The organism is Asticcacaulis sp. (assembly GCF_035497195.1).
Taxonomy (GTDB): Bacteria; Pseudomonadota; Alphaproteobacteria; order Caulobacterales; family Caulobacteraceae; genus Asticcacaulis.
Genome location: NZ_DATJDZ010000031.1, coordinates 169857 through 224698, shown reverse-complemented (window position 1 = coordinate 224698; position 54842 = coordinate 169857). Strand labels below are relative to the sequence as shown.

Here is a 54842-nt window from a genome sequence, read left to right as displayed (position 1 = left end):
CCTTCGCCCGCGCCTTGGCCCGCAGGTCGGCCAGGTCAAGCCCCGCCGCCTTGAACAGCGCATCCGCCGTTTCGTGCGTTATCCACGATTCGAGCTTCGGACTGGCGGTTGACGGATCGGGCCGAACAATATCGAACTGCGGCCCGGACCAGGAATTCCGCACCGTATCCCAGCCATAGGAAGCCGCATCGGCGTCATGAATAATGATCACCCCCGCCGCGCCGCGTCGGGCCGCCTCTTCGTATTTGTAGGTCCAGCGGCCATAATAGGTCATGGCCTTGCCACCGAAGGTCATCAGTTGCGGCTCAACGAAATCCGGATCATTGATCAACTCGACCAGGATTTTTCCCTTCACATCCAGCCCTTTGAAATCATCCCAGCCGCGTTCGGGGGCGGTCACGCCATAACCGACGAACACCAGCGGCGCCTTGTCAAAGCTGACATCGCCAAGCGCCCCGCGCGTCGATACGGTGATATCCTGCCCTTGATGCAGATCCAGGCTGTGACCATCGGCGAAAGTGAAGGCCAGCTTTGGATCGCTGATGATGAACTGGCGCAGGTGAACCGCCTGGCTCCAGCCGCCGTTCTCGCCGCCGGGCTGGAAACCGGCGGCGGCGAAGCCTTTCGACATATAGTCGATGGTTTTTTGTTCCGCCGGCGTGGTGATACTACGTCCTTCCAAATCATCGGCCGACAGCACCTTGATATCATTGGAAATACGCGCGGCGCTGATCTGCTGAGCCTGCACCGCGCCGGACAGACACAACACCGCCACAGAGGCCAGAAGGACAGACTTCAACATAGCGCATCTCCCGAATTGGTTTCGGTTGATGCTAGTTTGTGACAGGCAGGAGTCAAGTCTGCAATCGACCGGATTGACCTGTACGGATACCGCTTGCCGCAAGCGAAAATTGAGGACATAAATACCGGGCGCTGGTAGCGCTAACAAATATAAATGGGAGAAGATCATGCCACTGTTCCGGTTGACTCGCCGCGCCACGCTGTTGGCGGGCCTGGCCTGCATTCTGGCCACTCCGGCATTCGCAACAACGCCCGCGCCGCACTGGACCACGGTCTGGGCGACCGCGCAGATGACGCCGGCCGCCGACAGCGCCCTCTCCCCAGCCGACGCGACCGACGCCACCCTGCGCCAGACGATCCATATTGCCAAGGGCGGCGAAACCTTGCGCCTGCGCCTGTCCAACGCCATGAGCACGGAACCGCTGCACTTGCGTAATGTCCATATCGCACAGGCGGCGGCCACAGGCAGTTCCGTGATCGATCCGGCCAGTGACCGGCCTGTCACCTTCGGCGGCCTGAGCGATATCGTCATCCCCGCCGGCGCCGACTATATTTCCGATCCGATCAAAATAACCGTGGCGGACCAGTCTACCCTCGCCCTCAGTTTCCATCTGCCGGAAGCACCGAAGCAACAGACCGGCCATCCTGGTTCGCGCACCACCTCCTGGCTGGCGCGCGGCGATCATGTCAGCGACGCCGACCTGCCGGGTGCACAAAAATTCGATCACTGGTTCACGATTTCCGGTGTTGATATCGAGGGTGGATCAGCCTCAGCCGCCGTGGTGGCGTTTGGCGATTCGATCACCGATGGCTACGGCATCAAGCCCAACAGCGACAGCCGCTGGCCAGACTTTCTTGCCGCCCGCCTGAAGGATAAACCCGTCGCCGTGCTCAATGCCGGCATTGGCGGCAATCGTCTGTTGCTCGATGGCTTAGGCCCCAATGCGCAGGCGCGCTTTGACCGCGACGTGCTGAGCCAGAGCGGCGTCAAATATGTGATTGCGCTCGAAGGGGTGAACGATCTTGGCATGTTGACCCGCGATGCGCCTGTTTCGGCCGAGGATCATGCCGGTCTAGTCGCACAAATCAAGACCGCCTATCTGCAAATGATCACCAAGGCGCACAGCCACGGCATCAAGATCTATGGCGGCACCATCACGCCCTTCATGGGCATGGACTATTATCACGCCGACGCGCTCAATGAAGCCGACCGGCAGGCGGTCAATACATGGATCAGGACATCCGGCGCTTTCGATGCGGTGATTGATTTCGACGCCGCCCTGCGTGATCCGGCGCGGCCCGATCGTCTGTCGCCGGCCTATGACAGCGGCGACCATCTGCATCCGTCATCGGCCGGCTACAAAGCGATGGCCGAAGTTGTGGATTTAAAACTGTTCGAGAATTAGCGGCTGCCGGCCAGTTGCTGAGCGGCCTGTCCGCCAGGCAGTTTCCAGTTGGTGGTGAAGCGCAGCCAGTTGCCGGCTTCATGGCCGGATTTGCTGGTGTCGGTCTGTGCCCATTTCAGCACGGTAACCGCCAGTCCCTGGCCCAGACCGTAACCCGGTTGGCTTTCGGCGGCGACCACACATTGCGTCAGGCCGCCGTCATTCCCGACCTGGCAATCGACCTGGGCCTGGCCTTCAATGGCGCCGATCTTGGCCGCTTTCGGATATTCACCGGCCTGGCTGAGATCGCTGTCACGGGTATAGATGCGTGTCCCCACCGGAACAATGGGAGCCGCCGTGGGCGTACACCTGACGCCGCCACCAGTGGCCGTGGCGTCCTGCGCCAGCACTTGCGTGGCCATCAGACCACACAGAACGGATAAGGAAAAAACAGTCGTTTTCATTGCGCCACACTCACCAGAATTTCCGTCAGTAAGCCACTTGTCACCATAAGGGAGCAATACGAGGATTCCCGCAATCGTTAATTTTAGAATACGGTTAACCCGATGGGTTCTTCCCTTTAAACAAACGGATCCAGGGTCCGTGTCCCTGGCCTTCCCTTTCGCGGCGCATCATGCTATCGCCCCGTGCATGAGCACAGACCTGTCCCTGATACGTAATTTTTCCATCGTCGCCCATATCGACCACGGTAAATCGACCCTCTCCGACCGCCTGATTCAGTTCACCGGCGGGCTCACCGCGCGTGAGATGAAGGAGCAGGTGCTCGACAACATGGATATCGAGCGCGAACGCGGCATCACCATCAAGGCCCAGACCGTCCGCCTCAACTACAAGGCGCATGACGGCAAGACCTATGTGCTGAACCTGATGGACACGCCGGGCCACGTCGACTTCGCCTACGAAGTGTCGCGCTCACTCGCCGCCTGCGAAGGCTCGATCCTCGTCGTCGACGCCTCGCAAGGCGTGGAAGCGCAAACCTTGGCTAACGTTTATCAGGCCATCGACAACAATCACGAGATTGTCCCGGTCCTCAACAAGATCGACCTGCCGGCCGCCGAGCCTGAGCGTATCCGCGCCCAGATCGAGGATGTCATCGGCATCGACGCTTCTGAGGCGGTGCTGTGCTCGGCCAAGTCCGGTCTGGGTATCGAAGATGTGCTCGAAGCCGTCGTGAAGCGGCTACCGCCCCCCAAGGGTGAGGAAAATGAGCCGCTGAAAGCCTTGCTGGTCGATGCCTGGTATGACGCCTATCTCGGTGTCATCGTTCTGGTGCGTATCTTCAATGGCCGCATGAAGCCGGGTCAGCAGGTCAAGCTGATGAACGCCGGCGCCTCCTACAAGATCGACAAGCTCGGCGTCTTCCAGCCGAAGGCCGTCGATGTCGAAAGCCTGGGGCCTGGCGAGATCGGCTTCTTTACCGCTCAGATCAAGGAAGTCTCCGACGCCGCCGTCGGTGACACCATCACCGACGAGCGCAAGCCAACCGCCGCCGCCATGACGGGATTCAAGGAAGTCCAGCCGGTGGTGTTCTGCGGTATCTTCCCGGTCGATGCCGCCGACTTTGAAGACCTGCGCGCCGCCATGGGCCGCCTGCGCCTCAATGACGCCAGTTTCTCGTTTGAAATGGAAACCTCGGCGGCGCTTGGCTTCGGCTTCCGCTGCGGCTTCCTTGGATTGCTGCATCTGGAAATCATCCAGGAACGCCTGAGCCGCGAGTTCAATCTCGACCTGATCGCCACGGCGCCATCGGTCGTCTACAAGATCAACATGAACAACGGCGATGTCATCGACCTGCACAATCCCGCCGACATGCCTGATCCGGTCAAGATCGCGTCGATCGAGGAACCGTGGATCAAGGCGACCATCCTGTGCCCGGACGATTATCTCGGCGCCATTATCAAGCTTTGCCAGGATCGTCGTGGCGAACAGGTCGACCTCAGCTATGTCGGTTCGCGCGCCATGATCGTTTATAGCCTGCCGCTTAATGAGGTCGTCTTCGATTTCTACGACCGCCTGAAGTCGGTCTCGAAAGGTTATGCCTCGTTCGACTACAATATCGATGGCTACCGCGAAGGCGATCTGGTCAAGATGTCGATCCTGGTCAATTCCGAACCGGTCGATGCGCTTTCGATGCTGGTCCACCGCGATCGTGCCGAAACCCGCGGCCGCGGCATGTGCGAAAAGATGCGCGAACTGATCCCGCAGCACCTGTTCGTCATCCCCATCCAGGCGGCGATCGGCGGCCGCATCATCGCCCGCGAAACCGTCCGCGCCCTGCGCAAGGACGTGACGGCCAAGTGCTACGGCGGCGACGCCACGCGGAAGAAGAAGCTTCTGGAAAAGCAGAAGGAAGGCAAAAAGAAGATGCGGCAGTTCGGCAGGGTCGAAATCCCGCAGGAGGCCTTCATCGCCGCCCTCAAGATGGACAATGACTGACCAAAGCGCAAAGCACCCAGTTACGGCTTTTCATTTAATGCGCCTTCTTATAGGCCAGCGTCTCTTCCTTGGTTAGCGGCTCGACCGTATCCACCATGCAGCGCATTGGCACAACGGTCGTAATATCGCCGGTTATATCGACATCGAGCGGACCGCAGATGCGCGAAGTGCCGCGATATTCCATCTTGATGGCTTCGTTCTTCGTCATGCACGGGCCGGTCATGTGCATCACCAGCGAATTACCGCTGCGGTCGGTCAAAAGCAGAGTCTGGCGGTCAATCACTGTCGAATTTTCAAGCGGCGACGAAACACACTGTGCCGACGACACCGAACGCACACCGGGATTGGGCTTGCGATCCGCCTGAGATGTGGCCGCGCAGCCTACGGCCACGATAGCCAGAGCCGCCGACGCCCCTGCCATAATCAGTTTGGGATTACGCATGACTTAGTTGTCCTTATCGAGAAGTGCCGCCGCCTCGCGGGTGATCGGCTCGACACTGTTGATCAGGCACTTTACCGGACGCTCGCCATTTTCCGAACGCAGGATCATGGCGTCGTGCGCCTTACATATCTGGTTCGAGCCGTTGAATTCAAAACCGATCTGCGAGAAGTCGGTCATAGATTTACAAGGCCCGCCGATATCCATCTTGTACGGATTGCCCCAGGTATCATAGACCAGCAGAGTATGGTCATCGACGACATGCTTGCGGCCAATATTGCGCCCATCAAGACACTTAGGGGTTACGCGCGTCTGCGCGGTTGCCCGATCACCGCCAGCGGGTGCCGTGCTGGCGCAGGCCGTCACAATCAGACCACCGGCCATCAGGCCCGCGATCGCAAAACCTGCCAGATAAGTTTTTTTCGCCATCATCATACTCCCTTTATGTCTTTGATTATTTGAGCTTGTCGGCTTTAGGTTTGACGCCATAGGCCACCGCCTCTTCCGGCGTCAGGTGACGCACGGCCTGAATCGGGCAGGTCTTGAGCGGCCGGTCGCCCATGTCGCTATAGACAATCTCGCCATCAAACGGGCCGCAAATGTCGTTCAGACCACTGCCGCGCGACTTGATGCCGATGTGGAAACTTGAGTCCAGGCCGATGCAGGCCGGCATCATGGTCAGTTCATAGGCTTCATTCCAGTTGGAAATGATGATGATCTTGTCATCTTTTTCCGTCTGGAAACTGCGCACCTGAGAGGAATCGAAGCACGCCCTCGGATCACGCGCCGGTTTATTGTCGGGCGCGGGGCGTCCGGCCGACATGGCGAGTGCGACGCCAGTCACGGCTATAACACCCAACCCGGCAGCGAAAAGGGCGGCGATACAGGTCGACTTCTTCATGACAACACCTCTTACGATAAGTGGTAGGCTCTCGAAGCTGAACGCGGGATGAACGATCTATTATACGCTGCCGGACCGCAAAAGGCGTCGCGGATCGAGCAAATTTTTTGCGATCAGCGGCAGGGCGGACGGTACGCCTGTAATATGATTTAGCAAGGCCTTCGCCAGCAGGGGCGCCAGACAGAAACCGCGCGCCCCCAGGCCAGTCAGCAGATAGATGCCGTCGTCCGCCGGCCCCACGACCGGCAGGTAGTCACGCGTCATGACACGAATGGAGGCACGGGATCTGAACGGTCCATTGGCGATACGCGCGGCACGGTCCGGCATGGCCCTGGCGAGACTGTCGAGATTGCGCCCACGATCAGCCGCGCGCACCTCCGTGCCGCGATCCTCACGTTCATGCGTCGCGCCAAAAAGGAAACCGTCGGCCAAAGGAATGGCATAGCCGCCCCAACTCAGCGCGCTTGCCAGAGGCGTGGGATCGGTCACGATTTCCAGCTGTCCGCGCACGGGCCGCAGATCATAGCGCGCCCGGTAATCCGCCAGGTCGAAGATGCCGTCTCCGCAAGCGAAAACGAGGGCGTCATAGCCCGCATGAACCGTTCCCGCAGCGGTTTCGAGTTCATAGCCCAAATCTGAATGCCTGTATCCGGCGATCTGGCCGGATATGGCGGCTTGCGATCCCAGCAGCGCCTGCAAAATCCCGGACGGCTTCACCCACAGGGCCGTATTCAGGGAAATGCCGGCGGCGTCTGACATGTCTGGCGCTTCCCCCGCCGTGAACAGGCTGAGGTCTCCCGCGGCGAAGCGGGCTTGCCGAACGATCCGTTCATAACGCGAGGCGTCCTTTGGCGTCGCCACGCATTGCTGCACCCCCTCCCCCACGATGGCTTGCGGACACAGGCGGCGATACAGCGCCGTGGCATAGGCGAAGGCATCGGCGAACAGGGCGGATATTTCATTGTCACCAGCGTCAAGGCGCGGCGTTACCAGGGCAGCGGCATTGCCAGAAGCGCCGGCGCCAACCGCATCGCTCTCGAACAGATCGACTTCCAGCCCCAATTGCCGCGCTTCATAAACCAATGCGCAGCCCGCGATACCGGCGCCGATAATGGCCAGCTTTTTAGGACGCGTCACAGCCGATGGTGTCTCGCCGGTGAATACCGCTTCCAACCGCTCGCGCTTGCGGCCAAAGCCGGGGCATTTCTCGACGGCGAAGCCCGCTGCCTGAAGTCCGCGCCGGACAAACCCCGCTACGGTAAAGGTGGCCAGGCGCGCCCCCCCCTGCGTCCGGTCGGCGATCAAGGCGAAGACATCATCCGCCCACATGTCGGGATTGAGCGCCGGCGAAAAACCGTCGAGAAAGACGGCATCGGCCTTGCCCTCCCAGGCAGTCAGGGCGGCGCGGACATCCATCAAGCCCAAGCTCAGCCTGACGCCCCATTGAGGAAAATCCATATAATGAAACCCGCGTCTGGCTTTTGGCCATTGCGCCAACAAAGCTTCCGTAAAGGACGCCAGTTCAGGCCACGCGGCCAGCGCCTTGCCGGCATCCACGGCGCTCATCAGAAAACCTTCAACGGAGAAGATATGCAGATGCCCGCCGGCTGGCCGGGTCTGCGCCCATAACGCCATGACGGCAGCGATATTCAGGCCAGTGCCGAACCCCAGTTCCAGCAGAGCAAAATCACTTTTCCCGGCCCAGATGTCCGGCATATGGCAGCCGGTCAGGAAAACCGCACGGGATTCGCTCAGGCCATCCTGCAACGAATAATAGATATCGCCGAATCGGCCGGAGCGCGGCGCGCCATCTTCGGCGAAATAGAGTTCGGGGTCGTTAGATGAGATGGGGGATGACATAGGGCATCCCTACAGCAGGCAATAAAAAAGGGCCACCCAAAGGCGGCCCTTTTCATATCAAATGCCCGAAGGCGAATGATTAGGAAGAAACGGCTTCCGAAGCAGCTTCCGAAGCAACAGCCGATTCAACGACGGCTTCCGAAACGGCGGCTTCCGACGAAGCAGCAGCTTCTTCGGTAGGGGCCTTCGGGGTGCAGGCGGCGACGGACAGAGCAGCGCCGGCAACGGCAGCGATCAGAGCGATACGAACGATCTTGGAGGTCATGGATCAATTCCCTTTGATAGTTTAAAGGCACAGGACCATTCCTGAACCTATTGCCGAGGATGTTTGCGCACCCCCGTCAAATCTTGTGATTAGGAAGCAGCCGAGGCTTCGGCGGTGGGCGAAGCCGCGACAGCGGCGTCAACAACAGCCGACGAATCGGTGGCATCAGCCGGAGCGGCTTCAGGCGCCATTTCCGAAGCAGCGGTTTCTTCAGTGGCGACAGGCTTTTGGCAGGCGGCAACCGACAGAGCGGCGACAGCGGCAGCAGCGACCAGAACGGTACGAACGATCTTGGAAGTCATGCGATCAGATCCTATTGTCTAACATTAGAGCGCCAGGAACTGATACCTAGGCCCGAGCCTTTTCATACCTATTTTGGCCGAGTCCCGCAAGAGCTTATTTCACAAAACTGTGATCACCGCGGTGGTCAAACACGTCTTTTTCACCAAAAGTGAGGTATTTTCGACGCTAAACGCCCCTGTTAATCAGTATTAACAGGAAAACAGACCGAAAAATGTGATGGTAAAGCCGTCCATCAGCCCCCTCTGACAAGACGGCACGGCTTGCTGATTCAAAGCCGGAAAATGCGTCGTCATGCCGCCTGTGGCGCTTCAGCCGGAATATTGTTGAGAGATTCTTCCATTTCCAGGAACGTCGGTTGCATGGGCGATGGAATGCTGCCCCGGCCGATTTCCACCGAGATTTGCGCGGCGTTGCCGTGCAGGTGCGCCACCAGGACTGACTGGATGATCTTGTAGAAAGATGAATCTTCCTCGACGATCCCGCTCATGCGTGCGGAAAAAGGTCCGGCCAGGCCGTAAGACAACAAAACACCCAGGAAGGTTCCGACCAGCGCGCCGCCGATCATCGATCCCAGAATTTCCGGCGGCTCGGTGATCGACCCCATTGTTTTGACGACACCAAGAACGGCGGCGACGATACCCAACGCCGGCAGAGCATCGGCCAGCGACTGCATGGCGTGGGCCGGTTGCAGCGCTTCATGGTGATGTTTTTCGAGCTGTTTTTCCATGGCGTCCTCGACCTGATGCGGATCTTCGAGGTTCATGGTCATCATGCGCAGGGTGTCGCAGATAAAGTCGGTGGCGAAGTGGTCTTTCACGATCTTGGGGAAGCGGTTGAAGATGGTCGATTCGTGCGGCCGCTCGATATGGCTCTCAAGCGCGATGACGCCTTTCGATTTCATGGTCTTGGTCAGCAGGAACAGAAGCGAAAGCAGGTCGCGGTAATCATTGCCCTTCCATTTCGTGCCGACGAAGACCTTGACCATATCACGGCCAATGCCCTTGATGGTGGTTAAGCTGTTGGAGATCAAGGTGGCGCCGACGGCGGCGCCGCCGATAGCCATCAGTTCGTGCGGCAGGGCATGAAGGATCGGCGCCATATTGCCGCCGGAAATGATGTAGCTGCCGAACACCATAGCGAACAGGCAGACGATACCGATAATCTGAAACATTTAGATGAACACCCAGCGACTCACATATGTGAGGCGACTATGGGTATTAATCATTAAGGCAGGGTTAGCCGTTAACCGCGATTTTTAACTTTACCTGACTTCCGCCACGCCCCCCGTCATCACGAGGAACTGGTTGGCCAGATCGAAGCTGAGATAGCCATCGGCCGTCAGGTGGTTGGCCCTTTGCCATTCACGGATGGCGCTGCGGGTGCCGACGCCGATAACACCGTCGATCACGCCGGGATCGAAGCCCGCCGCCTTGAGCGCTTCCTGTGATTTGAGGCGCTGGTTGAGGCTGAGCGGCTGTTCGACCGGCCAGGGCGTCACCGGCCCCGGCTTGCCGGCGATGCCATCGGCCAGAAATCCGACCGCCAGGGCATAGGCAGTCGAGTTGTTGTATTTGCGGATAACATAATGGTTCGGCAGGGCGAGCCAGGCCGGTCCCTTCGCCCCCGAAGGCAGCAGGATGGTCGAGGCCTCCCCCGCCTCCGCCGGCTTCCAGTAACCACCATCGGCGCGTTTGACGCCCAGCGCCGCCCACTCGGTCGGCGTCTTTTTGGCGGTTTCGGCGAGATAATAATCAAAACCGACCGGCAACATGACCTCGACCGCCCATTCCTCATCCGCTTTCCAGCCGGCCTTGGCCAGCAGGTTGGCCGCAGACGCCAGTGCGTCGGAATCCGAGCCCCAGATATCCACCTTACCGTCATGATCGCCATCGACGCCAAGCCTGAGATAGTTGTCCGGCAGGAATTGCGTCTGGCCCATTGCGCCGGCCCACGAGCCTTTCAGCGTGTCGCGGCTGATGCCTGAATCGCGCAGAATCTTCAGGCAGGCGATCAGTTCGCTTTCGGCCCAGTCACGGCGGCGGCCGTCATAGGCCAGCGTCGCCAGCGCCGACACGACATCTATATTGCCCTGAACGCGGCCGAGATCGCTTTCCATGGTCCAGATGCCGCCGAGCAGTTCGGCGGGCACGCCGGAGGTGCGGACGATTTCCGGCACATTGGCATTGGCGTCGAGGCGCGCCCGCGCGGCGGCGAAACGTGAAGCGGTCACCGTATTGCGGATATAGGTGCTGGCGGGCTTGGAGAATTCCGGCTGCTGCGAATCGGACGCGGTGACGCTGGCCTGTGGTGTGACATTACTCAATACCTGCGCCACGAACATCGGGTCGAAGCCTTGCCCCGCCGCCTTGGTGATGAAGCTTTGCTTCCAGTCATCGAAGGTGGCGTTGGCCGGTAATGGCGCGGACACGACAGGCGTCGGAGTTGGCGCTTCGCTGGCCGATGAAGAACTGCCAGAAGACGAATTGGCCGCCGGCGTAACAGACGGCGCCGTTTCGGGTTGCGGCGTGGCCGTGCTGCACGCGGTCAGAATGGCGAACAGGCTGATGTAACGTAACCGCATGATGTATCCTTATAGTCCTGACTGAACAGGTAACCTCATTGCGTTCGCCTTTCCAACCCCTTAAAGACCTCACTTTGTTGTCAGAATGGTGTGACAGGCCGAAAATTGGCCGAATTCGGCAAATCACCGTTGACAATTCGGGGGCGCTCCCCTAGATACCCGCCCTCTAAACGAAGTTGGCCCACGCGTGCGACCCGGTTGTGTTGCCCTGATCCCGCTTCTTCGCAATTCATTCTAAGATCAGGTGAAAACCAATGAAAGTCCGCAGCTCGCTCAAGTCGCTCAAGGGTCGTCACCGCGATTGCAAGATCGTGCGCCGCAAGGGCATCGTCTATGTCATCAACAAGACCGATCCGCGCTTCAAGGCGAAGCAGGGTTAATCTGGTTTCGGGCTTTCGAGCCTTGACAGAATAAAACGAACAACGCTTAGAGCACCTGCGCTTTAAGCGTTTTTTCGTGTCCGAAATGCAGACGGCACTTTAATCCACAGACGAAGGCGACTTATCCTCAATCCAGCCGTTGAGAAGCTGATTCGCAACCGCTATGGTTAAGTGAAGAATTTTCACAGGATATGTTCACATGGCCGACGACGCCCCCCTCTCCTTCTCCGCCGACGACGTTATTTCAGGCGCCGCCCAAACCCGCCTGCGCACCATCATCGAGCGCATCGAACGCCTTGAAGAAGACAAGGCCGGCATCATGGGCGACATCAAGGAAGTCTATGACGAAGCCAAGGGCGAAGGCTTTGATGTCAAGATCTTGCGCAAGGTCGTTTCCCTGCGCAAGAAAGATAAAGTGAAGCGCGACGAGGAAGAAACCATCCTCGACCTGTACCTGACGGCGATCGGCGACCGCTAAACTGCTTGACGATATATCAGGCCGTCCTCATGCTGACCGTATGAGGACGGCTTTTGCATTTCCGGATGGCAGTCATGGCGTTTAAAACGCCGTCAAAAGGCATGACGCGATCCAAAGGCCTGCAAACCAAGAAGCCATTGCAGGTGAAATCCAGCTTCACCGTCAAACCGCAATCGCCACTTGATCAGATCAAGGCGCAGAAAAAAGCCCTGCAAGCGGCCACGATCCGCGCGCTCGAAAAAGCCAAACGCGAGGCGGCTGAACAGGGCGTCGAGCTATCCGAATGGGAAAATGAATTCATCGAGGGCGTAACGGAGCGGGTGAAAACCTATGGCCGTGCCTTTGCCGATCCGGACAAGGGCGCGATGAACGGCACACTCTCCCTGCGCCAGGGCATGAAGCTCAAGGAAATCCGCAAAAAAGCCCAAAAAGGCAAGGACAAGGACGACGCGCAATGACGACTTCCCGCCGCAAGCTGCTGGCCGCCTTGACCGCCACGACGCTTTGGCCTTTCACAGCCTTTGCTCAAAAGCTCCCGCAAAAGGAAGTGCTGGTCTTCTATTACGGCTGGTACGGCACGAAGGCGCGCACCGGCCAGAATATCCACTGGCTGAACCCCGATCCGGCGCGCCAACATATCGCCGATTCTCCTGATTATCCGGTCGGCGGACCGTATGACAGCCTCGATCCGGCCGTCATCGCTCGGCAAATGGTGCAGATCAAGGCCGCCGGCATCACCGGCCTGATCGTTTCGTGGTGGGGACAGACTGACCGCACCAATGATCAGTTGCGACTGATGCTTGACGCTGCGGGCGCGCAAGGGCTGAAAGTAACGGCCTATATCGAACAGGTATCCAGCGCCGGGGGCGTCGCCGCCGATACGCTTTATCTCCATCAAAAATATATGCGCCATCCGGCCTGGCTGCGACGCGATAACAAGCCGGTCATCATGTATTTCGACCGGTTGATGCAGACGATTGGCCTCGATGGCTGGCACGAGGCGCACAAACTGATCGAAAAAGACGCGCCTGACGCCATGCGCTTTATCGGCACGGCCAATACGCTGAAGGAAATCGCGGCGCGCAAGTCGAGTTTTGACGGCCTGCACATCTATTCACAGCAGTTCGAGGGGGCAGAATTCCGCCTGATCCCGGCGCTGTGGCGCGCCAGATACTACAGGGAATGGGTCAGGGCACAGCAAGGCGCCAGGGTAACGACCGCCACTATCCTGCCGGGTTATGACGACCGCCGCCTACCGGATCGCAAGGGCAAGCGCCCTGTCATCGAACGCGAGGACGGCGAGTCGTTTCGCCGGCTGTGGAAAGCCGCCATCAAGGCGAAGCCGGACTGGATACTGATCGTATCGTTCAACGAATGGCACGAGGCCAGCCAGATCGAGCCTTCGACGGCCTTCGGCACGCGCGAACTGGACACCTGCCGCGAGATGAGCGCGCAATTCCTGAAGTGACAAGGCTGTCATCTGTGCTAAACAAGGCCCAACAAAATTATAAATGTTGGGAACGATGACACAGGACGCGAAAGCCGCCGCCCCGCCGGGCTGGCTGGAAAAGATCAGCTATGGTTCGGGCGATTTCGGCTTCAATCTCTACTGGACGACGATCAGCGCCTTCCTGCTGATCTTCTATACCGACAGTTTCGGCCTCAGCGCCGCCGCCGCCGGCACCATGCTGCTCACCACCAAGCTGGTCGACGCCTTCGCCGATCCGATCATGGGCGCGGTCGCCGACCGGACCCGCACCAAATGGGGCCGCTTCCGGCCCTGGCTGTTGTGGGCCGCCGTGCCGCTGGCCGCCTCAGGTGTATTGACCTTCACCACGCCCGACCTCGATTCCACCGCCAAGCTGATCTACGCCTACGCCACCTTCGCCCTGATGATGGTCATCTATTCGATCATCAATATTCCTTACGGCGCGCTTTCCGGCGTGCTGACCAACGATCCGCAGGCCCGCACCCAGCTCAACAGTTTCCGTTTCGTCGGCGGTTTTCTCGGCGGCACCTTCGTCACCTTTATGACGCCGAAACTGGTCAAAGCGCTGGGCGGCGCCAATGAGGTGCTAGGCTGGCAACTGACCATGACGCTCTATGGCGTTATCGCCTGCGGCCTGTTCGCCACCCTGTTCCTGACCGCCCGCGAACGGGTCGAACCCATCGCTGAAAAAGCCGTCAGCCCGTGGAAGGACATTGGTGACCTGCTGCAAAACCGGCCGTGGCTGATCATGTTTGTCCTGGCTTTGGTGGTCATGGTGACGATCAGCACCCGCATGGGCGCCAGCGCCTATTACATCAAATATTACGTCGGCAAGCCGGAGCAGACCGCCGCCTTCCTGACCGTCTACGGCATGGCCCTGGCGGTGGGGTCGCTAATCACGCCCCTGCTCACCCGGTTTATCGACAAACGCCGCTTGCTGATTATCCTGATGGTGCTCGTTGGCATCCTGTCCTCAGCTTTCTTTTTTATCCCGAAAGATCAGATCGGCCTGATGTACGGTTTGCAGATCGCCATTGGCCTGTGCCTCGGCCCGAAATCGCCGCTGACCTTCTCGATGTACGCCGACTGCGCCGACTATAACGAGTACAAGACCGGCCGCCGCGCCACCGCCATGACCTTTGCCGCCGCCACCTTCTCGCAGAAACTCGGCGGCGCCCTAGCCTCGTTCGTTATCGGCAGCGTACTGGCCAGTCTTGGCTACGTCGCCAATCAGGCGCAGAGCGGCGCGTCGCAGACCGGCATCGTCCTGCTGATCAGTATCGTTCCCGGCGCGCTGGCCCTGATCGCCGCCGTCATCATGTATTTCTACAATCTCACTGACGCCCGCCTGGCCGATATCCAGACGGTCCTCGCCGAACGGAAAGCCCAATCGTGAGTTTTATTGATTTCTCCGCCGACCGCTGCATCCTTAACAACCCGACCATCCTGCCGCTCGCCGCCGGTTTTCTCTGGAACCCGCACATGATGATCCACATGACCGCGCGCGGCTTTGCCACGGCGCAGTTCATGCAGCCGGAGCCGGCGAAATATGCCCGCGCCCAGATCATGGAAGCCAAGCACTTCATGCTGCCGGAGCAAGGCACCTATGCCCACCATCCCGGCCGCTTCTTCTACGTCAAGGACCGCGAAACCGGCAGCCTGTTTTCTGCGCCCTATGAGCCTGTGCGCGCGCCGGTCGAGGGGTTCGCGTTTGAGGTCACGCCGACAGATATCCGCTGGCGCGTCGATCGCCCAGGTCTGCGTGTAGAAATCACCCTCGCCCTGCCTGTCGATGATGCCTGCGAACTGTGGGAGGTGACGCTGATCAATAGCGGCGCCCGCCCGCGCAACATCAGTTTCTATCCGGCATTTCCGCTCGGCCTGATGAGCTGGATGAACCAGTCCGCGACCTATGATGCGGCGCTGGGCGGTATCGTAGCTAACTGCGTGACGCCCTATCAGAAAATCGAGGACTACTTCAAAAACCAGAGCCTCAAGGACAAGGTGTGCCTGCTCAGCGAGCAGACTCCATTGGCCTTTGAAACCCGTCAGGCGCGTTTTGAAGGCGAAGGCGGTTTGCACAAGCCCGACGCTATCATGGCCGAACAAATGGCCGATGGCGTGGCGCTCTATGAGAACCCGATCGCCGCCCTGCAATTCGATCATGAACTGAACAAGGGCGAGCGCGTCACTCACCGTTTCCTGTTCGGGCCGGCCTTCGATGACGCCGAGATTATGCGCCTGAAAGCGACCTATTTATCCGAGGCCGGTTTCGCCAGGGCGCGCGTCGCCTATGCCGCCTATATGTCCGCCGGCGTGAAATCGATCAATATTGAGTCCAGCGATCCGCATCTCGATTCCTTCGTCAACGCCTGGCTCCCGCGCCAGGTCTATTACCACGGCGACACCAACCGCCTGAGCACAGACCCACAGACACGCAACTTCCTTCAGGACGCGATGGGCAGCGTTTACGTCAAGCCCGAAACCGCCCGCAAGACGCTGCTGAAAGCCCTCTCCCAGCAACACGCCAATGGCTCGATGCCCGACGGCATCCGTATGTATGACGGCGCCGAGTTGAAATACATCAACCAGGTGCCGCATACCGATCACAGCGTCTGGCTGGCGCTTTTTCTCGAAGCCTACCTCGACGAGACCGACGACTATGCGGTGCTCGATACATTGGTCACCGACGGCGAGACACAAACAGCCTTGCCTGTACGCGAGCGCATATCCGCCGCCAATCAATGGTTGATACAAGCGGTCGACCATCGCGGCCTGAACTTCATCGATCAGGGCGACTGGAACGATCCGATGAACATGGTCGGCTGGAAGGGCAAGGGCGTTTCCGGTTGGCTGTCCTTGGCGACCGCACACTCTTTGCGCCTGTGGTCGCAGATTCTGGAACGTGACGGCAAGGATGGCGCGGAATACGCCGAGGCGGCACAACGCTTCAACAACGCCATGAACACCCATCTGTGGGATGGCGACTGGTACGGTCGCGGCATCACCGATGATGATGTGAAATTCGGCGTCAAGGCTGATATAGAGGGCCGCATTTTTCTCAATCCGCAGAGCTTCGCCCTGATGAGCGGCGCGGCCGATGCCGATAAACAGAAACGCATGGTCGCCGCCATCGAAGACCAGATGGAAACGCCCTATGGCGTTGAAATGATCACGCCGGCCTATACCCATATGCGCGAGGATGTGGGGCGACTGACGCAGAAATTCCCCGGCGTGGCCGAAAACGGCTCAGTCTATAACCATGCCGCCATCTTTTACATTTACTCATTGTATCAGGTAAACGAATCCGAAAAAGCCTTTGAATTATTGCGAAAAATGCTGACCGGTCCCAATGATGAGGATTACCTGCGGCGCGGACAACTGCCAGTCTTCGTGCCCAACTATTATCGCGGCGCCCACCGCCAGCACCCGGAAGCGTCCGGCCGCTCATCGCATCTGTTCAATACCGGCACGGCTTCCTGGCTTTATCGCAGCGTCATCGAAGGGCTGTTCGGTCTGAAAGGCTCCCGCGAGGGCCTGCGCATCGCCCCGCAATTGCCCGCCAGTTGGCCATCGGCACGCGTCACACGACACTTCCGTGGCGCAACATTCGAGATCGACATCACGCGCGGCAAACCCGGCCTCAGTGTGGATGGCCAGGTTCTCGCCGGCGACGCGATTACTGATATCGTCGCCGGTAAGACCTATAAGGTGTTGGTGACGATCTAAGCCACCGCGCCAATAAAGACCGGTTTTGATACCGCGATCTTCTGGTCCTTCGGCGCCAGCGTGCCGTCTGCTTTGACCTCAAAAACAATGAGGTCATTGCCGTTCTGATGCGCCACGACGACGCGTTTTTGTGCTTCGAGCAACAGGAAGAAACGCGGCCAGTCGCCCAGCGTAGGCGCTATCTGTTTGAGGCTTAACGTGCCGTCCTTGCCGACATCAAAAACGACGATGCTGTTGTGGCCGCGATTGGAGACATAAAGCCGATCCACCGCCCCATTAAGCACGATATGCGCCGCCTGGCTGTGGCCCGTAAAACCTTCCGGCAAAGTCGAAAGCGTCTGGATGGTCTCGAACCTATTATTGGTTTTCCGCAACGCAATGACCGTATTGCCCATTTCGGTGACCAGGAAGGCATGGACGCCATCGGGATGAAAAACCATATGGCGCGTCCCGGCCCCGGCCGGCGCCTTGAAGGCTTCAAACGCCTGCCCCACCGCGCCGGTGGCGGCATTGAAACTATAGCCCAGCACCTGATCGGTGCCGAGATCAACGCTGTAGATATGGTCGCCATGGAACTGGACCCAGTGGGCGTGCGGCCCTTCCTGACGATCCTTGTTCGGCCCCGTGCCTGTATTCTGGCGAATGGTCGGCGGTTGTTCCAGCCCGCCTTCCGCACCGATTTTATAAACGACGATATTGCCGGACGAATAGTTGGCGACGGCCAGATAACCGCCGGTCGAATCGACCGCCGCATAACACGGGCTGTTGCCCTGACTAGAGACTTCATAGGCCTGCGTCCATGATTGATCATAGACACCGACACGCCCCTCGTCCTTCTCATTGAGGAGGTAATAATGCTTTGAAGCGGGGCTGTAGGCACCAAAGGAGGCGTTCTCGATGGCAGGCATGGCAGATCCAAGCGTCCAGCTATCGGTGGTGGCGGTATAGGTCAGCGGATAGATGCCTTTCGCCGTATCCGAACTGTAGGTGCCGACATAAAGCTTCACATCCGCCGCCTCTGCATTGGCGAACGCCGGCATGATCAGCGTTGCGGCAGTCCCCGCCAGAAATATCCGGCGATCGGGGGTAAAGGATTTGCGGGTCATGTCTGCCTCCGTTTTTATATCGAAACACCCTAGCCGAGACCTATGCACCGAGGCCAGCCTTTTCCGCACCTCGCCCCGGCTCGCCTGTCACGCGAAAACAGGCTGCGGCCTCTTTTCATTTCGTTAAGCGATACACGTAACAATGGGGAAACCGTGCGCATATGCGGACTTCGAGTATCCATGAAATCCATTTCCAGCGACAAGACGGCCCTGCACGCTTACGAGCCGATAGGTATCGGAGAGATCGCCAGCTACAGCCTAGGCGACGCCGGTTTCAACCTGTACTGGGCGCCGCTTTCCGCCTTTTTGATGATCTATCTGAGCGATGTCGTCGGCCTGAGCCTGATCAGCATCTCCACCCTGCTGATCACCATGCGGCTGATCGGCGCGTTTGCCGACCCGGTTTTCGGCGCCATCGCCGATCGCACCCATACGGCTTACGGTCGCTATCGCCCGTGGTTCCTGTGGCTGTGCCTGCCGCTGGCGGCCTCCGCCATCATGTTCTTTTCCATCACCAACGCCCCCGCAGATGCGCGCCTCTTCGGCGCCTATGTCGGCCTGATCCTGATGAACCTGATCTATACGGCCGCCAATACCGCCTATAACGCCTTGTCCGGCGTCATCACGCCCGATTCCTCGCAGCGCGAACTGATCATGAGTTCGCGCTTCGGCGCCGCCTTTCTCAGCGCTGTTTTCATCACCTGGGTCACGCCGAAGCTGATCGCCTTCGCCGGCCGTGGCGACACTGCGCTTGGCTGGCAATTCGTCATGACCATCTACGGCCTTATCGCCGTCGTCATCCTGGTAAACCTGTTCCTGCAAACGCGCGAACGCTTCGCCCTGACCTCGCAACCCAACAGCAATCCTCTGCGCGATATCGCCGACCTGTTCAAAAATCGCCCGTGGGTCATCCTGTTCAGCCTGGCCTGCGTGGTGATGGCCGCCTCCATGCTGCGCACGTCCGTGTCGCCCTATTTCATGAAAACCTATGCCGGCCGGCCGGACCTGATCGTCAGCTTTCTGATGACCTTCACCCTGGGCCTGGCGGTGGGGTCCGTCAGTGTGGTTTTCCTGACCCGTTTGCTGTCACGTCCGGCATCGATCGCCCTCATGCTGGGCGTTATCGCCCTGTCAGGTCTGGGGCTGTATCTTTGCGGTCCGCACCAGATTTTCCTGATGTTCGCCTTGCAGGCCATCAGCGGCATAGCGTTCGGCTTTATCGGCACACTCACCTTCGCCATGTACGCCGACACCGCCGATTTCAACGCCTGGAAAACCGGCCACCGCGCCACGGCGATGACCTATTCGATGATCATGTTCTCGAAAAAGATCGGCGCGGCCGGCGCGGCGGCCTTTATCGGCGGGGCGATGGCCAGCTATGTCGCCAATGTGCCTGCGCCGCCGGCGATCATCGACAATATTCGCCTGTTGATGGGGCTGGCGCCGGCGATACTGGCGCTCTCCGGCATCGGCATTATCGCCCTGTATGACCTGACGCCAGAGAAGGTTATCAAGCTTCAAGCGCAACTCCTTAGCGGATTTGGCCCTAAGCCGGCAGAGCCTAACCCGCTTCCTTGACCAGACCTTCAAGGCCGCAATCACGCACCTTGCGATAAAGCGTTGAGCGACCAATCCCCAGGCGGCGGGCGACTTCCGACATATGGCCGGCATAGACGCCAATAGCGTGCTCGATCAGGTCGCGCTCGATATCTTCCAGCTTGCGCAGGTGTCCGGCCTCGTCAAGGATACGCACCGGCGCATCATGCAGCGCATCGTGATCATCGGCAATATGCACATCGGCGGACAGGACCAGCGCTTCCGAGACCGGTATCGGCGCAACCTGCCCGCTGATCGCCGGGAAATCAAACGCCTGCAAATGCGGGCTGTCGGCCAGGACGATGGCCCGATAGACGGTGTTTTCAAGCTGGCGGACATTGCCAGGCCAGTCATGGGCGCACAGCAACTGCATGGCCTCGGCCGACACACCGCTGACGCGCTTGCCTTCCTCGACATTGAAGCGGCGGATAAAGTGATCGATCAGCGCCGGGATATCCTCTCGGCGTTCACGTAAAGATGGCGCTTCTACGGGGAAGACATTGAGACGATAGAACAAATCCTCGCGGAAGGCGCCGGCCTTGACCTGGTCGGCCAGGTTACGATTGGTCGCCGAAATGATGCGGACATCGACCTTGACTGGACGCTTGGAGCCGACCGGATCGATCTCGCCTTCCTGTAAGGCGCGCAGCAGCTTGACCTGCATATCGAGCGGTAATTCACCGACCTCATCGAGGAACAGGGTGCCGCCATGAGCTTCCTGAAACTTGCCGAGATGCTTGTCGGAGGCGCCGGTGAAGGAACCCTTTTCGTGGCCGAACAGGATGGATTCCACCAGGTTGTCAGGCAGGGCGCCGCAGTTGACCGCGACGAAGGGCTTACCGGCGCGTTCGCTGGAGCCTTGGATGGCGCGGGCGATCAGTTCCTTGCCGACGCCGCTTTCACCGAGGATCAGGACAGGAATGGACGATCTGGCGGCACGTTCGCCGAGACGGCGCACCAGTCCCATGGGCGCAGACGTGCCGATCAGGTCATCGAAGGAAATGCGATTGGCGGTGTGCTTCTTCAGGCGCGCCACCTCGGCGACCATATCGCCCATTTGCAGGGCGTTGCGCACCGACACCAGGATGCGCTCCGGAGAGGCTGGCTTGATAAAGAAATCCTGAGCGCCGGCCTGCATGGCCTTGACCACCGTATCGATACCGCCCGAAGCCGTCAGCACCACCACAGGGGTGCGAATACCGGCGGCGCGGATTTCCTTCAGCGTATCGATGCCGGATTGGCCGGGCATGACCAGATCGAGGATCACCGCGTCGATGCCGGAATTCTGCGACAGACGTTCATAGGCCTGCGCACCGTTTTCCGCATGAAGCACTGAGAAGCCCTCGCGCTCCAGGACTGCCTGAATCAGGCGGCGCTGTGTCGGATCATCGTCACAGATCAGGATTGTCTTCGCCATATCAATATCCACCATCGGTCTGATTGGCCGCACCGGATATGTCCGGATACGGCTTATTTTGGGACAAACTTACGCCTGCCAGGTGAAAATGAGGTGTAGACCTATGGTTAATGTCCCGTTTTCGTACCCCACGCCGATTTCCAGGCATATATAATGCGCGATAGCCTCTCGATTTTTGACGGCTTTATCGCTATGTCCCTTGCCATGAACACACATGCCCCCACGCTCGCCGCAGACCTCCCGATCTGGGACCTTTCCGATCTCTATTCCGGGCCGGAAGACCCGAAAATTGCGGCGGATTTCGCCCGTGGCGAGAGTCACGTCAAGGAACTGGCGAAGCTTCAGGGGCAGTTCGTTTCGGCGCGTGCCAATCCGGAACGCCTGGGTCTGCTGATCGATCAGGCCGCCGGCCTGTACGAAAAAGCGATGGACGACATGGGCGGCGCCCTGGCCTACGCGACGCTCGCCTCAACCATTGACCGCGAGAATGCCCGCATCGCGAAGATGCAGTCCGATCTTGGCACGCAGGCGGCGATGATCTCCGCCGACAGCCTGTTCCTGTCACTGGAGCTGAACCAGCTTGAAGACTGGGAAATTGAGAACGCGCTCAAAGCCAACGCCAAGGCGCAGAAATGGCGGCCGTGGCTGCGCCGTATCCGCGCCTCGCGTCCGCATGAGCTATCGTCCGATCTCGAACGTCTGCTGCTTGAACGGATGCCTGCGGTCGGTCAATGGACGCGCCTGTTCGATGAAACCCTCACCCGTCTGCGGGCAAAAGTCGGCAAGGAAGCGCTCACGCTGAATGAAGCCCTCACCCGCCTCTCCGCTCCGCAAGCCAATGTCCGCAAGGCAGCGGCGCAAGGCTTGAGCAATGCGCTCAAGGACAACGCGCCGGTGCTGGCTCTGGCGCTGAATACCCTGGCCTTTGAAAAACAGGTCGAGGACCGCTGGCGCAAATACGAAGATCCGGCCGCCTCGCGCCACCTCGCCAATGAGGTTGATAAGGATGCGGTCGACGCCATGGCCGAGGCCGTCAGCGAATCCTACGTCAACCTGTCGCACCGCTACTACAAGATCAAGGCGAAGGTGCTCGGCAAGGAGCACCTCGACTACTGGGACCGCAACGCGCCGCTGACGCAGGACGTGCAGAAGCTTTACACGTGGGACGAAGCGAAAAAGATCGTCCTCGACAGCTTCGCCCAGATGGGACCGGAATTCGCCGAACGCGCCCAGCGCTTCTTCGACCAACCGTGGATCGATGCCACCCCGCGCCCCGGCAAGTCCTCCGGCGCCTATGCCCATCCGGTGACCGCCAACCGCCACCCCTACGTCATGCTGAACTTCACCGGTGACCGCCGTGAAGTGCTGACCCTGGCCCACGAACTCGGCCACGCCGTCCACCAGACCCTGTGCCAGCCGCTGGGTTCGATCCTCGCCGATACGCCCCTGACCCTGGCCGAAACCGCCTCCATCTTCGCCGAAGGGCTGGTGTTCGAGCACCTCGTCGCCACCGCCTCGCTGGAAGAAAAGAAGGCCTTGCTGGCCGGCAAGATCGAGGATGGCCTGAATTCGGTCATCCGCCAGATCGCTTTCCACCGCTTCGAGGAAAAGTTCCACGCCGCCCGTCTCGAAGGCGAGGTCGCGCTCGACCAGATCAACGCCCTGTGGCTGGAAGTCATGGGCGAAAGCCTTGGCCCGGCGATCAGGCTAAATGATGGTTACGAGGTCTACTGGGCCTATGTCAGCCATTTCGTTCATTCGCCCTTCTACGTCTATGCCTATGCCTTTGGTGACCTGCTGGTTTCGGCCCTGATGGAGAAGCGCCGCGAAAATCCGGCCACCTTTACGCCGCCCTACCGCGAACTGCTGGCTGGCGGCGGCACGAAAACCTATGTCGAGGCCCTGGCGCCATTCGGTATGAACCCGCGCGACAAGGCTTTCTGGAAAATGGGCTGTGCCCGTTTAGAGGGACTTATCGAGGCGTTTGAGACGCTGATTTGAAACCGATTGACCAAACCGGCGGGCTTTTGTAAGACCGGTACAGGAAACACAGTTTGCAGGGACGCATCACCTGCCCGTTAAAGGATATGATTATGGCCGACCATCACGATGATTCCGAGTATGAACACGGCCAGATGGACGTCCATCAGCAACAACATTCCTACGATCTGTTCGCCAGCCTGACCAAGTGGTGCAGCCTGTATCTCGCCATCACACTGGTCTTCCTCGTTATCCTGACCTGCACCAAGCTGGGCTTTATCACAGCCTTAGTGGCCGCTGTTGTTGTCGCCGCTGCTGGCTGGTTCATGCTGAAAAAGAAACCTGACGCAAGCCATTAAGGTGCGAGGGTGTCATGATCAACCTGACACCCAAACAGGAAGCTTATTTTACGGCGCTCACTGCCAGCCTTGAACGCGACACCGGCAAGACGCTGGCGGCTTGGATAGAGATTGTCCGCGTCGAATGCCCGGAAAGCACCCGGCACACCCGCGCCGCCTGGCTCAAAACACATCATGGCCTGAGCCAGACCCGCATTCAGCAGATCCTCAATGAATTTCTGCCGCCTGGGGCTGGCTGGACTAATCCGGATGTCCTGCGCGCTGCCTTATGGAAAACACCGGCCTTTCTCGCCCTGCTGACCGCCTTTGAATCGCTGACAACGCGGCTGCCGGATGTCGTGCCGACCCAGAGAAAAGGCTACAGCGCCTTCAGCCGTGACTATCAGTTTGCCGCGTTGAAGCCAGTCAAGGGCGGCGTCCGTATCGGTCTCGCCGTGCCGCCGCAAAGCGACCCGCGCCTGTTTCCCGCCTATAATGAAAGATGGTCAGAACGTTTATATTCAAGTCTTACCGTGGCCTCGCCAGCGGCCGTCTCTGACCTTTATCCGCTTGTCGAGAGGGCGTATGAAAACTCATGACACCGGTAGCAGTTTAGTATTCATAACGATTAGCGTGATCAGATTTCGCGTAACAAGGCTTTGACTTCACGCGCGTTTGACCATAACAAACAGAGTAACAAATACGCGACTCCCAAGTCGTTACAAACGCATCTATGCCGCAGTCAAAGGGAAACACAGTGGGCCTAACCCTTGCCGTCACCACGGAACAAACCACCGGGGAAACCCGCGTCGCCGCCACGCCGGATACGGTGAAGAAATGGACCACCGCCGGACTGACCGTCAAGGTGCAGTCAGGCGCAGGGCTTGGCGCCTCGATCACCGACGAGGCCTACACGGCAGCAGGCGCGACGATCGTCAAGACGGCCAAGGACGCCCTAAAGGACGCCGATATCCTGCTCAAGGTGCGCGGCCCCGCCAAGGATGAAATCGCCGCGCTGAAATCAGGCGTCATCGTCATCGCCATGTTAGATGCCTACCGTGAAAAGGACACGCTGAACGCGCTGGCCGCCAAGGGCGCTTCCGCCTACGCTATGGAATTCGTGCCGCGCATCACCCGCGCGCAGGTCATGGACGTGCTGTCGTCGCAGGCCAACCTCGCCGGTTATCGCGCCGTTATCGAAGCCGCCAATGCTTTTGGCAAGGCCTTCCCGATGATGATGACCGCCGCCGGCACGGTCGCCCCTGCCAAGGCCTTCATCATGGGCGTCGGCGTCGCCGGTCTGCAAGCCATCGCCACCGCGCGTCGTCTCGGTGCGGTCGTGACGGCCACAGATGTGCGCCCGGCCACCAAGGAACAGGTCGAATCGCTCGGCGCCAAGTTCCTGGCGGTCGAGGACGAGGAATTCAAGAACGCCCAGACCGCCGGTGGCTACGCCAAGGAAATGTCGGCTGAATACAAGGCCAAGCAGGCCGCCCTCACCTCCTCGCACATCGCCAAACAGGATGTCGTCATCACCACGGCGCTGATCCCCGGCCGCGCCGCGCCCATTCTGGTGACCAAGGAACAGGTGGCTTCGATGAAGCCCGGCTCGATCCTGATTGACCTCGCCGCCCCGCAAGGCGGCAATGTCGAGGGCTGCGTGGCGGATCAGGTGGTGGACATCAATGGCGTCAAGATTATCGGCCTGTCGAACATCACCGCCCGCATCGCCGCCGACGCCTCGGCGCTTTATGCCCGGAATTTACAAGCCTTCGTCGGCCTGCTGATCGACAAGGATGGTGCATTAGCACCAGACGCCGAGGACGAAATCCTCAAGGCCGCGTTGGTCACACACGGCGGCGCCATCGTGCACCCCAATCTGAAGAACACATAAATGGCCATCGATTACGAACAAAAAGCCGCCGAATGGTATGCCGCCTGGAATTCGCGCGATCCGAGAAGCATCTGCGATCTCTACGCCGATAATCTGGTTTTCATCTCGCCCTTCGTCGCCAAACTGGGGCTGTCGGAACGCGGCGTTCTGACCGATATTCAGGCGTTTTTCCAGTATGTTTCCAGCACCTTGCCGCGCGTGCCTAATCTGAAATATGAGCCGGTCGCCAACTGCATCGGCGCGCAGGGCCATACCCTCGTCTATCGCAACCAGTCGAGCCACATCGTCGCCGAGACCTTTGAATACGACAATAAAGGCCTGATCCGTCTGGCCAGCGCCGCCTTCTCGACCGCCCCGATCAAGAGGAAAAACTATGGAAGCCGTTGATCCCACCATCTTCCGCCTGGCCATCTTCGTGCTGGCCATTTTCGTAGGCTACTATGTCGTGTGGAGCGTCACGCCCGCCCTGCATACACCGCTGATGGCCGTCACCAACGCCATTTCCTCGGTCATCATCGTCGGCGCCCTGATCGCCGCCGCCGCCGATGCCGATGGCGCCGGGATCGGCGTCTGGATATCCAAGGGGGCCGGTGGCCTCGCCTCGGCGCTGGCGGCCGTGAATATCTTTGGCGGCTTCATGGTCACGCGCCGGATGCTGGCCATGTACAAGAAAAAAGAGAAAAAGGTCGAAGGGGAGAAGAAGTAAATGGATTTCGCCAATATTTCCGCTCTCGCCTATCTCGTTTCGGGCGTCCTGTTCATCCTGGCCCTGCGCGGGCTGTCTTCACCGGAAACCAGCCGCAAGGGCAACCTCTACGGCATGATCGGCATGGCCATCGCCATCGGCGTCACCCTGCTTAGCCTGCTTGGCAAGGGCGACCTCGATCCGGTCACCATCGTCATCATCCTGTGCGGCATCGCGGTCGGCGGCATTGTCGGCATGACCATCGCGCAGAAGGTCTCCATGACCTCCATGCCGCAACTGGTGGCCGCCTTCCACTCGCTGGTCGGCCTGGCCGCCTGCATGGTCGCCATCGGCGCGCTCTATGCCCCTCAGGCCTTCGGCATTGATGACGGCGCCGGCGGCATCAAGACACAATCCTTGATCGAGCTGTCGCTTGGCGTCGCTATCGGCGCCATTACCTTCACCGGCTCGGTCATCGCGTTTGCCAAGCTCAACGGCAATATGTCGGGCGCGCCGATCATCCTGCCGGCCCGCCACCTGATCAACATCGCCATTGGCGTCGCGGTCGTGGCGCTGATCGTCACCCTGATCGTCACACACGGCCTGGCCACCTGGGCCTTCTGGGGCATCTTCGTCCTCGCCCTGGTGCTCGGCATCACCCTGATCATCCCGATCGGTGGCGCCGACATGCCGGTTGTCGTCTCCATGCTCAACTCCTATTCGGGCTGGGCGGCGGCGGCGCTCGGCTTCACGCTGGAAAACATCGCCCTGATCATCACCGGCGCCCTCGTCGGCTCGTCCGGTGCGATCCTCAGCTACATCATGTGCAAGGCCATGAACCGCAACTTTTTCAGCGTCATCATGGGCGGTTTCGGCGGTGATACCGCGGCGGCGGCCGGTGGCGCGGTCGAAACCCGCCCGGTCAAGCAAGGCTCGGCCGACGACGCCGCCTTTATCATGAAGAACGCCTCCAAGGTCATCATCGTGCCCGGCTATGGCATGGCGGTGGCCCAGGCCCAGCACGCGCTGCGCGAAATGGCCGACAAGCTGAAAGAAGAAGGCGTCGAAGTGAAATACGCCATTCACCCGGTCGCCGGACGGATGCCCGGCCACATGAACGTCCTGCTGGCCGAGGCGAATGTGCCTTACGATGAAGTGTTCGAGCTTGAGGATATCAATTCCGAGTTCGCCACAGCCGACGTCGCCTTCGTCATCGGCGCCAACGACGTCACCAACCCCGCCGCCAAAACCGACCCGACCTCGGCCATCTACGGGATGCCGATTCTGGAAGTCGAAAAGGCGCGCACCATCCTCTTCATCAAGCGCGGCATGTCGGCGGGTTATGCTGGCGTCGAGAACGAGTTGTTCTTCAAGGACAACACCATGATGCTGTTTGGTGATGCCAAGAAGATGGTTGAAGGCATAGTCAAAGGGCTTTAAGGCGAGAGGCCACAGGCCCCTCGACCCCATAAATATAAGCGCCTCTTCGTCACCCGACGGAGAGGCGCTTTCATTCAGGTCCCGTTCAGCCATAATTTCTACAATACAGGTCGTTATGATTAAGTCATGACAACGAAATAATGATGGTGCCTATGTCCAAGCTGATGAAAACCCTGTCGAAAGCCATGCTGGCCCTTAGCCTGGTCAGTTCGCCCCTGATGGCGCAGACCACCACCAATGGCGTCACCACGCAGGAAGCCGCCGCTTCTGACGCCTTCCCCGGCCTGAAGGGTTTCCTAAATCTGCCGGCTGCCGACCGCAGCCAGATCAACCTCTATTACGCGGTGCGCATCAAGCGCGCCGATCCGGCAGCGGTGAAGATTACCCTCACCCATAACGGCCAGATCCAGCCGCTCCATGTTGCCGCCGATGGCCGCATCACGCCCCTGCCGACACGCGAACAACTGAATGGCGGCGCAAAGATCAAGATCAGTGGCCCCGCCAGCGGCAGCTATGCCATGAAATTGCACGTCTTCTCGACCCAACCAAACGGCAAGGCCTATGACGCCAATGGTCTGACCACCGGCATCAGACAAGCCAATGCCGCCATGAGCAAGATCGCCGGCCCGCTGGCGCTGATGCTGCCGAAACTCGATCGCGTCTATTTTGTCGGTGGCGGCAATGGTGAGGCGGAATTCGCAGGCGGTCAGAAAAAGCCCTTGCCGAAGACGACCTCATCAGGCGAATACCCAGCCGGTACACCCTATTTCGTGCCGTCGCAAATGAACGGGGCCACCCGTCTGCATTTCAGCAGCACAGTCAGCCTCGCCCATTACGACAATGCGCCAAAATAAGAATTGGGCGCCGAAATAAGCTTAGATTTCCGCCTGCTGCGATTTGACCGCCTTCTGCGCCGTCATATACATGCCGAGCCAGCCGCTGGCGAAGGCACAGACACCGACAATGATCGGGCAGAGGATAAACAAGGTCGTCGTGTTCGGCAGGTGCAGCAGGTCGATCCAGAAATAGGTCGTCAGCAGGATTCCCGTCAGCCAGGCGGGAAACTGCCCGACCTTGCCCAGAAAGGTGGCGAAATAGCCGCCGACCAGCGCCCCGACCGCCCAGGTAAGCGGGATGACAAGAAAAACCTGCCCTGCCACCGTCTTCATCAGTTCGGCCTTTTGTTCGGCATCAACCATGTAAATGCCTGGCGGAAATGGGAAGAGCTGATCGAGCACATATTTGGCGATCGTATAGACCAGCATACCGAGCAGCAGGCCTGACAGCACCACCAGTACGACGACGAGCACCTGCCGCGTCTTGCCATCATCCCATTCGCTGAGCCAGTCCTGGAAGCGACCTGTGAACGACGATCTGGCCATATGGATATCCCCTCATCCTGCTACACGACACATTGATGTCCTTATCAGGCCATCCGGTCAACGCCTTATTGTTAACACAATCCCGACGCGTCTGGCAAAGACGTTGTTTTAGCCTCTGACCGGGCGTGGCCGGCCCAGATCATCGATAGCGACAAAAGTGAAAATGGCCTCGGTGACGCGGATTTTTTCCTCGCCTTCACGCGGGCGGCGATAGGCGTCGACCTTCATCCGCATGGAAGTGCGCCCGGTCGAAACCAGCTTGGCGTAGACGGTCACCTCGTCCCCCACCTGCACCGGTGTCAGGAAGACCATGCCATCGACCGCGATGGTCGCCACGCGCCCCTTGGAGACCCGCGCGGCGATATTGCCGGCCGCCAGGTCCATCTGCGACATCAGCCATCCGCCGAAAATATCGCCCGACGGATTGGTGTCGGCCGGCATAGCGGTGGTCAGGATGCCGAGATCAGCGGGATCGGGCAATTCGGAATGGTCGTGCGGGCTGTTCGCCATAAAGGTCTCCTGAGGCGCGGGCAGCAAAAAGCGCTGAAAGCCAAGCCTTCAGCGCTTTATAGCTATATTTTTATCCGTTCAAAGACTTAAACGGATAAACTTTATTAAGCACGGACCGGACGCGGCGGCGAAGCGGGCAGACCGCCTTCGCGTTGCAGGCGCTTGCGGGCCAGTTTGCGGGCGCGGCGAACGGCTTCCGCCTGCTGGCGGGCGCGCTTTTCGGAGGGTTTTTCGTAATGCACGTGACGCTTCATTTCGCGGAAGGAACCTTCGCGCTGCATCTTCTTCTTCAGGGCCTTGAGGGCCTGGTCGACATTGTTGTCACGGACGAAAATCTGTACCAAAAGGTATCTCTCCATTCAGGGTTCGGGGGCCGGTGAGGACATGCGCCAGAAACCCGGCAGCGGCCCATCAGCCAATTGCGAAAAAGAAACTTACGCCCGCAAACCAAAGGCGTGCAGGAAGATCGGGACAAGCCCATACATGAGCCGATCCGTCCTGTCCAGCCGAACCCCGCCTTAAAAGGGATTTTTGATCGCTTTTTTACTGTTTTTCTTTGTGGCTGAGGCCTTTATGGCGTTCGCATATGCGACATTTTGTTATCGTCAAAACGGTCTTATCCTCTTGGCGCGGGGCCATACAGCGCCTATTGTTGTCTTTATGACAATATCCGCACCCCAAATAGGTCTGAAAGCCGCCGAAACCCGTCTGGCTAACGCCGTAGCCGGCTATGTGCCGCAACTGGGCCTGAACCGGATGAGCTTGGAAGCCGGTGCGCGCAGTCTGGGGCTTAGTGAGGGCGAACGCGACCTGATCGCCCCGCATGGCGCTTCGGATATCGCCGCCATCCTGTGGCGCGGCCATGATGCTGTGCTTCTCAGCCCGGATGCCGCCGAATCGCTGACGAATATGAAAATCCGCGAAAAGATCGGATTTCTGCTGAATAGTCGCCTCGATGCCGCCGCAGCCGACGAAAAAGTCGCCCGGCGTCTGATGGGCTATTTCGCCCTGCCCCATCACGCTGCGCTTTATCATCGCCTGCTGTGGGAAACTGCCGATATCATCTGGCGCCTGGCGGGCGATACGGCGCTGGATGAGAATCACTATTCCAAGCGTATGATCGTTTCCGGCATCCTCACCACGGCGATGATGACCCGCCTCGCGCGCGGCCGTGACGCCCAACTTGAACAGATCGACCGCAATATCGAGCAGGTCATGCAGTTCGAGAAACTCAAGGCGAAGCTGCCGGTGAAACCTGAAGAAGTTATATTGAGTCTGGCCAAATCGCTTGGCCGGATGCGCTTTGGTCAAAACGCGGCATGAAGATCATGCGCACCCTGCTCGCCTGTATCTGGGTGCTGTTCTCGTTGACGGCGACTGCCACACCGCCCGCAATGGCCAGCGATATGTCATGCCATATGGATCATATGGAGATGACTGGCGAACATCATAAACCGGATGCCCCGGCGGCGCCCCAGACAGTCATGCCCTGTTGCAGCCAGCCGGTCCTTGCGGCTGACGCCGAACCGGTGGCGCTTTTGTCGCGGCCTTTTGAAGTGGCGCGCCTGATCCCCTCAGAGACCAGGCCTCTGACCAACCTGCCGGTCCGCCTGGAGCCACGTCCGCCGAAACACGTTTGATGGAATAAACCCTTTCCTATCAAATATTTTCAGGAGACAGCTTATGTCCCGCTTTAAACTTGTGACCGCCGCGGCGGCGCTTTTGGCGCTGGCCGCCACCCCCGTTTTTGCTCAAGATATGGACCCGAGCATGGACATGTCAGGCCACGACATGTCCGGCATGGACCATATGAATATGTCCGCCTCCGACTCCGGCTGGCATGTCATGTCCCATGCTGTCCTGAACTTCGTCGCCGATGATCAGGAAGGCCCACGCGGCGGTTCAAAAACCTTCGCCGAAGGCATGTTCATGGTCATGGCTTCGCGCAGGCTGGATGACCGCACTGACCTTGACCTCAACCTGATGCTGTCGCCCGACGCCTTCATGGGCAAGGGGGGCTATCCCCTGCTCCTGCAAACGGGAGAGACTGCCGACGGTGTGCATCATCTGGTCGATGCCCAGCATCCGCACGATCTCTTCATGGGCGCCACCGCCAAGCTGACGCATCGCTTCGATGGCGATACCAGGGCCTTTGTACTGGTCGGCTGGCCGGGTGAATTCGGCTTTGGCCCGACCGCCTTCATGCACCGCGCGTCAGGCGAAAACTTCCCGACCGCGCCGATTACGCACCACTGGCTCGATTCCGGCCACATCACCATGGGCGTAGTCACAGCGGGCGTCGCCAAGGGACCGCTCCAGCTTGAGGTGACGCAGTTCACCGGCCGCGAACCGGATCAGTATCGCTTCAATCTCGATACACCGAAGCTCGATTCGACCGCCGTTCGCCTTACATGGTCGATCAATGACAGCCTGACGGCCCAGGCCTCATGGGCGCGTCAGGTCAGCCCAGAACAACTGGCGCCGGATGAAGACCTGCAACGCCGCTCGTTAAGCTTCGATTACAACCACGCCTTCAAGGCCGGCACGCTCTATTCGACCCTTGCTTACGGGCGCAAGGAAATCGAACACAGCGGCGAAAAGCCAGCGGATGCCTACCTGTTTGAAAATACATTCAAATTCAACGAAAAGTGGATGGCGCTTGGCCGGCATGAGCGCGTCTATAATGACGAACTGGTCCATACTGGCGCCTACTGGGTGGCCAAGACTGAGATCGGCGCCATCCGCACCTTCGATTTGGGCCATGACATGACTCTGGGCCTTGGCTTGGTTCGGCAGTTCAACACAGTGCCGGATGCGTTGAAGCCGGTCTATGGCGATCATCCGAACGGCACGGTCGCCTTCTTCCAGCTCAAAATCCATCCTATGAGCGGAATGAAGATGTAAAAAAAACCTCTCCGCAGCCAAACTGCGGAGAGGTTTTTGATTTTAGCCCTTGAGCTTTTCCAGGCCATCCGCCGTCGACGTGATATTGACCTCGCTGATAACATAGTCGGCGATGCCATTGACGTTGAACGGATCGCGCTTGGCCATCGCATCGACCGCATCACGGTCGCCGGCAGCGAAGATCATCCCGCCGGTGCGCGGCACCCGACGGCCGGCAGCCAGGAAAATACCGGTATCGTAGCCTTCCTTCAGCCACGCCATGTGGGCTTCGAGATGGCGGTCAACATCGTCGTTCGGCACTTTGTAGGTCAGGGTCAGTATAAACATTGGGGAGGTCCTCGATTAGATGAGGATGTCTCTGCCCCGCTTTTCATCTGAGTGCAATTCGCAACTGCAATAAAAACTTATTTTATGCGGTTGATATGGCCCATCTTGCGTCCGGCGCGCGGCTCGTCCTTACCGTAAACGTAGAGGCGCGATTGCGGCTCGGCGGCCAGGGTCGGCCAGTCAAGGATATCGGCGCCCAAAAGGTTGGTCATCTCGACCGTGCAGCGCGCCGAGGTATCGCCCAGCGGCCAGCCGGCAACGGCGCGGATATGCTGTTCAAACTGGTCGCACAGGCAACCGTCCTGAGTCCAGTGACCGGAATTATGCACACGTGGCGCGATCTCGTTGAGCACAAGTTCGTCTCCCGGCAAGACGAAGAGTTCTACCGCCAGCACGCCGACATAATCCAGCCCTTCCAGCACCTTGCGGGCAATCTCATGGGCTTCGGCGGTCACCGCTTCGGATACCTGGGCCGGCGCCAGGGTGGTCGAGAGAATACCGCCGACATGATGGTTCTCGCCGATCGGGAAGGTCTTAATCTCCCCGTTCCAGCCACGCGCCGCTACCACAGAGATTTCGCGGGTAAAGCTGGCCTTGGATTCCAAAATCGCAGGACGATGACCAAGCGACGCGTAAGCTTTTTCTATGTCGTCACCCTTCCGTATCCATATCTGCCCCTTGCCGTCATAGCCTTCACGGCGCGTTTTCAGCAGTGCGGATTCAAACCCCGGACCATGCTCCGAGATTGCATTTCCCAGATCCTCAACAGAATCTATGGGAAAATAATCCACCGTCCAGACGCCGGCGTTCCGCGCAAAATCCTTTTCCAGAATACGGTCCTGGGTGATGCGCAAGGCCTTGGAGGACGGCGCGACCACGGCCCCTTTGCCGGTCAGAAAATCGAGACTGGCGGCGGGGACGTTCTCAAACTCGAACGTAATGACATCGCAGCTTTCCGCCAGGCGCGCCAGAACCGCCTCATCGGTATAGGCCGCAACTTTTGACGCCAGCGATACCTGCGCGGCCGGCGAACCGACATCGGGTCCGAAGGTCACCACCTTGAAACCAAGGCGCGAGGCCGCCTGCGACAGCATCCGGCCCAACTGGCCGTCACCGAGAATACCGATCGTGCTGCCGAGCGGCAGAGGCGTCTTTAACATTAATCTTCCACCGTATCGGGAACGCTGTCGGTCTGGGCCTGGCGCAGGGCCTCGATACGTTCCACCAGGGCCGGATCGCTCAGCGCCAGGATTTGCGCCGCCAGAAGGCCAGCGTTTTTCGCGCCCGCCTCGCCAACCGCCAATGTGCCGACAGGTACGCCGCCCGGCATCTGAACGATGGACAAAAGCGAATCGATTCCCTTCAGACCATCCTTCACCGGCACCGGCACGCCGAGCACCGGCAGGATGGTCATCGAGGCGGTCATGCCCGGCAGGTGCGCCGCACCTCCGGCGCCGGCGATGATCACCTTGTAGCCCGCCGCTTTGGCTCCGGTAGCGAATTCATACAGGCGTTGCGGGGTGCGATGCGCCGAAACGACGCGCGACATATAGCTAACGCCCAGTTGGTCGAGCGCGGCGGCGGCGGCCTTCATCACTCCCCAGTCGGAGCGGGACCCCATGATGATAGCAACCTGCGGCGTATCGGCCATTTTAACGTCCTGAAAGGGGTATTTGAGAAAGGCGCGGAGTATAGTCAGAAGCGTTCGCACTGCAACCCCCTCCCCTTAACCAAAAATCCTTATTATTTATCCCCTGAAAGCGCGGTATAATGTCGGCGCCCGTGCATTGCACATGACCGGCTTCCATGCTTTCATAAGACGCTCAATGACCAACGCCACCCTCATAAAACTTTCGGAAAGCATGGGCCTGGACTCACATCATCCAAAGACGGAGATTACGCCGCAAGCGCCTGAGAGCGTTGCGGAAAAGCCGGCGCGCGCCACCACCGCCTCGATGCAGAGCCTGCTCGCCCACTATTTCGAATCCAACGCCATTGATCCGAAGGTATTTGAGGCGCCGCATTTCGAGGCCGAGCGGGTCCATACCCTGAGCAGCACACAGAGCGAAACCCGTGCCGCCAGCCCGGCCGATATTCTCGGCACCCAGGCTACGGATGCGGCCTTTGTACCGGCAACACCGGCCGCCGCCCCATCCTCCCCCTCGTCACTGGTGGCCCAGCCCGATTGGCCAGCCCCGGCGCGGGCGCTGATCGATTCGCTGATGCGGGAAAACGAATCCCTGCGCGAACAACTCCAGCAACAGGCCCTGCATCTGCAAAGCGCGCAAGGCATGGCGGATAGCGACGTCCTGACCCCGACGCTCAACCGCCGCGCCTTCCTGCGCGAGGTGCATCGCGCCATGGCCGATTGCCGGCGCTATGGCGAAGAGGCCTGCCTGCTCTATCTCGACATGGATGATTTCAAGAGCATCAATGACGCCTATGGTCACTCCGCCGGCGATGCGGCGCTCGTCTATGTCGCCGAGACGCTCAATGCCAGCGTCCGCGAAGGCGACAGTGTTGGCCGTATCGGTGGTGACGAATTCGCCATCCTGCTGCGCCATGCCGACCTCAAATCATCACGCATCAAAGCGATGCGGCTTGAGGCCGAACTGATGATGGGCACCTATGAATACGCCGGCCTCTTTCTCAAGGCCGGCGGGTCCTTCGGGGTGCGCGCCTATGCCGCCCAGGCCTCGGCGGAAGCCTGGCTGAGCGAGGCGGACGCCGCCATGTTCCTGGTCAAGAAGGCGTCGCGCTGAGATCAATAGGCAGACGAACTGCTGCTGGCGCTGCTTGAAGATGTGACCGTACCGTCGGGAGAAACCGAACTGGTTGTCGTCTCGGTCGTCGCGCCGGTGACAGCGCCATCCTGAGACGTTACCGTGCTGGTGGTCGTGCTGGTTTCAGAGCCTGACGCACAGGCCACCAGCGTGCTGGTGAGGGCGATCAGGGCGGCGGCGGAAGCGGATTGGATAAGGGTCTTGCGCATGATGGAATTCCTTGATTGAAAGGGTCAGGCGGACGCCCGGAAACCGACAACAAAGAAACGCCTGTAGAAGGTCACACACGCGCCAACCACGCCATGGTGAGGGAGAAATCACAAAATCGCAGCGTGGTTACCTGCCCCATTTCATAAAGGGCGTGTGTTACCCGATAAAGGAGAAGAGACGCCGTTGTTCTTCAATAGCGAAGGCGTCGGTCATGCCTGCGATATAGTCGCAGATCACCCGTGCCCGCGCCGTTTCCGTATCCTTCGAGCACACCCGCTGGAACCAGTCCGTCGGCAGGGTGTCCGGTTCCTCCATGAACAGGCCGAACATCTCCTTCAGGGTGCGTTTGGCATGGCTGCGCGTGCGATTGAGCCTGTAATGCTTGTACATCCGCTCGAACAAAAAGCCGCGCAGCCGGGAGAGATCGTCATAAACCGGCTTCGAGAAGGCCACCATCTGGCGGCGCGCCATGCGGACATCCTCGCCGGTCTCCACGCCGTCCTCTTTCAGGCGGCGCGCGGTCTCGGCCAGCACATCGGTCATCATCGTGCCGATCATCCGCCGGACGCCTTCGAGGCGCAGAAGACGGCTGTCGATCGCCGGCCAGTCCTTTTGCACCGAGGCCAGAGCCGGGCCGATCAGCGGCACCTGCATCAGGTCGTCAATAGTGAAAAGCTCGGCGCGCAGGCCGTCATCGACGTCGTGATTGTTGTAAGCGATATCATCGGCCAACGCCGCACACTGGGCCTCCATCGAGGCGAAGGTGTCGGTGCGCAGGTCCCATTGATTATTGAAATCAACGATGGATTTCCACGAGGGTTCCTGCATGTGATGGCTGACCGGCCCGTTGTGCTTGATGATGCCTTCGAGGGTTTCCCACGTCAGGTTGAGGCCATCGAACGCCGGGTAGCGCACCTCCAGCCGGGTGATGACGCGGAAGGTCTGAACATTGTGATCGAAACCACCCCACGGTTTCATGCACTCATGAAGCTGATCCTCGCCGGCATGGCCGAAGGGTGGATGGCCGAGATCGTGCGACAGGGCGATGGTTTCAGCCAGGTCTTCGTTGAGGCTCAGAGAATGGGCCAATGACCGGGCGATCTGCGCCACTTCCAGGCTGTGCGTCAGGCGGGTACGGAAATAATCGCCTTCATTGGCGACAAAAACCTGCGTCTTGCCTTTCAGGCGGCGGAAGGCGGTCGAATGGATAATGCGGTCGCGGTCGCGGGCAAAAGCCGTGCGCGTCGGACTTTCAGCTTCGGGATGCAGGCGGCCGAGGCTCTTTTCGACATCGGAGGCAAAGGGGGCCAGGGGCTTCATGATCTCTCCGCTATAGCGTTTGGTCCGTGGCTATACTGATTTCCCTAAAAAATCTTTGTGAAATGTAAAGCGAGGGGCTGATTTTGCCGGCAAATGCGCCCATATTGCGATCATGAGCCATAATATCACCCTCACCGCCTCCGCCGCGAAACACCTGAACGCCCTGAGCCAGGAAGCCGGGCACCCGATTATGTTGCGTGTTCTGGTCGAGGGCGGCGGCTGTTCGGGTTTCCAGTATGTGCTCGACCTGACGGACACAGCCAATCCGGATGAAAGCCAGATCGCCTTTGACGGCGCCACGGCGCTGGTCGATGAAATCTCGGCGCCGCTGATGGCTGGCTCAATGATTGACTACGTCGAGGAACTGGTCGGTTCGCAGTTCAAGATTCTCAATCCGCTGGCCGTCGCTTCGTGTGGCTGCGGTACAAGCTTCTCACTGTAGACAGAGACGTCACATGACCGTTCCCGCCGCCATTGTCGCCAGACCGTTCATGCCGGCGAAAGACTTCGCCCTCAGCAAGACGTTCTACGAAGCTCTGGGTTTCGAGAAACGGCTCGACAGCGAGGTAGCAATCTTCTCATGCGGCGGATCCGGCGGATTTATCCTGCAGAACGCCTGGGTCGAACAGTGGGCGCACAACTTCATGATGCAGTTGATGGTCGAAGACCTTGACGCCTGGTGGACGCATATCGACAGTCTTGATCTGGCCGGTCGTTTCGGCGTCCAGCCGCCGAAGGCGCCGAAGATGCAGCCCTGGGGGCTGCGCGTGGCCTATGTTTACGATCCGGCGGGTGTATTGTGGCATGTCTGCCAGGCCCGGCCGGACGCGCCACAAGACTTCACCTGACGTCATTCTGGCTATTGCTCGAATCCAGCGGCCATCCTAAAAGTGTGGGATGAAACTCGCCACCTGGAACGTCAACTCCGTCAATGCCCGCCTGCCGCTCCTGCTGGAGTGGTTCAGGGAGGCGCAACCCGATGTCTGCGGCTTGCAGGAAATCAAGTGCATCGACGAAAAGTTCCCGGTCGAAGCCTTTGAATCGCTGGGCTATAATTGCGCCATCCACGGTCAGAAATCCTATAACGGTGTCGCCATCCTGTCGAAATACCCGATGAGCGATATCCGCCGCGGCCTTGATGACGAAGCCGATGACCATTCGCGCTATATCGAGGCGGTCATCGAAGCGCCTGAACCGGTCCGCTTCGGCTGTATTTACCTGCCCAACGGCAACCCCGTCCACACCGACAAATACGCCTACAAGCTGCGCTGGCTGGAGCGGCTGCACGCCCGCGCCAAAGCTCTGCTAAAGCTTGAAGAAATGACCATTTTAACCGGTGATTTCAACATTATACCCACCAAGGCTGACCTGTGGAAAGAAAGCGTCTGGCTTGACGATGCGCTGTACCAGCCGGCCGTCCGCCGCGCTTACCAAGGCCTGAAAAACCTCGGCTATACCGATGCCTTTGAGGCCATGCCCCCCGAAGGCAACCGCTATACCTTCTGGGATTATCAGGCGGGTGCGTGGCCCAAGAACGAAGGCATCCGCATCGACCACCATTTGCTGTCGCCACAGGCCGCCGACCGCCTGTTCGATCTCGTTATCCACAAGGCCGCGCGCGGCATGTCGCACGATGAGGCCAAGCCCTCCGATCATGTTCCCGTTGTCGTTGAATTGACAACAAAATCTTAACCCGCAGACGTCACAATAAGGGTTCATTAGCTATAATCCTCAGGCGTGATCTCCGATGGCCCATGCCGCGCGTATTCTGTTATATTTCCTCTTCGCTGGCATCGGCCTGACCCTGATCGCCTCCGGCCTGATGTGGTGGTTCGAGGCCTCGCGCCGCCTCGCGCGCGCCCTCAATGCGGCCCTGGGCAAGGCCGCCGACGCCGTGGTTTACGATCTCGGTGGCCATAAGGCGGCCGGTCTCGATTTCACCGCTGGCGACCTCGCCATCATGTGGAATACCGGCGCGCAAGGCCTGGTCTTCGCCTTTGACGAAATTGAAGGCGCCGAACTGATCGTCGATGAACGCGTCGTCGCCCGCGCGCAAAAAGGCGAAAGCCGCAAAGTGCTCAACGAAACCCACGCCAACGCCTCCAAAGTGACCTTGCGCCTGATGTTCAATGATGTGCAGACGCCGGAATTCGAGGTCAACCTGTTCGGCGATGTCAGCCACAATCCGGTCCACGCCAAGACCGCCGCCGAGGCCGTGCGTATCGGCCGCAAATGGCTGTCACATATCGACGCGGTTATCAAGCGTCTGCCGGCCGAGGATCGCTCGCCCTACCCGCCTGATGAAGCGGACGCCGTGGCCGAACCGGCGCGCAGGGCACTGCCGCAAGTCAACACCAAATCGTCTTTCAGCGACCTGCCGCCTTGGGAAGATAGTGAGGAAGACGATGACACAAACGACACTTACGGCGATGAAAAGCGGTAGGCCCTGCGCTTAACACTTAACGCGCCCCGAAAATCGTGGTTAACTTCCTGTTGAGACATTAATATACGCTACAGGTAACCCCGCCTTGCCGACCTATCTTCCCACGCTCATCATTCTTTCAGCGGCTGTGCTGGCCATTCTGGTCGTGCTCTACCGCCTCTATGATTCACGCGTCGAGCAGCCGAAAAAGCTGGAAGACGAACTGCGCGAAGGCCTGACCGACGCCGATGGCCGCCGTTACAAGGCCGACGTCATGGCGCTCGAACCGGTACGAAAAGCCGCCGCCGCCAGTTCCTACGAAGGCAACCGCGTCATTATCGTACGCAATTTCGGCAAGATACCGCACAAGCCCTATTCGATGCACGAACTGCTCGGCATCGAGATCTTCGTCGATGACAAGGTGATCGGCCGCGTGATGCGTTCCGGCCAGCATATCCTGCTCGATAATATTGCGCCGGTGGTCAATCGCGTCACCATGCGCCTGATCTTCGATGATCCCTCCGATCCCGATTTCGAACTGGTGCTGTGGGACCCGCACGATAACCTGACCGCCCGCGCCGAAGGGCCGCGCGCCGCCATGAATAACGCCCGTAAATGGTTCTACCACGTCGAGGCCGTCCTGCGCCGCACCATCAGCGCGCCCCAGCCTGTGGTCGGCGCGCCGCCGGCCGCCGCACCTGTACGTCTGGCCGACTTCGTTCCCGCGCCGCCGGCCGCACCGCAGCCCATGCTCACGGCCGCCGCCCATACGGCGCTGCCAGCCAAACAGGAAGGCGATGTCCTGAACGCGCCGATCATCCCCTATATCTGATCTGCCTTACCTGAGTTTTCCACGCCCCTGCGCCCGTTCCGCATGGCCATTCCCTGAGCGTCGTGTTAGGCGTTGTTAAATTGAGACTATTAGACTGTCGGAAAGTGCTCTTATGTGGACCCTGGCACTTGCGTGCGCCTTCTTCCTCTGCATCCATTTGATGATCAGCGGCACGACGATGAAGGACCAGATCATCGCCAAAATCGGCGGGATCGCCTATTATATCCTCTTTTCCCTATTCTCGATCGGCGGCCTGGCCTGGATGATCATCGCCTTCTGTTTCGCCCTCAGCGATCCGATGAATGTGGTGTTGTGGAAATCCGAAACCTTCCTGCGCGTCATCGGCTTGTTCGGTAATTTCCTGGCCTTCCTGCTGGTGGTCGTCGGCATCGTTACCCCCTCGCCAACCAATCTGCTGGCCCTGCGCCAACTGCCGGACAAGACGGTCTATGGTATTATCCGCATTTCACGTCACCCGATCCTGGCCGGCATCGGCATCTGGGCCTTCACCCACATCATCTGCAACGGCAATTTGGCGGCGTGGATCTTCTTTGGCTCGCTGCTGGCCCTGTGCGCGCTCGGCGCCAATAACATAGATCGCAAGCGCATGGCCCTCATGGGTGACGTTTACGCCTCCATCAAGCGCCGGACATCGATCATTCCGTTTGTCGCCATCATCGAAGGGCGGACGGCCTTCGCGCCGGAAGAACTGGGCGTGGCGCGGATGCTGCTGGCCGTTTCCATGTTCGCCGCCATGACCGCGCTCCACGAACTGATTTTTGCCATCCGCGCTATCTAATGACCGCAGGTGCGATAAATTTGCCCTTGGTCGGGCGGTCATCCCGCAATGCGCCAATTTTTCATTGATCTTATCACAATTGTTTGAACAAATGCGGCTATACAGGTAGGCATCCTGTATAGCGATCTGAAAAATTCAGGTGGGTGGGTTCGCGTCGATTATGAAGCTCTCGGCTTTTACCTTGTTGTTATTTTTCATAGCCGTGGCGCTGGTCATGGCCAGCCTGATCGGGCATTTCCGTACCGTACCCCATATAAGCGAATATGCCTACTGGCTGATGACCGCCGCTTTCGGTGTCCTGACCTTCGGCATTATCTTCAAAGGCCGGACTCAGTAGATTCCGGCGTCACTTCGGCATCGATCGACAGGGCCAGTTCCAGAGCTTTCAGGGCATCCTCGCCTGTGCACAGCGGCTTTTCACGGTCGCCACGCACCGTATCGAGAAAACGGAACACGCTGGTGCCCAGGGGGTCTTTGGCGATGTCCGCCTCGGCGAAATCGGCATTCAGTTTGAATGGTGTATTGTTCTCGAACCTGCGGTTCAGCAAATCGATATTGACCTCACCGCTGGGATAAACGATCCGCATCGTGCGTTCGCGTGTCTCCGCCATGCGTGAGGCCTTGAAGCTCGCCTTCATGCCGTTTTCGAATTCCACCTCGGCCGTGACCTCATCGGCGCCGACCGCTACATAGCCCTCATCCGTGCGGTATCGCGCCGAAGCCGTCAGTCCGCCGGGGCCGACACCGGCCAGGGTCTGTGCCAGATCGAGATCGTGGATCATCAGGTCGAGCACGACCGAGACATCGAGATTGCGCGTCGAGGCCGTGCCATTGCGCACCGCTTCCAGACGCAGCGGCGTTTCCGGCACATCATACAGCCCCATTGCCTCGAAAACCGCGCGTTCCTGATGTCCGCAGGCCAGGACAAGCCCTTTTTCCGCCGCCAGTTCCACCATCGCCAGGCCATCCGCCGCCGTGATGGCCAGCGGCTTTTCGCTGTAGACGTTCACGCCGGCCTCCAGCGCCTTTAGCGCCACCCCGGCGTGAGCGAAGGCGGGCGTGGCGATGGTGACGGCATCGATCAGGGAGAGAAACTCAGCCAGTTCATCGCCGCCAAAGGCCTTGACGCCATGCTGGGCCGCCAGAGTTTCGGCGCGGCTTTTGTCGAGATCATATATGCCGACGAATTCGATGGCCTGAGCCTGCTTGTATTTGTTGGCGTGATACCCGCCGAAAACACCGGCGCCCGCCACGCCCACACGCAAAACTTTAGTCATGACAATCTCTTCTGCCGTTGTTCTGCCTTGCTTAACCCGCTTCGCCGCAAAAAAGGAATACAAATTACACGACATAAATTGTGCAAAGCGACATAAAGCGCTTTTTCACAACGGTCATCGGGTCTAAAAGGACAGACTTTTTGCTTGGAGAGAGCCAGTGTCGCGTCTTTTTGGTGCCTACGTTATCGTTGACTACAGCGCCGCCGAAGGCAAGAAAACCGGTGAATCCTCGGTGTGGATCGGCGTGATGAAGCGCGATGTCCGCTTCCGTCTGTCCTATGAGTCGCATAATCCGGCGACCCGCGCCGAGGCCATGAGCCTGTTGAGGAGTATTCTCGCCGACCTGCACAAGCGCGGCGACCGGATTTTTCTCGGCCTCGATTTCGCGCTCGGCTTCCCGCGTGGCACCGCCGCACGCCTGCAATTGAAGGGCGCGCCGTGGGCCGGCATGTGGGACTTCCTGGCGAAAAACGTCGTCGATAAAGCCGATAACAAGAACAACCGCTTCCAGGTGGCCGCCAAGATGAACCGCCTGATGACGGATCAGGCCTACCCTTTCTGGGGCTGCCCCAAGAGTGACGCGCAAAAATGGCTATCCACCCTCAAGCCGGACTCGCTGGGTGATTTCCCCGAATTCCGCCTGACCGAGGCAGCCGCCCGCAAGGCGCACAAGAAGGCCCAGGTCGCCAAGAGCCTGTGGCAGATGCACGGCGCCGGTGTCGTCGCGGGCCAGACCATGCTCGGCATTACCGCCTTTAAAACCCTGGTGGAAAACCTCGGAGACAGCGCGAAAATCTGGCCGTTCGAAACCGGTTTCGGCATACAAAATCCGGAAACGCTTGCGGGTATCTCCACCCTGATCGCCGAGGTCTATCCCGCCGTGTTCGATGGCGAGGCTGAGGCTGGCGAGGTCAAGGACGCCACCGGTGTGCGACTGGCCGCGCAGGCCCTGGCCGAAGCCGATGACAAGGGCCAGTTGTGTGCCCTGTTCGCCGCGCCGAAGGGGTTAAGCGAGGCCGATCTGGCAATCGCCGCCACCGAAGAAGGCTGGATATTGGGTGTTTAAGCCCCTCGCCGTCTATATTCTGGCCGCCATCGCCGAAATTGCCGGCTGTTATAGCCTGTGGTCGGTGCTCAAATTGGGAAAATCCCCGCTGTGGCTGATCCCAGGCGCGATCAGCCTGTGCGCGTTTGCGTGGTTGCTGACCCTGGTCGATACGCCCGCCGCCGGACGGGCCTATGCCGCCTATGGCGCCATCTATATCGCAGCGTCGATCGGCTGGCTGTGGCTGGTCGAGAAGCAACGACCGGACCTGTGGGATCTGGCGGGGCTGATCCTCTGCCTGGCCGGTTCGGCAGCCATTCTCTTCGCACCACGCTCTGCATAAAAGGACACCACAATGACCGCCTATGTCATCATGATCAGGGACCGCATACTTGATCCGGCCGAAATGGCGATCTACGCCGAACTGGCCCCCAAGGCGCGTGGCGACAATCCGCCGCGACCGCTGGCCTTTTATGGCGCCGATGAAGCGCTGGAAGGCCTGAAGGCGGACGGCATCGTCATTCTCGAATTCAACGACATGGACGCCGCCCGTGCCTGGCACGGCTCACCCGCCTATCAGGAAGCAATGAAGCACCGGCAGCTTGGCGCGGACTATCGCGTGTTGCTGGTCGATGGTGTCAAACCGGCCTAGCCGCCCGCCGGTCAAGCCACAGGAAACGCGCCGTCTGGAAGGTGCCGGAGATCAAAGACGCCACCGCCACGGCCCAGATCAGACCCGCCACGCCCCAGCCGAGCGTCAGGCAGAAGACGAAGCCCAGCGGCAGCATGATCGCGCCGTAGGAAATATAGTGAATAACCGTCGGGGCCAGGATATCCTTGCGCGCCCGCAAAGCTTGCGCTGCCACCACCTGCAAGCCATCAGGGATGAAGAACCAGCAGGATAGCAGAAGCCCCATCTGCACGGTCGGCAACAGGTGTGCGTCATGGCTGTAAAAACGCGAAATCACACCCGACAGCAATAAGGTGAAAATCACCACGCCGATCATGAAGGCAGAGGCCGAGATGAAGCTGACCCGCCCCATGCGCGCTACCGCGGCGAAATCACCTGCGCCGAATGCCTTGCCGACCAGCACGGAACAGCCGGCAGAAAGCCCCAGCGGCACCATGAAAACGACGCTGGCATAATTGAGCACGATAGCCCAACTCGCCACTTCGGTTTCCCCCACCCGGCCGGCGAACATCGTCATGCCGGCGAAGGCCGCGACCTCGATGAAATAGGCTGCGCCGGTGGCGTAACCTATATGGCGTTGCTCGACGGCACCGTGATGGTCCGGCTCCTGTTTGCCGAGCAGGTCGAACGGCCTAGCCTCTTTCAGGCACATGACATGGATCAGTAAACCTATGGATTGCAAGGCGCGGGCGATCAGGGTGGCCGTCGCCGCCCCCATCGCGCCCTCGAAATGGACGCCGAACAGATTGACATGCCCCGGCACCAGAAGCAGGAGCAAGACCACGTTCACCGCATTGGCCAACAGGGTGGCGATCAGGGTATCGCGTGTGCGGCCCAGGGCTTCAAGAAACTGTGTACAGACGATGCCCGGCAGGAACAGCGGCATGGATACAGCGAAAATGATGATCGGCACCTTGGCGCCCTGCGCCATTTCTGGCGTGACCGCAAAACCGAGAAAGCCCAGCCCCGCCACCAGCAGCAGGATCATGAAGCCCGTGCCGAGCGTCAGCGAATAGGCCATGCCGCGCTGAAAAACGGCGCCGATGCGGTGCAGGTCATTGGCGCCCAGAAACTGCGCCGTCTTGACCTGTACGCCCATCAAGAGGCCCATCGAGGTCATGGCCGGCACCCAGTAAAGCGACTGCGCCAGCATCAGGAAACCGAGCTGCGCCGAGCTATGCTGGCCGACGATGATCGTATCCATCAGCGCCATCAGCATGACGCCGACGCGCGAGGCGATCACTGGCCACGACAGTCGAAAAAGGGCGGCAAACGCCGCCCTCGTTTGAGGTTCAATCCGGGTGATCAGGGTATTCATCGGCGCTCTGTAGCCGAATTTGTGATCACATTCAATCTTCCGAAGAAGGCAGTTTCCACCTCGCCACCCTTTTTGCCGGGTAAAAAATACCGCATTAAATTATTTCACATTCGCAACAAATTGAAAATTCAGTCTTTTTGCCACGGCACGAGCCTTGCTTGTTTGCTGTCGTCCAGAGGTTCAGAAGAACCATCCCTCCCCAGCCCTTTGGAGACGTCCCATGCAGATTGGTTCTTCCTTTTCCCCTATTACCGCTTCCTACGGCTCAACCAAAAAGACGCAATCCCCCCCAACCGATCCGCTGATGCAGATTGCGCCATCGGCCTCCGACACGTCCGAAACCACCTTGATGAAGTTCCTCAAGATGACGCCGGCGGAAAAGATGCAGTACACCTGGCTCAACGCCCACCACCTGACCAAGGAAAAGCTGGCCGCCATGTCGCCTGATGAACGCGCTGCGGTCCAGAAACAGATGGAAAGCGAAATCCAGCAAAAGGCGCGTGAGGGCACGGAGAAAAAGACCGGAAAATCCGTCGATATTCTCGTCTGAAACAGAGAAAGCCCGGACAGCGATGTCCGGGCTTTCTCTGGATTTATCATCCAATTAAGCAGCTTTGGAAGCGGCCGTCTTGAGACTGTGCAGACGTTCAGCGACTAGGAACGACAGTTCCAGCGCCTGATCGGCGTTGAGGCGCGGATCGCAATGCGTGTGGTAACGGTCGCGCAGGTCTTCTTCGCTCAGGGCAAAGGCGCCGCCGGTACATTCCGTCACGTTCTGGCCGGTCATTTCCAGGTGCATGCCGCCGGGGTGGACGCCTTCCGACGCCGCGATATCGACGAAGGCGCGCACTTCCGACAGGATGCGGTCGAACGGCCGCGTCTTGTAGCCATTGGCCGCCTTGATAACATTGCCGTGCATCGGATCGATCGACCAGATTACCGGCGAACCGTGCTTCTTGGTGGCCGCCATCAGGCGCGGCAAACGCTCACCGACCTTGTCCGAACCGAAACGGCCGATCAGCGTCAGGCGGCCGGGAATGGCTTCCGGATTGAGCGTATCGATCAGGCGCAGCAGGTCATCCGGCTCAATGGTCGGGCCAGCCTTGACGCCGATCGGGTTCTTGATGCCCTTCATGTAGTTGACATGGGCGCCGTCGAGCTGACGGGTGCGCTCGCCGATCCACAGCATGTGAGCCGAGGTGTCATACCAGTCACCCGACGTGGAATCGACGCGGGTCATGGCCTGCTCGTAGTTGAGCAGCAGGGCCTCGTGTGAGGTGAAGAAATCGACCTGGCGGATTTCAGGCTGGCGGTCCGGCGTAATGCCGATGGCCGACATGAAACTCAGGGTTTCGGAAATCTTGTCAGCCAGGGCGCGATAACGCTCACCCTGCGGCGAACCGGAAACAAAGCCGAGCGTCCACTTGTGGATATTGTACAGGTCGGCATAGCCGCCGCCGGCGAAGGCGCGCAGCAGGTTCAGCGTGGCCGACGACTGATGATAGGCCTTGATCAGGCGCTGCGGATCAGGAATACGCGCTTCGGACGTGAATTCCATGCCGTTGATATTGTCGCCACGATAGGACGGCAGGGTCACGCCGTCGATGGTCTCGATCGATGACGAACGCGGCTTGCCGAACTGCCCGGCGATGCGCCCCACCTTGACCACCGGCTTGCCGCCGGCGAAGGTCAGGATAACCGCCATTTGCAGGATCAGCCGGAAGCTGTCGCGGATATTATCAGCGGAAAATTCCTTAAAGGATTCAGCGCAATCCCCCCCTTGCAACAGGAAGCCATTGCCTTCAGCCACCTTGCCAAGCGCGGATGTCAGGCGGCGCGCCTCACCAGCGAAAACCAGCGGCGGCAGGTGCGACAGTTCGCTTTCAACAGCTTTGAGGGCCTGCGTATCCGGGTAATCATCCGGGATGTGCAGGGCTGGCATCGAGCGCCAGTCTTGGGGGGACCATGTTTTTTTCATAACGCTATTTACTCATTCAACCGGTTAAACTCAACCGGAAACCAATAGAGACATATATAGGCGAAGAAATTCCCCTGTAAAGTCCGTGACTTGTAGTTAAATTCGTAACTTTATGCTTTGCCGCACTGCCTTGATGGCCAGGATAGCGGCCATAACAGCAAAGGCGCCGAGACAGTAAAACCATGCCCGCCACAGGCCATAACTGATCGTGCCGATAACCAGAAAACAGGTGGCCTGCGCCATGAGATAAGGACGAAAACGCACGGCGAGATTGCCATCGGCCGGGACATTTTCCGTCTTGTCATCCAGGGCACGCAGTCCGTCCGACGGCACGCGTTCTTCGATTACTTCGCCCTTGATACCCATGTTCCAGAACAGCCAGAACCAGAACGCCGCCAAAAGCAGAAGGCCGGGAATGCCGAGTTCCAGCCAGGCCTGCAAGGCCATGTCATGAGGGTGGTTGGGGATGATCGGATCAAACTGCCTTGAAGCCTCATAACCCCAGCCCCACATCGGCTTTTCCAGCGAACGAGACACCGCATAGGTCCAGATATCGATGCGCGCCGCCCAGGAAGGCAACAGATCGGTTTTGATCTTTTGGGCAATTCCGCTCTGCATCAACGCATAGATAATAGCCGGAAACAGCAACATGGGGATCAGGCTCAAAACGGCCATCACCCGCTCAGGCGCCACCGCTTTCAGAGCGCGCGGCCAGTATTTAACGGCAAAGAAAACGGCCGTCGAGGCCAGAAGCGCCAGCAAATGCGCATTTGTGTCACTGGCAAAGGCGGCGGCCACCAGGGCCACAGCCGTGACGATAACTGTAATCGGCTTTCTACGCGCCATCTGTACCATAACCAGCGGCCAGAACATCATCAGAAGGGCGCAGTTGGTATTGGCGAAACCAACAATCAGCATGTTGTCGCGGCTTTTCGACACATTTGCGCTCAGCATCTGGCGCAGTCCGAAATGGCTGACCGCTTCAAGAAACTGCACCACGGCCAGAGCCGTCAGGACATAGGCGAACCACTTGAAAAGTGCGTAGGCCTTCACATCATTTAGCGATCGTGCACCGAAGATGCTCGCCCAGGCGATCACCCAGATAATCATCGGCACGGTGATCGTGACATCGCCGGTTATGACGAGTTGCGATCCCTTATAGGCTTCTGCCAAAGGTACGCCCCGCGCCACGGCTTCGGCGAAGTCCGAACGGAAGAGGGCCAAAAGAAGCATCAAGGCGGTCAAGCCCACGAACGGCGCGAACGTCTTCCATGAGCCATGCGACAAGAACAGGTGTCCCAGGCTCAACAGGCCGATCAGCAGCAACAAAGCCGGCAGGCCCGTTGTCGAGACATAGGCCCACAGGCCAAAGATCGTCAGTCCGGCATACAGTACCCAGGCGGTGTAATCCGCCTTGATCCGACGCCAAAGGCTCTTATTGCGATCCGCACTCAGCAGGCCCAGCTTGTCGGTCATGCCCGCTTGTCTTTCAGGGTCACCAATTCCTCGGCGGCCGTCGGGTGAACGGCGCAGGTGGCGTCCCATTGCGCCTTGGTCAGCTTCGCCTTGACGGCGATACCGGCCAACTGGATGATCTCGCCGGCCTCTCCGCCGACGATATGGACGCCCAGCACGACATCGCTTTTCTGGTCAACGATCAGTTTCATGAATATCCGGCTCTCACCCATGACAAAAGCCGTTTTCATCGAGCGGAAGCGCGTCTGGTAGACATCATATTTGATGCCCTGCTCGGTCGCCTCCGCCTCGGTCAGGCCGACCGTGCCGATCTGCGGCTGAGAAAACACCGCCGTCGGGATATTCTCGTAATCATAGGCCGTCGGATTGTCCTTGAAGGCGGTCTCGACAAAGGCGATAGCTTCGCGGATGGCGACAGGCGTCAGGTTCATGCGGTTGGTAACGTCGCCGATGGCGTAGATATGTTTGTGGCTGGTGCGCGAGAATTCATCGACCGGCACGGCGCCATGCACATCGGGCGTGATGCCGATGGCGTCAAGGTTCAGCCCCTCGGTCTTGGGCTTGCGGCCGGAAGCGTAGAGCACCTGCTCAGCCAGCATGGTTGTGCCGTCATTGAGGGAAATTTCCATGCCTGCGTCGGTCTTTTTCAGCGCTACCGGATCGAGCTGGGTGCGGATCTTGATGCCGCGCAGGGCCATTTCGCTGGCCAGGTGATCGCGCACATCATCGTCAAACCCGCGCAGGATTTTCTGGCCGCGATAAAGCAGGGTCACGTCGACGCCCAGGCCGTGCATGATGCCGGCAAATTCGACCGCGATGTAACCACCGCCAACAATGGCCAGCGACTTCGGCAGTTCCGGCAGGTTGAACATTTCGTTCGAGGTCAGGCCGTATTCGGCAACGCCCGGACAATGCTGCGGCAGGAATGGCCAGCCGCCGGTGGCGATCAGGATCGTCTTCGCCGACACAATGCGTTCGCCGCCCTGCTTCGTCGTCAGGATGAGGTGATGTTCGTCTTTGAAAGCGGCATGGGCGGCGATGACCTCAACGCCGGCCTTGACCAGGTTGGCGGTATATATCTGCGACAGGCGGGTCAGTTCGGTGTTATTTGTGTCGCGGAATTTGTTCCAGTCGAAAACGCCGGTGCTCGCCTCGCTCCAGCCGAAGCCCTGCGCGTAATGTACCTGTTCGGAAACCTCCGAGGCATAGACCATGAACTTCTTCGGAACGCAGCCGCGCAGCACACAGGTGCCGCCGGGGCGATCCTCCTCGGCCACCGCGACCTTCAGGCCCAGTTGCGCTGCCAGCCGTGCCGCGCGCACACCACCGGAACCGGCGCCGATAACAAAGAGGTCGTAGTCGTACTTTTCCATCTCAACCTTGTGCGCGTATCCACCGCGGTGCAGGCCCCTCATCCGGCCTGTCGGCCCCCTTCTCCCCGTAAACAGGGAGAAGGGGCAGATGGCCGATTTTACATAAAGCCCCCTCTCCCCGTTTACGGGGAGAGGGCTGGGGTGAGGGGCCGCCCCGGCTCGAAACAGTTAGGGATGCAGGACCGTCACACCGCCCTCGCCACCGATCAGGGCGACATCCGCCAGATCGAGGAATAAGCCGTGATCCACCACGCCGGTCAGGGATTTCAGCTCATGCGCCAGCCCGGCCGGCTCATGGATCGCCCCGCAAGCCACATCGAAGATAAGGTTGCCGCCATCGGTAATCCAGTATTGATCGCCCTTTTTGCGAACAGCCGGCATCATATTGATATCGAAATCGATCAGCACGTCAGAAATCCGGTTGACCGTGCCCTTCCAGGCGAACGGTTCGACCTCGATCGGCAACGGGAACTTGCCCAGCAGTGGCACATTCTTGGCGGCGTCGGCGATGACGATGCACGAATTAGCCTGCTCCCAGATCAACTTCTCGCGCAGCAGGGCCGCGCCGCCGCCCTTGATCAGCGCCAGGCCCGGCCCAACTTCATCCGCGCCGTCAACACACAGGTCCAACATCCCGACATCATTGATATCTTTGATGACCAGACCCAGGCTTTCGGCCAGTTGCGTCGTCTGGGTCGATGTCGAAACGAGGGTCAGCTTGATGCCGGCCTTTACCTGCTCAGCCACGGCCTTGACGAACCAGGCGGCCGTCGAACCAGTGCCGAGACCGACCTTCATGCCGTCTTTTACATAGCCTGCGGCCGCATCGCCGACCTGTTTCTTCTGTTCGTCAGCCGTCATCATTTCTTACTCGCCTTTTCAGCCGCCTTGCGTTCACGGAAAGCCGTCGACCAGCCTACCTTTTCAATCTGTTGGCCCCGTTCCAAGGCCAAAGCGCCCGGTGCCACATCCCACGTAATCACCGAGCCGGAACCGGTCATGGCGCCATCGCCTACCGTCACCGGCGCGATCAGCGAGGTGTTGGAGCCAATAAAGGCCCGCTCGCCAATGGTGGTCTTGTATTTGAAATAGCCATCATAGTTGCAGAAAATGGTGCCGGCGCCGATATTCGAACCGGCCCCCACACTGCCATCACCAAGATAACTCAGGTGATTGGCCTTGGCGCCCTCGCCGATCGTCACGTTCTTCACCTCGACGAAATTGCCGATATGGGCGTCCTTGCCGATATCCGCTCCCGGCCGCAGACGGGCATAGGGACCGATCAAAGCGCCTTCGCCGACTTTCGCGCCTTCGAGATGAGAGAACGCCCGGATCACCGCCCCCGTCGCCACCGTCACCCCCTCGGCGAAGACCACGTTCGGCTCGATGGTGACGCCTGCCGCGATCTCGGTGTCGTAGGAAAAGAAAACGGTTTCCGGCGCCGGCATATGCACGCCGTTATCCATGAAGGCCTTGCGCACGCCGTCCTGCCACACCTTCTCGATCACCGCCAGTTCGGCCTGACCGTTGGCGCCCAGCACTTCGTTTTCCAGCGCGAAGGTGACGCGCGGCTGCAAGCCACGGTCACGCGCCAGGCCAACGATATCTGTCAGGTAATATTCGCCCTTGGAATTTTCGTTCTTTACCTCGGAAAGCAACGAGAACAGCAATTCACGATCGCAGGCGATGACGCCGGAATTACACGCCTTGATCCTGAGCTGTTCCGGCGTGCATTCGCGCATCTCGACAATGGCGTTTAACTTGTCGCCATCGAGCACCAGACGGCCATAGGCGGCCGGATCAACGGCTTCAAAACCCAGCACCGCCATATCGGCTTCGAGCGCGAACACCGGCTCCAACACCTTGGCGGCCATCAGCGGGCTGTCCGCATAGGTGATGATGACCTTGCCGTCGAAACCAATCAGCGTTTCACGCGCCACAATGACCGCGTGCGCCGTCCCCATTGGCGGGTCCTGGGTTACGATATTGGCCTCGCCAACGCGTTTTGTCGCCGTGGCGCGGACTTCGGGGCTGTGGTTTCCCACGACCACGATCACCCGTTCGCAGCCGACCTCATAAGCCGCATCTATGGCCCGGTCGAGCATGGTGCGGCCGCCGATCCTGTGCAGCACCTTGGGGAGCGGACTTTTCATCCGCGTACCCTGCCCTGCCGCCAGAATGACCGCGGCGCGTCTTGTCTCAGCCATGTAACGACTCTTTTAATTTGCAGATCAGGCCGATTTAGCCCAAAGCGGACACAAATTCGATGAAAAAGACAGGTTTCGGCAAAATGAATCTGGACGGTTATATTCTGGCCTTCGATCTCGACGGCACCCTCGTGGACAGCGCCCCCGATATTATCGCCGCGCTGAACAAGGTTCTCCGGGAACAGGGCGTCAAACCTTATCACCTCGACGATGCCCGCCCGCTGATCGGCCGCGGTGCCATGGAATTGCTGCGCCGCGCCTTCGCCCTTGCCGGCGCGCCAATGCCCGCCGAACAGGAAAAGCCCCTCCTCAACCGTCTGCTCGAACTCTATGAGCAGCATATCAACGATCTCAGCAAGCCCTATGATGGCATGATCGCCGCACTGGATACGCTGGAAACCGCCGGCGCGCGCTTCGCCATCTGCACCAACAAGCACAATTACCTGGCGGTCGAACTGGTCAATAAACTTGGCCTGTCGCATCGCTTTGGCTCGATCAAGGGCGCCGACGTCGTGCCGCACAAGAAGCCGGCCGCCGGCCACCTGCGCGCCTGTATCGACGAAATGCACGGCGATATGTCAAAAGTCATCATGATCGGCGACTCGGAAACCGACTTCCTGACCGCGAAGGCGGCGGACGTGCCGTGCATTCTGTTCACCCACGGCTACAGCGAACGCCCGCTGGCCGAACTGAACGCCGATGCCCTGCTCGATCACTTCCACGATCTGCCGGCGGCGGTTCAGGCGTGCATAAAGTAGAAATGCCTCTTGCGCGGGGCGATTTCGCAGGTTAATACCCCGCCTCCCCACCCGGTAACGGACGCGTAGCTCAGCGGGAGAGCATTCGCTTCACACGCGAAGGGTCGCAGGTTCAATCCCTGCCGCGTCCACCATCTTCCAATTGCATCCCAAAATAACAGTTTTTTATGGTTTAAATTCAACGATTTAAGCCATCATGGCTTCATGGTCGATACCTATGATCAGGACAGTTGTGCGGGTGAACTGTGCCGATCTGATAATCTCGGAAGCCATTTTTTCTCAATAGAATCATCAACTAACAGCTTCCTTACTGTGCCGATTCACTGTGCCGATTCTATGCGTCCACTACGAGAATTGGATCATGCAGAATCCACCATCAAAAATGATCCGATATCGGACGATCTTTCACGTTCTAAGAATCGTATTGAGAAGCTGTTTGGGCAACGATCTGAGAAGCCTTTTAAGGCTGAAAAACTTCCTCGCCCCTCCTCTGCGAAATCGAGACGGATGGGAATTATTTCCAGAGGCAAGTCCTATTACGTTCGGCTCAACGTCCCTAAATCGCTCCAAGCCATCGTCGGCAAGACTGAATTTAGACGATCTCTCCATACGGGGAAAATGGTAGAAGCCGTCAGGAAGGCTCGAATTTTATCCGTTGAATTTGAACAATGGCTGCTCGAAGCCGAGGGAAGACCCGTTGAAGGGGACAAACCCGTCGCGCTGTCTATGCCATCGGCCTTCGATCCCAAGCCAACAGGCAAGACCCTGCGGGAGCTTTGTGAGGTCTTCCTGAACGACCCGACCAAAAATCGGTCAGGCAAAGCGGCATCGGGCTATTGGAATGCCGTAGAAGTCGCTGACGCCGTGCTCGGATCAAATAAGGTTATCAATGCCATTGACCGCCAGAACTGCCGCGACATCATCGACTTGCTAAAAGTCATTCCGAACAATTCCAAGAAACGGTTCCCGACACTCAACTACGTTCAGGCGGCGGAGAAAGGCCGAACGGGAAACATACCCCTCCTCGGTCCAAAGACGGTGAACGACTACATCATCAAGCTATCAGCGTTGATGAACTTCGCCATTGACGAAGGCCATGTAGATCGGAATCCGTTTCGTGGTCTCAAGGTGGTAGACGATGTTCACCCCCGCGACAAACGCAATCCCTTTGCCAACAAGCAGCTTCGTCAAATTTTCGATGCGCCTCTTTATCGAGGCTGCCTCAATGATCAGGAAGGCTATGATCAGTCTGGCCCCAATCACCCACGTCGCGGACGCTTTTGGATATCCGTGGTCTGGTCATGGGTGGAAACCCGTGCGTAGCCAATCTTCAAAAACCGCTCCTTCTAATCTATGAGTGTCAGCGCCAAGATCGCGCGTTCGCCGACCTCAACACGCCGATAATTTACAAACGCAGCGCACTCGATCAGTGCGTCATATTCTTCACGGCAACGCTCTCTGAATGAGCGTGCGCCTGATATTTCCAACACGGCCAGTTCGTCGTCACCAACCGTAACGCTGGTCATGCCGCTGTCGGGATCATCGATTGAGGTCATGCAATCGATCCAAGCGTTCATGTTCTTGCCGTAGAAACGGGGGAAGCCGAGATCGCGTTCGAAGACGGCATGGAAACTCTTCCAGTCCGTTATCTCCCCCGCATCGATCTTCACGACAACTGCGCGCATGGCTCTTACCCGTGTCCTTCA

General features: G+C 59.1%; 62 protein-coding genes and 1 tRNA gene (1 of these 63 only partly in view). 35 read left to right on the top strand and 28 right to left on the bottom strand.

The features are described 5' to 3' along the window. Positions 1-802 carry the 5' end (the start) of a M28 family metallopeptidase gene (locus VL130_RS18760; RefSeq protein ID WP_325365415.1) on the bottom strand. 830 nt of this gene lie to the left of the window's left edge, so the window shows 802 of its 1632 coding nt (coding positions 1-802); the start codon lies at positions 800-802; its stop codon lies beyond the left edge, outside the window. Between the two features lie 166 nt (positions 803-968). Here VL130_RS18760 and VL130_RS18755 point away from each other — a divergent pair, with 166 nt between their 5' ends. After that, positions 969-2207: an SGNH/GDSL hydrolase family protein gene (locus VL130_RS18755; RefSeq protein WP_325365413.1), complete on the top strand. Its 1239-nt coding sequence runs from the start codon at positions 969-971 to the stop codon at positions 2205-2207. Here the strand turns inward: VL130_RS18755 and VL130_RS18750 are convergent. Next, positions 2204-2650: a hypothetical protein gene (locus VL130_RS18750; RefSeq protein WP_325365411.1), complete on the bottom strand. Its 447-nt coding sequence runs from the start codon at positions 2648-2650 to the stop codon at positions 2204-2206. The genes VL130_RS18755 and VL130_RS18750 overlap by 4 nt on opposite strands. Positions 2651-2837: 187 nt before the next feature. On the opposite strand from VL130_RS18750, the gene lepA reads away from it, so the two are divergent. Continuing rightward, on the top strand, positions 2838-4643 hold the full coding sequence (gene lepA, locus VL130_RS18745) for a translation elongation factor 4 (protein WP_325365660.1): 1806 nt from the start codon (positions 2838-2840) through the stop codon (positions 4641-4643). Between the two features lie 34 nt (positions 4644-4677). Here lepA and VL130_RS18740 read toward each other — a convergent pair whose 3' ends face one another. The 8 genes from VL130_RS18740 to VL130_RS18705 form a co-directional block, all read right to left on the bottom strand. Then, a complete protein-coding gene (locus VL130_RS18740; RefSeq protein ID WP_325365409.1) occupies positions 4678-5085 on the bottom strand; it encodes a DUF6491 family protein in 408 nt (135 codons plus the stop codon). Positions 5086-5088: 3 nt separating this feature from the next. Beyond that, positions 5089-5511 (bottom strand): DUF6491 family protein, encoded by a 423-nt coding sequence (locus VL130_RS18735; RefSeq protein WP_325365407.1) that lies wholly within the window; start codon positions 5509-5511, stop codon positions 5089-5091. Positions 5512-5536: 25 nt separating this feature from the next. Beyond that, complete coding sequence (locus VL130_RS18730) at positions 5537-5983, bottom strand: DUF6491 family protein (RefSeq protein WP_325365405.1); 447 nt, start codon at positions 5981-5983, stop codon at positions 5537-5539. Positions 5984-6043: 60 nt separating this feature from the next. Next, positions 6044-7843 carry an FAD-dependent 5-carboxymethylaminomethyl-2-thiouridine(34) oxidoreductase MnmC gene (gene mnmC / locus VL130_RS18725; protein WP_325365403.1) on the bottom strand — a complete coding sequence of 600 codons (1800 nt, stop codon included), beginning with the start codon at positions 7841-7843 and terminating at the stop codon, positions 6044-6046. Between the two features lie 79 nt (positions 7844-7922). Next, positions 7923-8108: a hypothetical protein gene (locus VL130_RS18720; RefSeq protein WP_325365401.1), complete on the bottom strand. Its 186-nt coding sequence runs from the start codon at positions 8106-8108 to the stop codon at positions 7923-7925. A gap of 89 nt (positions 8109-8197) precedes the next feature. Beyond that, positions 8198-8410: a hypothetical protein gene (locus tag VL130_RS18715; protein ID WP_325365399.1), complete on the bottom strand. Its 213-nt coding sequence runs from the start codon at positions 8408-8410 to the stop codon at positions 8198-8200. A 290-nt stretch (positions 8411-8700) separates the two neighbouring features. Further along, positions 8701-9582 (bottom strand): flagellar motor stator protein MotA, encoded by an 882-nt coding sequence (gene motA / locus VL130_RS18710; protein WP_325365397.1) that lies wholly within the window; start codon positions 9580-9582, stop codon positions 8701-8703. Positions 9583-9672: 90 nt separating this feature from the next. Next, positions 9673-10992 carry a lytic murein transglycosylase gene (locus tag VL130_RS18705; protein WP_325365395.1) on the bottom strand — a complete coding sequence of 440 codons (1320 nt, stop codon included), beginning with the start codon at positions 10990-10992 and terminating at the stop codon, positions 9673-9675. A gap of 254 nt (positions 10993-11246) precedes the next feature. Between VL130_RS18705 and ykgO the strand changes: the two genes are divergently transcribed. From ykgO to VL130_RS18675, 6 genes are all read left to right on the top strand, one after another. Beyond that, positions 11247-11372 (top strand): type B 50S ribosomal protein L36, encoded by a 126-nt coding sequence (gene ykgO / locus VL130_RS18700; RefSeq protein ID WP_090644072.1) that lies wholly within the window; start codon positions 11247-11249, stop codon positions 11370-11372. A gap of 199 nt (positions 11373-11571) precedes the next feature. Continuing rightward, the gene (locus tag VL130_RS18695; RefSeq protein ID WP_018079863.1) at positions 11572-11850 is read left to right on the top strand and encodes a DUF2312 domain-containing protein; all 279 of its coding nucleotides are present in this window, start codon (positions 11572-11574) and stop codon (positions 11848-11850) included. Positions 11851-11924: 74 nt separating this feature from the next. Further along, positions 11925-12308, top strand: a complete 384-nt coding sequence (locus VL130_RS18690) for a hypothetical protein (protein ID WP_325365390.1) — start codon at positions 11925-11927, stop codon at positions 12306-12308. Then, a complete protein-coding gene (locus tag VL130_RS18685) occupies positions 12305-13318 on the top strand; it encodes a hypothetical protein (RefSeq protein ID WP_325365388.1) in 1014 nt (337 codons plus the stop codon). The genes VL130_RS18690 and VL130_RS18685 overlap by 4 nt, the downstream gene beginning before the upstream one ends. Positions 13319-13361: 43 nt before the next feature. Further along, entirely contained in the window at positions 13362-14735 is a 1374-nt protein-coding gene (locus VL130_RS18680) for an MFS transporter (RefSeq protein WP_325365386.1), read from the top strand. Next, the gene (locus VL130_RS18675; RefSeq protein WP_325365384.1) at positions 14732-17068 is read left to right on the top strand and encodes a GH36-type glycosyl hydrolase domain-containing protein; all 2337 of its coding nucleotides are present in this window, start codon (positions 14732-14734) and stop codon (positions 17066-17068) included. The genes VL130_RS18680 and VL130_RS18675 overlap by 4 nt, the downstream gene beginning before the upstream one ends. Here the strand turns inward: VL130_RS18675 and VL130_RS18670 are convergent. Continuing rightward, the gene (locus VL130_RS18670; RefSeq protein WP_325365382.1) at positions 17065-18174 is read right to left on the bottom strand and encodes a lactonase family protein; all 1110 of its coding nucleotides are present in this window, start codon (positions 18172-18174) and stop codon (positions 17065-17067) included. The two genes, VL130_RS18675 and VL130_RS18670, sit on opposite strands and share 4 nt — an antisense overlap. 180 nt (positions 18175-18354) lie before the next feature. On the opposite strand from VL130_RS18670, the gene VL130_RS18665 reads away from it, so the two are divergent. Continuing rightward, positions 18355-19752 carry a glycoside-pentoside-hexuronide (GPH):cation symporter gene (locus VL130_RS18665; protein WP_325365380.1) on the top strand — a complete coding sequence of 466 codons (1398 nt, stop codon included), beginning with the start codon at positions 18355-18357 and terminating at the stop codon, positions 19750-19752. Here VL130_RS18665 and VL130_RS18660 read toward each other — a convergent pair. Then, on the bottom strand, positions 19736-21187 hold the full coding sequence (locus VL130_RS18660) for a sigma-54 dependent transcriptional regulator (protein WP_325365378.1): 1452 nt from the start codon (positions 21185-21187) through the stop codon (positions 19736-19738). The genes VL130_RS18665 and VL130_RS18660 overlap by 17 nt on opposite strands. Positions 21188-21340: 153 nt before the next feature. On the opposite strand from VL130_RS18660, the gene VL130_RS18655 reads away from it, so the two are divergent. The 8 genes from VL130_RS18655 to VL130_RS18620 all read left to right on the top strand — a co-directional run bounded on the left by VL130_RS18655 (position 21341) and on the right by VL130_RS18620 (position 28378). Next, positions 21341-23188 (top strand): M3 family oligoendopeptidase, encoded by a 1848-nt coding sequence (locus VL130_RS18655; RefSeq protein WP_414636330.1) that lies wholly within the window; start codon positions 21341-21343, stop codon positions 23186-23188. A 92-nt stretch (positions 23189-23280) separates the two neighbouring features. After that, a complete protein-coding gene (locus tag VL130_RS18650) occupies positions 23281-23526 on the top strand; it encodes an aa3-type cytochrome c oxidase subunit IV (protein ID WP_325365376.1) in 246 nt (81 codons plus the stop codon). A gap of 14 nt (positions 23527-23540) precedes the next feature. After that, positions 23541-24104 carry a DUF5655 domain-containing protein gene (locus VL130_RS18645; protein WP_325365374.1) on the top strand — a complete coding sequence of 188 codons (564 nt, stop codon included), beginning with the start codon at positions 23541-23543 and terminating at the stop codon, positions 24102-24104. A 134-nt stretch (positions 24105-24238) separates the two neighbouring features. Continuing rightward, positions 24239-25399: a Re/Si-specific NAD(P)(+) transhydrogenase subunit alpha gene (locus VL130_RS18640; protein WP_414636329.1), complete on the top strand. Its 1161-nt coding sequence runs from the start codon at positions 24239-24241 to the stop codon at positions 25397-25399. Beyond that, positions 25400-25786, top strand: coding sequence for a nuclear transport factor 2 family protein (locus VL130_RS18635; RefSeq protein WP_325365370.1), 387 nt, complete (start codon positions 25400-25402; stop codon positions 25784-25786). After that, positions 25773-26105: a proton-translocating transhydrogenase family protein gene (locus tag VL130_RS18630; protein ID WP_325365368.1), complete on the top strand. Its 333-nt coding sequence runs from the start codon at positions 25773-25775 to the stop codon at positions 26103-26105. The genes VL130_RS18635 and VL130_RS18630 overlap by 14 nt, the downstream gene beginning before the upstream one ends. Beyond that, positions 26106-27524 (top strand): NAD(P)(+) transhydrogenase (Re/Si-specific) subunit beta, encoded by a 1419-nt coding sequence (locus tag VL130_RS18625; RefSeq protein ID WP_325365366.1) that lies wholly within the window; start codon positions 26106-26108, stop codon positions 27522-27524. A 152-nt stretch (positions 27525-27676) separates the two neighbouring features. Continuing rightward, complete coding sequence (locus VL130_RS18620) at positions 27677-28378, top strand: hypothetical protein (RefSeq protein WP_325365364.1); 702 nt, start codon at positions 27677-27679, stop codon at positions 28376-28378. 21 nt (positions 28379-28399) lie between these two features. Here VL130_RS18620 and VL130_RS18615 read toward each other — a convergent pair whose 3' ends face one another. The 3 genes from VL130_RS18615 to rpsU form a co-directional block, all read right to left on the bottom strand. Continuing rightward, positions 28400-28906 carry a hypothetical protein gene (locus VL130_RS18615; protein ID WP_325365362.1) on the bottom strand — a complete coding sequence of 169 codons (507 nt, stop codon included), beginning with the start codon at positions 28904-28906 and terminating at the stop codon, positions 28400-28402. A gap of 108 nt (positions 28907-29014) precedes the next feature. Then, on the bottom strand, positions 29015-29416 hold the full coding sequence (locus VL130_RS18610; protein ID WP_325365360.1) for an acyl-CoA thioesterase: 402 nt from the start codon (positions 29414-29416) through the stop codon (positions 29015-29017). A 104-nt stretch (positions 29417-29520) separates the two neighbouring features. After that, positions 29521-29760, bottom strand: coding sequence for a 30S ribosomal protein S21 (gene rpsU / locus VL130_RS18605; RefSeq protein WP_325365358.1), 240 nt, complete (start codon positions 29758-29760; stop codon positions 29521-29523). 316 nt (positions 29761-30076) lie between these two features. Here rpsU and VL130_RS18600 point away from each other — a divergent pair, with 316 nt between their 5' ends. From VL130_RS18600 to VL130_RS18590, 3 genes are read left to right on the top strand one after another with little or no spacing between them, the layout of a single operon-like run. After that, positions 30077-30739 (top strand): COQ9 family protein, encoded by a 663-nt coding sequence (locus VL130_RS18600; RefSeq protein ID WP_325365356.1) that lies wholly within the window; start codon positions 30077-30079, stop codon positions 30737-30739. Beyond that, entirely contained in the window at positions 30736-31056 is a 321-nt protein-coding gene (locus tag VL130_RS18595) for a hypothetical protein (protein ID WP_325365354.1), read from the top strand. Before VL130_RS18600 ends, VL130_RS18595 begins: the two co-directional genes overlap by 4 nt. A 43-nt stretch (positions 31057-31099) precedes the next feature. After that, entirely contained in the window at positions 31100-32320 is a 1221-nt protein-coding gene (locus tag VL130_RS18590) for a hypothetical protein (protein ID WP_325365352.1), read from the top strand. A gap of 42 nt (positions 32321-32362) precedes the next feature. Here VL130_RS18590 and VL130_RS18585 read toward each other — a convergent pair whose 3' ends face one another. The 3 genes from VL130_RS18585 to purE all read right to left on the bottom strand — a co-directional run bounded on the left by VL130_RS18585 (position 32363) and on the right by purE (position 34298). Beyond that, entirely contained in the window at positions 32363-32647 is a 285-nt protein-coding gene (locus tag VL130_RS18585; RefSeq protein ID WP_325365350.1) for a YciI family protein, read from the bottom strand. A 77-nt stretch (positions 32648-32724) separates the two neighbouring features. Further along, a complete protein-coding gene (locus VL130_RS18580; protein WP_325365347.1) occupies positions 32725-33807 on the bottom strand; it encodes a 5-(carboxyamino)imidazole ribonucleotide synthase in 1083 nt (360 codons plus the stop codon). Continuing rightward, complete coding sequence (gene purE, locus VL130_RS18575) at positions 33807-34298, bottom strand: 5-(carboxyamino)imidazole ribonucleotide mutase (protein WP_325365345.1); 492 nt, start codon at positions 34296-34298, stop codon at positions 33807-33809. Before purE ends, VL130_RS18580 begins: the two co-directional genes overlap by 1 nt. Positions 34299-34473: 175 nt before the next feature. Between purE and VL130_RS18570 the strand changes: the two genes are divergently transcribed. Continuing rightward, the gene (locus tag VL130_RS18570; protein WP_325365343.1) at positions 34474-35409 is read left to right on the top strand and encodes a GGDEF domain-containing protein; all 936 of its coding nucleotides are present in this window, start codon (positions 34474-34476) and stop codon (positions 35407-35409) included. 2 nt (positions 35410-35411) lie between these two features. Here the strand turns inward: VL130_RS18570 and VL130_RS18565 are convergent, their stop codons facing one another. Beyond that, positions 35412-35639 (bottom strand): hypothetical protein, encoded by a 228-nt coding sequence (locus VL130_RS18565; RefSeq protein WP_325365341.1) that lies wholly within the window; start codon positions 35637-35639, stop codon positions 35412-35414. A 157-nt stretch (positions 35640-35796) separates the two neighbouring features. Then, positions 35797-36960 carry a deoxyguanosinetriphosphate triphosphohydrolase gene (locus VL130_RS18560; protein ID WP_325365339.1) on the bottom strand — a complete coding sequence of 388 codons (1164 nt, stop codon included), beginning with the start codon at positions 36958-36960 and terminating at the stop codon, positions 35797-35799. 112 nt (positions 36961-37072) lie between these two features. On the opposite strand from VL130_RS18560, the gene VL130_RS18555 reads away from it, so the two are divergent. The 7 genes from VL130_RS18555 (at position 37073) to VL130_RS18525 (ending at position 41350) form a co-directional block, all read left to right on the top strand. Further along, a complete protein-coding gene (locus VL130_RS18555) occupies positions 37073-37402 on the top strand; it encodes an iron-sulfur cluster assembly accessory protein (protein ID WP_325365337.1) in 330 nt (109 codons plus the stop codon). A 13-nt stretch (positions 37403-37415) separates the two neighbouring features. Then, the gene (locus VL130_RS18550) at positions 37416-37808 is read left to right on the top strand and encodes a VOC family protein (RefSeq protein ID WP_325365335.1); all 393 of its coding nucleotides are present in this window, start codon (positions 37416-37418) and stop codon (positions 37806-37808) included. Between the two features lie 49 nt (positions 37809-37857). After that, positions 37858-38652: an exodeoxyribonuclease III gene (gene xth, locus VL130_RS18545; RefSeq protein WP_325365333.1), complete on the top strand. Its 795-nt coding sequence runs from the start codon at positions 37858-37860 to the stop codon at positions 38650-38652. Positions 38653-38707: 55 nt separating this feature from the next. After that, the gene (locus VL130_RS18540; protein WP_325365331.1) at positions 38708-39403 is read left to right on the top strand and encodes a hypothetical protein; all 696 of its coding nucleotides are present in this window, start codon (positions 38708-38710) and stop codon (positions 39401-39403) included. An 85-nt stretch (positions 39404-39488) separates the two neighbouring features. Further along, the gene (locus VL130_RS18535; RefSeq protein ID WP_325365329.1) at positions 39489-40214 is read left to right on the top strand and encodes a hypothetical protein; all 726 of its coding nucleotides are present in this window, start codon (positions 39489-39491) and stop codon (positions 40212-40214) included. Between the two features lie 112 nt (positions 40215-40326). Further along, positions 40327-41013 (top strand): NnrU family protein, encoded by a 687-nt coding sequence (locus VL130_RS18530; RefSeq protein WP_325365327.1) that lies wholly within the window; start codon positions 40327-40329, stop codon positions 41011-41013. Positions 41014-41194: 181 nt separating this feature from the next. After that, entirely contained in the window at positions 41195-41350 is a 156-nt protein-coding gene (locus VL130_RS18525) for a hypothetical protein (protein ID WP_325365325.1), read from the top strand. On the opposite strand, the gene VL130_RS18520 is transcribed toward VL130_RS18525, so the two are convergent. Continuing rightward, positions 41331-42290 (bottom strand): Gfo/Idh/MocA family oxidoreductase, encoded by a 960-nt coding sequence (locus VL130_RS18520; RefSeq protein ID WP_325365323.1) that lies wholly within the window; start codon positions 42288-42290, stop codon positions 41331-41333. The two genes, VL130_RS18525 and VL130_RS18520, sit on opposite strands and share 20 nt — an antisense overlap. 157 nt (positions 42291-42447) lie before the next feature. On the opposite strand from VL130_RS18520, the gene VL130_RS18515 reads away from it, so the two are divergent. From VL130_RS18515 to VL130_RS18505, 3 genes are read left to right on the top strand one after another with little or no spacing between them, the layout of a single operon-like run. Then, positions 42448-43356 (top strand): cobalamin biosynthesis protein CbiG, encoded by a 909-nt coding sequence (locus VL130_RS18515; protein WP_325365321.1) that lies wholly within the window; start codon positions 42448-42450, stop codon positions 43354-43356. Then, on the top strand, positions 43349-43678 hold the full coding sequence (locus VL130_RS18510) for a YnfA family protein (RefSeq protein WP_325365319.1): 330 nt from the start codon (positions 43349-43351) through the stop codon (positions 43676-43678). Before VL130_RS18515 ends, VL130_RS18510 begins: the two co-directional genes overlap by 8 nt. Before the next feature lie 12 nt (positions 43679-43690). Then, complete coding sequence (locus VL130_RS18505) at positions 43691-43987, top strand: DUF1330 domain-containing protein (protein WP_325365317.1); 297 nt, start codon at positions 43691-43693, stop codon at positions 43985-43987. On the opposite strand, the gene VL130_RS18500 is transcribed toward VL130_RS18505, so the two are convergent. Next, a complete protein-coding gene (locus tag VL130_RS18500) occupies positions 43974-45344 on the bottom strand; it encodes an MATE family efflux transporter (RefSeq protein ID WP_325365315.1) in 1371 nt (456 codons plus the stop codon). The two genes, VL130_RS18505 and VL130_RS18500, sit on opposite strands and share 14 nt — an antisense overlap. Positions 45345-45564: 220 nt before the next feature. On the opposite strand from VL130_RS18500, the gene VL130_RS18495 reads away from it, so the two are divergent. After that, on the top strand, positions 45565-45894 hold the full coding sequence (locus tag VL130_RS18495) for a hypothetical protein (protein WP_325365313.1): 330 nt from the start codon (positions 45565-45567) through the stop codon (positions 45892-45894). A gap of 54 nt (positions 45895-45948) precedes the next feature. On the opposite strand, the gene VL130_RS18490 is transcribed toward VL130_RS18495, so the two are convergent. The 5 genes from VL130_RS18490 to glmU all read right to left on the bottom strand — a co-directional run bounded on the left by VL130_RS18490 (position 45949) and on the right by glmU (position 52378). Continuing rightward, the gene (locus VL130_RS18490; protein WP_325365311.1) at positions 45949-47322 is read right to left on the bottom strand and encodes a class II 3-deoxy-7-phosphoheptulonate synthase; all 1374 of its coding nucleotides are present in this window, start codon (positions 47320-47322) and stop codon (positions 45949-45951) included. A 96-nt stretch (positions 47323-47418) separates the two neighbouring features. Beyond that, the gene (locus VL130_RS18485) at positions 47419-48798 is read right to left on the bottom strand and encodes an O-antigen ligase family protein (protein ID WP_325365309.1); all 1380 of its coding nucleotides are present in this window, start codon (positions 48796-48798) and stop codon (positions 47419-47421) included. After that, the gene (gene gorA / locus VL130_RS18480; protein WP_325365307.1) at positions 48795-50171 is read right to left on the bottom strand and encodes a glutathione-disulfide reductase; all 1377 of its coding nucleotides are present in this window, start codon (positions 50169-50171) and stop codon (positions 48795-48797) included. The genes VL130_RS18485 and gorA overlap by 4 nt, the downstream gene beginning before the upstream one ends. A 168-nt stretch (positions 50172-50339) precedes the next feature. Continuing rightward, positions 50340-51032 carry a ribose-5-phosphate isomerase RpiA gene (gene rpiA / locus VL130_RS18475; RefSeq protein ID WP_325365656.1) on the bottom strand — a complete coding sequence of 231 codons (693 nt, stop codon included), beginning with the start codon at positions 51030-51032 and terminating at the stop codon, positions 50340-50342. Beyond that, the gene (gene glmU, locus VL130_RS18470; protein WP_325365305.1) at positions 51032-52378 is read right to left on the bottom strand and encodes a bifunctional UDP-N-acetylglucosamine diphosphorylase/glucosamine-1-phosphate N-acetyltransferase GlmU; all 1347 of its coding nucleotides are present in this window, start codon (positions 52376-52378) and stop codon (positions 51032-51034) included. Before glmU ends, rpiA begins: the two co-directional genes overlap by 1 nt. 83 nt (positions 52379-52461) lie before the next feature. Here glmU and VL130_RS18465 point away from each other — a divergent pair, with 83 nt between their 5' ends. From VL130_RS18465 to VL130_RS18455, 3 genes are all read left to right on the top strand, one after another. Next, on the top strand, positions 52462-53136 hold the full coding sequence (locus VL130_RS18465; RefSeq protein WP_325365303.1) for an HAD hydrolase-like protein: 675 nt from the start codon (positions 52462-52464) through the stop codon (positions 53134-53136). 59 nt (positions 53137-53195) lie between these two features. Next, a tRNA-Val gene (locus VL130_RS18460) sits at positions 53196-53270 on the top strand. Between the two features lie 70 nt (positions 53271-53340). Then, a complete protein-coding gene (locus VL130_RS18455; RefSeq protein WP_325365301.1) occupies positions 53341-54459 on the top strand; it encodes a DUF6538 domain-containing protein in 1119 nt (372 codons plus the stop codon). 23 nt (positions 54460-54482) lie between these two features. On the opposite strand, the gene VL130_RS18450 is transcribed toward VL130_RS18455, so the two are convergent. Continuing rightward, positions 54483-54821 (bottom strand): barstar family protein, encoded by a 339-nt coding sequence (locus VL130_RS18450; protein ID WP_325365299.1) that lies wholly within the window; start codon positions 54819-54821, stop codon positions 54483-54485. Between the last annotated feature and the right edge of the window lie 21 nt (positions 54822-54842).

Bases quoted from the DNA above. Each gene is read 5' to 3' on its own strand.
- VL130_RS18595 (WP_325365354.1), top strand. From the start codon at position 30,736: ATGAAGATCATGCGCACCCTGCTCGCCTGTATCTGGGTGCTGTTCTCG.
- VL130_RS18720 (WP_325365401.1), bottom strand. From the start codon at position 8,108: ATGACCTCCAAGATCGTTCGTATCGCTCTGATCGCTGCCGTTGCCGGC.
- VL130_RS18740 (WP_325365409.1), bottom strand. From the start codon at position 5,085: ATGCGTAATCCCAAACTGATTATGGCAGGGGCGTCGGCGGCTCTGGCT.
- VL130_RS18750 (WP_325365411.1), bottom strand. From the start codon at position 2,650: ATGAAAACGACTGTTTTTTCCTTATCCGTTCTGTGTGGTCTGATGGCC.
- rpiA (WP_325365656.1), bottom strand. From the start codon at position 51,032: ATGACGGCTGACGAACAGAAGAAACAGGTCGGCGATGCGGCCGCAGGC.
- VL130_RS18555 (WP_325365337.1), top strand. From the start codon at position 37,073: ATGAGCCATAATATCACCCTCACCGCCTCCGCCGCGAAACACCTGAAC.
- VL130_RS18755 (WP_325365413.1), top strand. From the start codon at position 969: ATGCCACTGTTCCGGTTGACTCGCCGCGCCACGCTGTTGGCGGGCCTG.
- VL130_RS18670 (WP_325365382.1), bottom strand. From the start codon at position 18,174: ATGACCCGCAAATCCTTTACCCCCGATCGCCGGATATTTCTGGCGGGG.
- VL130_RS18705 (WP_325365395.1), bottom strand. From the start codon at position 10,992: ATGCGGTTACGTTACATCAGCCTGTTCGCCATTCTGACCGCGTGCAGC.
- VL130_RS18530 (WP_325365327.1), top strand. From the start codon at position 40,327: ATGTGGACCCTGGCACTTGCGTGCGCCTTCTTCCTCTGCATCCATTTG.
- mnmC (WP_325365403.1), bottom strand. From the start codon at position 7,843: ATGTCATCCCCCATCTCATCTAACGACCCCGAACTCTATTTCGCCGAA.
- VL130_RS18695 (WP_018079863.1), top strand. From the start codon at position 11,572: ATGGCCGACGACGCCCCCCTCTCCTTCTCCGCCGACGACGTTATTTCA.
- VL130_RS18570 (WP_325365343.1), top strand. From the start codon at position 34,474: ATGACCAACGCCACCCTCATAAAACTTTCGGAAAGCATGGGCCTGGAC.
- VL130_RS18560 (WP_325365339.1), bottom strand. From the start codon at position 36,960: ATGAAGCCCCTGGCCCCCTTTGCCTCCGATGTCGAAAAGAGCCTCGGC.
- VL130_RS18660 (WP_325365378.1), bottom strand. From the start codon at position 21,187: ATGGCGAAGACAATCCTGATCTGTGACGATGATCCGACACAGCGCCGC.
- VL130_RS18645 (WP_325365374.1), top strand. From the start codon at position 23,541: ATGATCAACCTGACACCCAAACAGGAAGCTTATTTTACGGCGCTCACT.
- VL130_RS18565 (WP_325365341.1), bottom strand. From the start codon at position 35,639: ATGCGCAAGACCCTTATCCAATCCGCTTCCGCCGCCGCCCTGATCGCC.
- VL130_RS18540 (WP_325365331.1), top strand. From the start codon at position 38,708: ATGGCCCATGCCGCGCGTATTCTGTTATATTTCCTCTTCGCTGGCATC.
- xth (WP_325365333.1), top strand. From the start codon at position 37,858: ATGAAACTCGCCACCTGGAACGTCAACTCCGTCAATGCCCGCCTGCCG.
- VL130_RS18625 (WP_325365366.1), top strand. From the start codon at position 26,106: ATGGATTTCGCCAATATTTCCGCTCTCGCCTATCTCGTTTCGGGCGTC.
- VL130_RS18465 (WP_325365303.1), top strand. From the start codon at position 52,462: ATGAATCTGGACGGTTATATTCTGGCCTTCGATCTCGACGGCACCCTC.
- VL130_RS18600 (WP_325365356.1), top strand. From the start codon at position 30,077: ATGACAATATCCGCACCCCAAATAGGTCTGAAAGCCGCCGAAACCCGT.
- VL130_RS18550 (WP_325365335.1), top strand. From the start codon at position 37,416: ATGACCGTTCCCGCCGCCATTGTCGCCAGACCGTTCATGCCGGCGAAA.
- gorA (WP_325365307.1), bottom strand. From the start codon at position 50,171: ATGGAAAAGTACGACTACGACCTCTTTGTTATCGGCGCCGGTTCCGGT.
- purE (WP_325365345.1), bottom strand. From the start codon at position 34,298: ATGGCCGATACGCCGCAGGTTGCTATCATCATGGGGTCCCGCTCCGAC.
- VL130_RS18630 (WP_325365368.1), top strand. From the start codon at position 25,773: ATGGAAGCCGTTGATCCCACCATCTTCCGCCTGGCCATCTTCGTGCTG.
- VL130_RS18580 (WP_325365347.1), bottom strand. From the start codon at position 33,807: ATGTTAAAGACGCCTCTGCCGCTCGGCAGCACGATCGGTATTCTCGGT.
- VL130_RS18495 (WP_325365313.1), top strand. From the start codon at position 45,565: ATGCAGATTGGTTCTTCCTTTTCCCCTATTACCGCTTCCTACGGCTCA.
- VL130_RS18650 (WP_325365376.1), top strand. From the start codon at position 23,281: ATGGCCGACCATCACGATGATTCCGAGTATGAACACGGCCAGATGGAC.
- VL130_RS18455 (WP_325365301.1), top strand. From the start codon at position 53,341: ATGGTCGATACCTATGATCAGGACAGTTGTGCGGGTGAACTGTGCCGA.
- VL130_RS18640 (WP_414636329.1), top strand. From the start codon at position 24,239: ATGCCGCAGTCAAAGGGAAACACAGTGGGCCTAACCCTTGCCGTCACC.
- VL130_RS18490 (WP_325365311.1), bottom strand. From the start codon at position 47,322: ATGAAAAAAACATGGTCCCCCCAAGACTGGCGCTCGATGCCAGCCCTG.
- VL130_RS18665 (WP_325365380.1), top strand. From the start codon at position 18,355: ATGAAATCCATTTCCAGCGACAAGACGGCCCTGCACGCTTACGAGCCG.
- lepA (WP_325365660.1), top strand. From the start codon at position 2,838: ATGAGCACAGACCTGTCCCTGATACGTAATTTTTCCATCGTCGCCCAT.
- VL130_RS18585 (WP_325365350.1), bottom strand. From the start codon at position 32,647: ATGTTTATACTGACCCTGACCTACAAAGTGCCGAACGACGATGTTGAC.
- VL130_RS18685 (WP_325365388.1), top strand. From the start codon at position 12,305: ATGACGACTTCCCGCCGCAAGCTGCTGGCCGCCTTGACCGCCACGACG.
- VL130_RS18590 (WP_325365352.1), top strand. From the start codon at position 31,100: ATGTCCCGCTTTAAACTTGTGACCGCCGCGGCGGCGCTTTTGGCGCTG.
- VL130_RS18730 (WP_325365405.1), bottom strand. From the start codon at position 5,983: ATGAAGAAGTCGACCTGTATCGCCGCCCTTTTCGCTGCCGGGTTGGGT.
- VL130_RS18610 (WP_325365360.1), bottom strand. From the start codon at position 29,416: ATGGCGAACAGCCCGCACGACCATTCCGAATTGCCCGATCCCGCTGAT.
- VL130_RS18450 (WP_325365299.1), bottom strand. From the start codon at position 54,821: ATGCGCGCAGTTGTCGTGAAGATCGATGCGGGGGAGATAACGGACTGG.
- VL130_RS18485 (WP_325365309.1), bottom strand. From the start codon at position 48,798: ATGACCGACAAGCTGGGCCTGCTGAGTGCGGATCGCAATAAGAGCCTT.
- VL130_RS18690 (WP_325365390.1), top strand. From the start codon at position 11,925: ATGGCGTTTAAAACGCCGTCAAAAGGCATGACGCGATCCAAAGGCCTG.
- ykgO (WP_090644072.1), top strand. From the start codon at position 11,247: ATGAAAGTCCGCAGCTCGCTCAAGTCGCTCAAGGGTCGTCACCGCGAT.
- VL130_RS18655 (WP_414636330.1), top strand. From the start codon at position 21,341: ATGCGCGATAGCCTCTCGATTTTTGACGGCTTTATCGCTATGTCCCTT.
- VL130_RS18500 (WP_325365315.1), bottom strand. From the start codon at position 45,344: ATGAATACCCTGATCACCCGGATTGAACCTCAAACGAGGGCGGCGTTT.
- glmU (WP_325365305.1), bottom strand. From the start codon at position 52,378: ATGGCTGAGACAAGACGCGCCGCGGTCATTCTGGCGGCAGGGCAGGGT.
- VL130_RS18735 (WP_325365407.1), bottom strand. From the start codon at position 5,511: ATGGCGAAAAAAACTTATCTGGCAGGTTTTGCGATCGCGGGCCTGATG.
- VL130_RS18505 (WP_325365317.1), top strand. From the start codon at position 43,691: ATGACCGCCTATGTCATCATGATCAGGGACCGCATACTTGATCCGGCC.
- VL130_RS18615 (WP_325365362.1), bottom strand. From the start codon at position 28,906: ATGGCCAGATCGTCGTTCACAGGTCGCTTCCAGGACTGGCTCAGCGAA.
- VL130_RS18680 (WP_325365386.1), top strand. From the start codon at position 13,362: ATGTTGGGAACGATGACACAGGACGCGAAAGCCGCCGCCCCGCCGGGC.
- VL130_RS18520 (WP_325365323.1), bottom strand. From the start codon at position 42,290: ATGACTAAAGTTTTGCGTGTGGGCGTGGCGGGCGCCGGTGTTTTCGGC.
- VL130_RS18620 (WP_325365364.1), top strand. From the start codon at position 27,677: ATGTCCAAGCTGATGAAAACCCTGTCGAAAGCCATGCTGGCCCTTAGC.
- motA (WP_325365397.1), bottom strand. From the start codon at position 9,582: ATGTTTCAGATTATCGGTATCGTCTGCCTGTTCGCTATGGTGTTCGGC.
- VL130_RS18715 (WP_325365399.1), bottom strand. From the start codon at position 8,410: ATGACTTCCAAGATCGTTCGTACCGTTCTGGTCGCTGCTGCCGCTGTC.
- VL130_RS18635 (WP_325365370.1), top strand. From the start codon at position 25,400: ATGGCCATCGATTACGAACAAAAAGCCGCCGAATGGTATGCCGCCTGG.